We start from the raw sequence: 46627 nt of genomic DNA, 5'->3' as shown, positions 1-46627 counted from the left end.
GAAGGACCTTCCGCCGGGGGCGCGCTCTACTGCGTCGGAGGCTCAGGCCAGCGACAGGAACAGCTTCTCCAGCCGGGCCCGCATCTTGTCCGGGTCCTCGCCGTCCCGCTTCCCGTTCTCCATCTCGGTCAGGCACTGCTGGAGCCCCGTCGCGATGATCGCGAACCCGGCCCGGTCCAGTGCCCGCGAAGCGGCCGCCAGCTGCGTCACGACCTCCTCGCAGTCGCGCCCTTCCTCGATCATCCGGATCACGCCCGAGATCTGGCCCTGCGCCCGGCGCAGCCGGTTCAGCACGGCCTTGAGCTCCGCGCCCGCGAGATCGAGTTCCACAGCCACTCCTCCAGCAGATACCCCAGGGGGCAGTCCGACCCCCACCGCGGGGATCCGTCGAGTTCCAAGGATGACACCCACCCCGACCATTCCCCCCGGCCCGCCGCCCGGCCGCCCCACCACCCCCGACGCCTCCGGCCACCCCCCCCGAGGGGTTCAGCCGACCCCGGCCGCTTCAGCCGCCCCCGGCGAGTTCAGCGAGTTCAGCGAGTTCGGCCGACCCGGCCGCTTCAGTCCTGTGCCGGGCCCGCCTCGTCGATGCGGCGGATGACGACGGGGTAGTCGGGGGCGCCGGCCGGCTGCGGACAGCCGGCCACCCGGGCGGCGATCTCCGTCACCCGCTCCAGGCTCTCGCACTCCAGGACCCAGTAGCCGGCGAGGACCTCCTTGGTCTCGGCGTACGGGCCGTCCGTCACCACCGGGCGGCCTTCGGCGTCCAGCGAGACGTGCCGGGTCTCGCCCGGGTCGGCCAGGCCCTGCCCGTCGAGCATCTCCCCGCTTTCGAGCAGCTCCTTGTTGAGCGTGGTCATGAAGTCGAACATCACCGTCAGGGACTCCTTGTCCCAGGCCGGGCTCTGCGCCGAGCCGCGCCCGGACATCGCCTCGTAGTCGGCGTGCGAGCCCTGCACCATCACCAGGTACTTCATGGTGTCCTCCGTACATCGCGTGTCGAGTGAACCTCTCTCGAAGGTGGGTCGGAACCGGCCCGTGGATCTCGACACCGCGCGGGCCGATTCAGGAAATCCATCCCGAATCACCCGACCGCCCCATGATGTCCGCTGTGAACCCCTTCACCTTCTCCGCCGCGTTCATCACGTTCTTCTCCGTCATCGGGCCGCCGAAGGTGCTCCTCGCCTTCGCCGGCCTGGGCCAGGTCCACCCGGCCGGGCAGCTCCGCACCATCGCCCTGCTCTCGTCCGGCACGGCGGTCCTGGTCGGCATCGTCACCGGCAGCACGGCGCCGTGGCTGCTCGACCTCTTCCACATCAGCACCCCCGCGCTCCAGCTCGCGGGCGGCGTCATCTTCTTCCTCTACGCCGTCGGGCTCGTCCTCGGCATGCACCTCGGCTCCGACGGGCCGCACGAGGACGCGCCCGACACCCTCAGCGGCGTCCGCGAACTCCTCATGCCGTACGTCGTCAGCCCGCTCGCCATGACCGCCCTGCTCATCGAGGGGGCCGCCCGCGACTCGGTCGGCTGGCGCTCGACCGTCGTCGGCGCCTACATGGCGGTCATCGCGCTCGACCTCGTCTGCGTCCTGCTGCTCGCCCGGGTCCTGCGCCGCACCCACCACGCCACCATCGAACTCCTCGGCCGGCTCCTCGGATTGCTGCTCGCCGCGGTCGGCGTGGACCTCGTCCTCGACGGCCTCTCGGACCTGGGCGTACCGGGCCTGGACCGGCACTAGACGGCCCCACCGGGACGGCACGCGCCCACGCCGTCAGGCAGGCCCACCCCGTCAGCCAGGCGCCGCCCTGTCAGTCAGGCCCGCTTCCGTCAGCCAGACGCCACCCCGCCAGCCAGACGCCGCCCATCAGGTCCTGGCCCGTCAGACCTCGCCCGCCCCCTCAGATCTCCCCACCCGCCCCCTCAGGCCTCCGCGGCCGCCCGCTCGTCCAACGGCCGTCGCCGCAGCGACGGTTCGGTGAGGGACGGCGGGCGCCAGACGCCGTCGGCGCGGTAGACGTCGGTCCCCGGCGGCACGATCGCGTCGATACGGTCGAGCACCGCGTCGTCGAGCACGAGCGCCGCGCCCTTCAGGAGCCCGTCCAGCTGCTCCATCGTCCGCGGCCCGAGGATTACCGAGGTGACGGCGGGATGCGCGGCGGCGAAGGCGACCGCGAGCTCGGGCAGCGAGCAGCCGATCTCCTCGGCGAGCAGGGCGAGTTCCTCGACGATGTCGAGCTTCGCCGCGTTCTGGGAGAGGGCGGGGTCGAAGCGCTGCGGGGTGATCGCCGCCCGCCCGCGCGTCATGTCGACGCCGCGCCCCTTCCGGTACGCCCCCGAGAGGTACCCGGAGGCGAGCGGAGCCCACGTCAGCACGCCCATCCCGTACTGCTGCGCCACCGGCAGCACCGCGGTCTCCACTCCGCGCGCGAGCAGCGAGTACGGCGGCTGTTCGGTCCGGAACCGCCGCAGCCCGCGCCGCTCGGCGACCGCGTGCGCCTCGACGATCCGATGGGCGGGGAAGGTCGAGCAGCCGAAGGCCCGGATCTTTCCCTGGGAGACGAGGTCGCCGAGGACGTCCAGGGTCTCCTCGATGTCGGTCCGGTGGTCGGGCCGGTGCACCTGGTACAGATCGATCCGGTCGGTCCCGAGCCGCGCCAGGCTGGCCTCCACGGCCCGGACGATCCACCGCCGCGACAGCCCGCCCCGCGCGGGCCCGTCCCCGCCGACCGGGAAGTACACCTTGGTCGCGAGCACGGTCTCGTCCCGGCGGCGCGGGTCGCGCAGCGCCTTCCCGACGATCTCCTCGGACTCGCCCGCCGAGTACATGTCGGCGGTGTCGACGAAGTTGATCCCCCGGTCGAGGGCGGAGTGGATGATCCGTACGGCGTCCTGGTGGTCGGGGTTGCCGACCGACCCGAACATCATGGTGCCGAGGCAGTAGGTGCTTACTTCGATCCCGGTCCCGCCGAGTACCCGATAGCGCATGCGCCGCACCCTAGGGGTTGGAGCGGACTCCAACGCAAGCCCCGGAGGCCGAACGAAGTTCCCGACCCGTGAACGCCCCCGACCGCCCCCGACAGACCCCGAAAGGACCTGAAAGGACCCGAACGCCCCGCCCCCCGCCCCGCCCCCGCGGCGGCTACACGCGCCCGCCGCCGCCGGCCTCCCGGAGAAACGCCCCCACCACCCCGTACACCTGCTCGGGCCGCTCCAGGTGCGCGTCGTGCCCGGCCCCCGGCAGACAGACGCCGCGCAGCCCCGGCTGCCGCCGCGCCATCCCGTCCCACTGCTCCGCGTCGATGATCCCGTGCTGTCCGAGGACCGCGAGCAGCGGTACGTCGACGGCGTCCCACTCCTCCCACCAGGAGCGGACGGCGTTCTCGTCGAGGGAGGCGGCCAGCACCGTCGCGTCGAACCGCGGCCACCACCCCCCGTCCCGCTCCTCGAACCCCGACGCCCATCCCTTCCCGACGGCACCGCCGCCGAAGTACGAGACGGCCGCCCCGCGACTCGCGAACGGCACCGGCAGCCCCCGCAGCCACTCCGCGACGTGCGCCACGTCCTCGGGCGTGGACCCGGCGGGCCCGGCCTCGACCAGTACGGCCCCGGCGATCCGGGGATGCCGACGGGCGGCGGCGAGCAGCGCGGCGTGCCCGCCGTAGGACTGCCCGACGAGAACGAAGGCCCGCTCCCCGCCCCCGAACTCCTCGACGACCGCGAGCGCATCGTCGACGTACGCCCGCCGGGAGACGTCGGCCGGCGTCCGCTCGCTCGCCCCGTGCCCCCGCTGGTCGAGCGCGAGCACCCGGTACCCGTCCCGGCGCAGCGACCGGGCGAGCCCGTCCCACTCCCCGCAGTGCCCGGCGAGCCCGTGCAGCAGCAGGACGCCGAGCCCGTCGCCGCCCCAGTCGCGCAGCGACAGGACGACCCCCTCACGCACGAACTTCCGAGTGACGTAGCTCACATCCACCCCTGTCACATCTACCCCCCGTCCTCCGTCAACCCAATGAAAGCCCACGACGAAGGCCACGACGAAGGCCGCGAACGAAAGCCCACGGAGGAACCCATGGACGCCCGCCTCAACCTCTTCGCCAGCCCCATCGCCGGCAAGGTCGTCAAGCACCTCGCCTCGGCCGGCTTCGCGATCCCGGACGCCGTGCTCCCGCACAGCACCCAGGAACTGGTGAAGATCCGCGCGAGCCAGATCAACGGCTGCGGCTTCTGCCTCGACATGCACACCAAGGACGCCACCGCGGCCGGCGAGACCCCCCTCCGCCTGCACATGGTCGCCGTCTGGCGCGAGGCCAAGGTCTACACGGAGGCCGAGCGGGCGGCCCTCGAACTCGCCGAGCAGGGCACCCGCCTCGCCGACCACCACACCGGCGTCACCGACGCGGCCTGGGAGAACGCGGCCAAGCACTACGACGAGGAGCAGCTCGCCGCCCTGGTCTCCCTCATCGCGATCATCAACGCCTTCAACCGCATCAACGCCATGACCCAGCAGCCGGCCGGCGACTACGTCCCCGGCCAGTTCGCCTGATACCCGCGACCGGCGGAACCCGGCCGACTACTTCCCGTCCTCGGCCCGGACCGCCGCCACCAGCGCGTTGGCGTGCCCGTGCCCGAGCCCGTGCTCGCTCTTCAGCCAGGCGACGAGCTCCATGTGCCGGTCGAGCGGCGAGGATCGGATGACCTCGAACCACTCGGCCACGGGCCGCCCGTACTTCTTCTCGATGGACGGGAAGTAGCTGGCGGGACCCTTGGGGGCGGGGGCGGGGGCGGGGGTGGTGGACACGGTGACCTCCGGAACGATCGGAAACGGATACGCACCATCCAAGACCCCCGCGCCCCCCGAAACTCATCGCCTCAATCCCGCCGGATGTGCTCCGGATCCACATGCCGCCGCACCATCGGCACGGAAGCGACCCCCGCCACCACCAGCACCCCCACCGCACTCCCCACCAGCACCGGCAACCCCTCCCAGTCCCAGTGCACGGCCCCGCCCCCGGTGATCAGATAACTGGCTTCGGCCAGCCACCCCGTCACCACGGCCCCGCCCAACCCCACCCCCAACGGCACCAGCACCTGCACCACCTGCACCCCCCGCAAGGTCCCCGCCCGAGCCCCCAGCAACCCCAGCGCCGCCACCTGCCCCCGCCGCTCCAAAGCCCGATCGGCCACGGAAACCACAAACGCAGCCACCCCCACCACAAGCCCCAGCACCATCCCCACCACCAACAGGCTCCGGATGACGGCCAACTGCGCCAGCGCGTCGACGGCGATCCCCACCGCATCCACCTCCGCGGTAGGCGCGACACCTCCGATCCCATCGAGCACCGCCCGCACTGTCCCCGCGTCGGCCCCCGACACCAAGGTCAGACTCCCCGCCCCCGCAGCCAGCCCCACCGGCGCCATCGAGGGCGGCACGAGCAGGGTGTCGGGCCGGAGCGCGGAGGGCTGATACGTCCGGATCTCCGCGCCGGCCTCCGGTACGGCGAAGACGACCTTCCGTCCGTCCCGGAGGGCGAAGGGGAAGCGGTCTCCGGGCTGCGGGTCGTACTCGGACGGAGGGACGGGGCCGCTGAGCCTCATGACCTTGCCATCCGTACATCCCCGCAACGAGATCGAGGCCGTGGCCACCTGCTCGCAGGTGGCCACGACCAGGTCGAGCCCGATGCCGGCAGGTTCGCCGGGCGGGCTCCACGAGCTGTACGAGGTCAAGTGGGCCCGCACGTCCGGCAGTCGTTCCAGGGCCTGGCGCTGGCCGGCGCTGAGCTCGTTCAGACGGATCTGGTACTCCTGCAGTGGTGCCGTGCGTCGGCTCACCTGGTCCAGCTCGATGAGCACGCCCTGTGTGAGCGAGGCGCCGAACACCAGCAGCACGAGCCCGGTGACCACCCGCAGCGAGGACCCCGGATCCACCTCCGTACGCCGCATCGCCAGCGTCAGCGGCAGCGACCTGGAGACGGCGGCGGTCCGCCGCGCGAGCCACGAGGTGACGGGCGGCAGCCCGAGGACGAGCCCCGCACCGGTCAGCAGTACGGCGCCGGGAACGAGAGTGGAGCTGGCGGATCCGCCGGACGGGTCCCTCCCCAGGACGCTCATCGCGCAGTAGCCGCCGATCACCCCCATCCCCGGAACCAGCAGCAACGTCCCCCATTTCCGCGGCGGCCGACGCTCCGCCGTCCGGCGCACCGCGATCGGTGAGAGCGCGGCCCTCCGGGCCCCGAACAGCCCGACGGCCCAGGCCAGCGCCGGACACCCGACCAGGCACACCGCCACCGTGGACCACTCGGGCCGCCCGTCCGCCGGGTACCACTGGAGCCCGGGGAGCCCGACCCGTGCCATGGCTTCGTTGACCCCGAGGTATCCGACGAGTCCGAGCACCGCCCCGAGGAACGCCGCCGCGACGTTCTCCCCGGCGTTGACCCGCACGGTGTCTTTGATGCTGAGACCTACCAACCGGAGCGCCGCCAGCCGCCGTGCGCGGGACTCCCCGGAGAGGCGCGCACAGACGGAGAGGAAGACCACGAGGGGGAGGAGGACGATGCACCCGAGGGTGAACCGGAGGATGTCCAGCGTCTCCCCGTCGACGACCTCGTCGTGGAGCCGTCCGTCCCCGAAGCCGTCGAACGCGTGCGGGGCGGTCAGCTTGTCGCGGGTGGTGCCGACGTAGGCGTAGAGCTCGTCCGGGCCGCCGAGGCCTTCCGCCCCGATGGTGCCCGTCACCCGGCCGGGAACGAGGCCCGAGACACCGGGATTCGCCGTGAGAACGTCACGGAGCGCCGGTGAGACGACGGCCTCGCCGGGACCGGGGAACGCCGTGACCCCTGGCGGGAGAGGGGCCGGGCCCGGACCCGTGCGGGCGAGGAAGACCCTTCGGAAGGGCCTCGACCCATACGGATCGAGGAACTTCTGATAGGCCACGTTGCTGTGCTCCGCGAGGACCGGATGCCGGGCGGAGGCACGGGCGTCGTGTGAAGCGAGGATCGTGGGAATGGTGAGCACCGCCGCGAGGCAGGCCACCCCCAGGCCGGATCCGAGGGCCATCAGCAGGAAGCGCACACGCCCCCTGCGCCCGCTGCCCCATAACAGGCGCAGTCCGAGAAGGAAGGGGCTCACACCGTCACCCGCTGGGCCAGGACACCGTCCACCATCACGTACTGGGTGTCGGCGTGCGCGGCCACATTCGGGTCATGCGTGACGATCACCACCGCGGTGTCGAGTTCCTTCGCGAGATGCAGGAACTCCTTCAGTACGGCATGGGCGTTGGCGCTGTCGAGAGCTCCGGTCGGCTCGTCGGCGAAGACCACGTCCGGCTGGTGGACAAGCGCCCGCGCGACGGCGATGCGCTGGCGCTGTCCTCCCGACAGCTTCGACGCCCGGCGGCGGAGAAGGTCGCCCATGCCCAGCCGGCCGAGCACCCGTGCGGCCGCGGCATGGGCCCGGTCCTTCGCGACTCCTGCCAGACGCAGGGGCAGTGCGGCGTTCTCCTCCACGGTCAGTTCGTCGAGCAACTCTCCGTACTGGAAGACGAATCCGATGCGCTCCCGGCGTAAGGCGCTCAGTTCGGCATCGGGAAGCGACGACAGAGCTACCCCGTCGAAGGTCACCGTGCCGCTCGCCGGTGGCAGGACACCGGCCAGGCAGTACAACAGCGAGGACTTGCCGGAGCCGCTGCTGCCCATGATCGCTGCCACTTCGCCGCGCGCGAGCGAGAATTCGGCCCCGCTGACCGCCTGCTGTTCTCCGTAGAAGAAGTCCACGCTCTCGGCGCGGAGGATGACGTCCATGATGCTGGGACTCCCTGAAAAAGGGGAGCCGCTGAGCGCGGCTCCCCTGGGCGGTCGAGGTCAGCGGAGGAACTCCCGGAGCTTCGAGCAGTTGTCCGGCCGGAGCGATCCTCGGTCCCGACAGGCCTGGATCTTCGCCTGGTTGGTCTCGAGCATCGCGCCGTCGAAGAACACGTGGTCGATGTGGACCGTCTTCTTCTGGACGCCCTTGACCCGGGTCCAGTCGTAGGCCTCGACCTTCGCGCGCAGGTATACGTTGTGTCCGTCGTCGGGGTCGGCGTCCTTCAGGTTTCCGTCGACATGGAACCCGCCGTGGTGCACGAACTTGGGCTCCCACTTGTAGTCGCCCTTGAAGAAGACGCCGGTCGAGCGCATCTTCAGTCCGTGCCACGAATCCGCCACCGCCACCCCCGCTCCACCGAAGAACAGTCCTGCGACGGCTACCGCCGTGAATGACTTCCTCAACTTGGCCATGAAACGCCCCTGGTTGATTAAAGAGCCGACTGGTCGTCACAGAACGTATCCGGTCCGCTACGGGGTAGATGGCGCAGGAACGTAACTCCGTTCAGTTCACCGCCCGATCCGGTGAACGGAACGTCGGCAAAGAATTTCTTCGGCGGGCTGTCCTTGGCCATGCGTGGCCGGTTTCCAGGGTGGCTCTTCCGGTGAAAGCGCAGGTCAGGGGCGGAATGGTGTGAGCGGTGGAGGCGGGGCGACCCTTAGGGGTGATCGTCGGTACGCCCGCGTGAAGTGATTCGACGCGGGCCCAAGGACGCACCCATGCGTATCGACCTCAGCGCCGTCACTCTCCGTCGCACCCTCGTCCCCCTCGCCGCCGTCCTCGCCCTCGCCCTTCTCGGCGGTGGAGGCGTGCGGCTCCGTGATCACCGCGCCGCTGGAGCGGCCCGTCTCGGCCGACGGTCCCTGTCCGAGCGCCGACCCGGTGGTGTGCCGGATCCGGGTGATGCCGATGGACGGGAAGGTGGAGGCCCAGCGGGTCCGGATGCGGTACCGCGGGCTGCTGGAGGACATGCGGAGTACGGAGGCCGCCGTGCGGGAGGCCGGCGCGACGGACGAGGGGATCGCCCGCGAGCTGGTCGCCATGCGCAACCAGGCCAAGTACGGGAACCCCCTCGGGGTACGGGAACCCCCTCGGGCCCACCGCCGACCGGCTCTACGCCAAGTACGGCACCTGACAGCAGCAGGTAGTAGACGCCTCCATGCGCACCAGCTACGCCGTCGACCGTGAGCTGAGCCTGGAGTAGCGGCCCTGCCCCGTGTGACGGGCGCCACCGGAAGCCAACAGCAGCCACCGGAGCCACGGGTGGTCGCCGGGGCGTAGGCGGAGCGTCGCCGGAGAACGTCGGAGAAACGCCGGAGAAACGCCGAAGGGCCGGGCCGCTTTCGCGGTCCGGCCCTTCGGGCTGGCGGAGGATACGAGATTCGAACTCGTGAGGGGTTGCCCCCAACACGCTTTCCAAGCGTGCGCCCTAGGCCTCTAGGCGAATCCTCCGTGGAGAACATTACATGACCGCGGAGGGTGCTCGCGAACGTGATCCACGAGGGGGAGGGGGAGGAGGGGGAGAGGGAGGCGGGAGGAGGGGGGAGGGAAGGTGCGGGAGGGGGAGGGGCTGGAGTGGGGGTTCGGATCGGGTAGGCTGGGCGGAGCCCCTCACGCGGCGCTATCTGACTGAACTCCCCCAGGGCCGGAAGGCAGCAAGGGTAGGTTGGCTCTGGCGGGTGCGTGGGGGGCGCTTGCGTTCCCGTGTCCGGTGGGTTTTCCCGGGTTGTCGGTGGGCGCCTATAACCTCGTATACGTGTCGTCTCTCGCGCTGTACCGCCGCTACCGCCCCGAGTCCTTCGCCGAGGTCATCGGGCAGGAGCATGTCACCGACCCGTTGCAGCAGGCCCTGCGGAACAACCGGGTCAATCACGCGTACCTGTTCAGCGGGCCCCGTGGATGCGGCAAGACGACCAGCGCGCGGATCCTGGCCCGCTGCCTGAACTGCGAGCAGGGGCCGACGCCCACGCCGTGCGGTGCGTGCCAGTCCTGCCAGGACCTCGCGCGCAACGGACCCGGGTCCATCGACGTCATCGAGATCGACGCGGCCTCGCACGGTGGTGTCGACGACGCTCGTGACCTGCGGGAGAAGGCGTTCTTCGGGCCCGCTTCCAGCCGGTACAAGATCTACATCATCGACGAGGCCCACATGGTCACCTCGGCGGGTTTCAACGCCCTGCTGAAGGTGGTCGAGGAGCCGCCGGAGCACCTCAAGTTCATCTTCGCCACGACCGAGCCCGAGAAGGTCATCGGGACCATCCGGTCGCGGACCCACCACTATCCCTTCCGGCTCGTGCCCCCCGGGACGCTCCGGGAGTACCTCGGCCAGGTGTGCGGGCAGGAGGGGATCCCCGTCGACGACGGGGTGCTGCCGCTCGTCGTGCGGGCCGGTGCCGGGTCCGTGCGTGACTCGATGTCCGTGATGGACCAGCTCCTCGCCGGTGCCGGCGAGGAGGGTGTGACGTACACCATGGCGACCTCGCTCCTCGGTTATACGGACGGTTCGCTGCTCGACTCCGTCGTGGACGCCTTCGCCTCGGGCGACGGTGCCGCCGCCTTCGAGGTCGTCGACCGGGTCATCGAGGGTGGGAACGACCCCCGGCGCTTCGTCGCCGACCTGCTGGAGCGGCTGCGGGACCTGGTGATCCTGGCCGCCGTGCCCGACGCCGCGGAGAAGGGACTCATCGACGCTCCCCAGGACGTCGTGGAGCGGATGCAGGCGCAGGCGTCCGTGTTCGGAGCCGCCGAGCTGAGCCGCGCCGCCGACCTCGTCAACGAGGGGCTGACCGAGATGCGCGGCGCCACCTCGCCGCGGCTCCAGCTGGAGCTGATCTGCGCGCGCGTGCTGCTGCCCGCCGCCTTCGACGACGAGCGGTCGCTGCTCGCCCGTCTCGACCGGCTGGAGCGCGGGGTCGCCGCCGCGCCGCCCGCCGCCGCCGTCTTCACGCCGGCCCCGCCCGCCGGGCCGCCGATGGGGTACGTCCCCGGGCCCGACGCCCATACGCCGATCGCCCCGCCGCCCCTGCCCGCGACTCCGGCCCAGGCTCCGACTCCGCCCCCGGCCTCTGCCGCACCCGCACCCGCACCGGCGCAACAGCAGCAGGCGCAGCCCGCGTCCGAGGCCTCGCGGCCCGGTGCCTGGCCCGGGGCCGCGCGTCCCGGCGGGTGGCCGACCGCCGGGGGCCAGAGCGCCGCCGCGGCCGCCCCCGCTCCCGTACAGGCGCAGGCGCAGGCGCCGGCACCGTCGCAGGCCGCCGCGTCCGCTCCCACCGGGGACATGGCGGCCGGCGCCGCCCAGGTGCGGAACATGTGGCCGTCCATCCTCGAAGCGGTCAAGAACCGGCGCCGCTTCACCTGGATCCTGCTGAGTCAGAACGCGCAGGTGGCCGGCTTCGACGGCACGACCCTCCAGCTCGGCTTCCTCAACGCCGGCGCGCGGGACAACTTCGCGAGCAGCGGCAGCGAGGAGGTCCTCAAGGCCGCGCTCGCCGAGCAGTTCAACGTGCACTGGAAGGTCGAGGCGATCGTCGACCCGTCGGGCGGCTCCGCGCCCCCGCCCGGAGCCGGGAACCCGGGAAGCTTCTCGGGCGGCGGAGGCGGTGGCTTCGGCGGTGGCGGAGGCGGTGGCTTCGGCGGTGGCGGCTTCGGTGGCGGCAGGCCCCAGGCCCCGTCCGCCCCCGCGACCGCGCCCATGTCGATGGCGGGCCCCGCACCCACGCAGGCCGCCCCGTCCGTCCCCCAGGCGGCGGCGCCCGCGCCGGCGCCCGCCCCCGTACAGCAGCGGCCCCCGCAGCCGCAGCCCGTGGCGCCCGAGGACGACGTGCCGGAGGAGGACGATCCGGACCTCGTGGAGTCGGCGCTCTCCGGGCACGAGCTCATCGTGCGCGAGCTCGGCGCCACCGTTGTGGAGGAATACACGAACGACTAGGGCCGTCTCGCTCGGTGGCCCGCACAAGGACCTTCCCGGCCAGCGGGCTACCCTGGCTGGCGTGAAGGTCCTCGTCATCGGCGGCGGCGCCCGCGAACACGCCCTGTGCCGCTCTCTCTCCCTCGATCCCGACGTCACCGCTCTGCACTGCGCGCCCGGCAACGCCGGAATCGCCGAGGTCGCCGAGCTGCATCCCGTCGACCAGCTGGACGGCGGCGCGGTCGCCGCGCTCGCCACCGAGCTCGGTGCCGACCTGGTCGTCGTCGGCCCGGAGGCCCCGCTCGTCGCGGGTGTCGCCGACGCCGTCCGCGCCGTCGGCATCCCCGTCTTCGGCCCCTCCCGCGAGGCGGCGCAGCTGGAGGGCTCCAAGGCGTTCGCCAAGGACGTCATGGCCGGCGCCGGCGTGCCGACCGCCCGCAGCTACGTCTGCACGACCCCCGCCGAGATCGACGAGGCCCTCGACGCCTTCGGCGCGCCGTACGTCGTCAAGGACGACGGTCTCGCGGCCGGCAAGGGCGTCGTCGTCACCGAGGACGTCGAGGCGGCCCGCGCCCACGCGCTCGCCTGCGACCGCGTGGTCATCGAGGAGTACCTGGACGGCCCCGAGGTCTCCCTCTTCGCGATCTGCGACGGCACCACCGTCCTCCCGCTCCAGCCCGCGCAGGACTTCAAGCGCGCGCTCGACGGCGACGAGGGCCCCAACACCGGCGGCATGGGCGCCTACTCGCCGCTGCCGTGGGCCGACCCGAAGCTGGTCGACGAGGTCATGGAGACCGTCCTCCAGCCGACCGTCGACGAGCTGCGCCGCCGCGGCACCCCCTTCTCCGGCCTGCTCTACGCGGGTCTGGCGATCACCGGCCGCGGCGTGCGGGTCATCGAGTTCAACGCCCGCTTCGGCGACCCCGAGACGCAGGTCGTCCTCGCCCGCCTGAAGACCCCGCTCGCGGGCGTGCTGCTGCACTCCGCCAACGGCACCCTCGCCGACCAGGCCCCGCTGGCCTGGCGCGACGAGGCCGCCGTCACCGTGGTCGTCGCCTCGCACAACTACCCGGAGACCCCGCGCACCGGCGACCCCATCGAGGGCCTCGCCGAGATCGCGGAGCAGGACGCGCCGTACGCGTACGTGCTCCACGCGGGCACCAGGCGGGACGGCGAGGCGGTCGTGAGCGCCGGCGGACGGGTCCTGTCGGTCACCGCCACCGGTTCGGACCTGGCCCAGGCCCGCGAGCGCGCCTACGCGGCAGTCGGCCGCATCCGCCTTGACGGTTCGCAGCACCGTACGGACATCGCGCTCAAGGCCGCCCAGGGCTGACCCGGACGGGAGCGCGGGCGCGGCCGTGAAGTCAAGCGCACGGCCGCGCCACCGGCACCACCTTTACCCAAAGCCATTCGATCGAGTGACGGCTCGGCCATCTGGATGACGCCCGCCGAAGCCCCAACTAGGGTGCGGCGCAGGCGTTCCGGCACTTGGCCCACCGGCATTGCGATGTCGGTGACGGGTGCCACAGTGGGGGAGTGAGCAACACCACCACGGGTAGTCCCGTCCAGGACGGGGAGAGGGGGTGAGGTACGGCGTGTCCGGCAGCGGCTTCGGAAACGGCGGCAGCGACAGCGGCCTCGGCGAGGAGTGGGGCGTGCGGGCCGCACGCTCCCGCGCCCTCGCCGTCCTCCGCGTCCGGGGAAGGGCGCTCGGCGCCGCCATCCTCCCCGCCGCCGTCGCCGTCGTGCTCTACGCGGGCGAGGTCACCGACCACTTCACGGGTACGGGGTGGACCACGGCCCGCTGGATCATGACCGTCCTCGCGCTCCTCGTCCTCCTCTCCGCCGCGGCCGTCGCCCTCGTCGTCGCCCGCGCCCGCCCGGCCGTGACGCCGACGGTGGAGCTCACCGAGACCGCCGCCCCCGACCTCCACCGCCTCGTGCGGGACCTCGCCGACCGGCTCGACGTGCCCGCGCCCGCCGCGATAGCCCTGACCCCGGACTGCGACAGCTGGCTGGAGGACCGGTCGCACCGGGCGCACGGGCGGGCGGGCGTGTCCGGCGCACCCGTGCTCGTCATAGGCTCCCCGTTCCTGTGGTGGATGCGCGTCGGCGAGCTGCGGGCGGTCCTCGCCCCGGTCGTCGCCGGCACCGGCCCGGCCGCGGACCCCGACATAGCGGCCGCCCGCCGTTTCGTGCGCGGGCTCGACGCGGCCGTCGCCGTCCCGGACGGCCCGGGCCTCGGCCCGCTGCGCCGGCTCGGCGCCCGGGGCGTCGGGCAGGTCGCCCGGCTGCTGCTGAGGGCCTGCGGCACGCACGCCGCCGAGATGGAGCGCGGGGTCGCCGCCGCCGGGTCCGAGCGGGCCCAGACCGTGGACCAGGGGACGCGGATCGTCGCCCAGGAGCAGGTGGGGCTCGCGTACGCGGGCTGGGACCGGCTCCTCACCCGGGTCGCGCTGCCCGCCTGGCGGATGGGCCGCTGGCCGTCCGGACTCGACGCGGGCGTGGTCTCGGCCCTGACCGAACTCTCCCGCCGCGACCGGCTCGCGGAGGGCTTCGCCTCCCGGCTGGGCGACCGCCCGGCCTGCGACCTGCTGGAGGAGCCCGGGGCCGTGGACGAGGCCGCCTCGCTGCTCGCCGCCCGCCTCTTCCACGGCGGCCCCGCCGAAGCCGGCCCGGACTGGGCGCCGGTCGAGTGGAGCCGCTATCCGGAGGAGGTCGTCGACCGGAAGTGGCGCGCGGACGCGGCCCGTCTCCACGAGGTCCTCGACCGCCTGGCGGCGACCGCAGGGCCCGACGCCGACGCAGCCGACACCGCCGAGGCCCCGACGCTCACCCGTGTCCTCGCCCACCTGACGACCCCGCAGAAGGACCGGCCCGCACAGGCCGACCCGTCCGCGCCGGGCGACCCGTCCGCACAGGCCGACCCGTCCGCGTCGGGCGACCCGTCCGCGTCGGGCGACCCGTCCGCGCTGGGCGAACCGTCGGCACTCGGCGAGCCGTCCGCGCAGAACGAGCGGGCCCCACAGAACGAGCGGATCGCGCAGGGCGAGCGGATCGCGCAGGACGAGCGGACCCCGCAGGACGAGTGGCTCGCGCAGGACGAGCCGTTCCTCCAGGACGAGCCGTCCGGGCCGGAGGAGGACGAGGGCCGGAACCCCGCCGCCGACACGCTCGCCGCCGCGCTGAGCGCCCGGGTGGCGCGCGAGGACGCCGAGCGGGAGGCGCGGGTCAGCGCCGGCGCGGCCGGGTTCAGCGGACCGGACGGTCCCTGGCCGCTCTGTCCCCTGCTCCCGCCCCGCACCGGCCGGGACCTCCTCGCCGACCACGTGACCGCGCTGGTCTGCTGCGCCGCCGTCGACACCACCGGCGCCGCGCCCGGCCTGGACTGGCTCGACGGACCGGCCCTGCTGGTGGACGGCGTACGCGCCACCGACCTCACCCCGCACGTCCTGACCCTGGTGGAGGAGGGCGACCCGGCTCCCCTGAGGGCCTGGCTGAGCACCGCGGGCGTACGCCCCGAGAAGCCGGTCCGGCTCCTCTGAGCCCACCCCGCCCTCCCTACCGGAGGGTCGTGTTCCACCTTTGTCGATTCACGACGAACGGTGACGGTCCGCGTGCGTTATGTGATGTGCTGGGGAGTGGCACTGACAGGGGCAACCCCCGTGGGCAGGGGCCCATGGCACTGGGCGGGGGAGTCGAAGGAGGGGCGCGGCATGGGGGCGGAGCAGATCGGGCGCTGGGAGTCGGGTGCGCTCGCGCACGCGGTCTCCGATCCCTTCGGCCAGGGGCCGCTCCCCTGGCTGCGCGGATCGGACAACTACTTCGACGGCACCGGGCAGCTGGTGCCCTGGTACGCCGACGAGACCCTGGCCCGGGGCGGCGCCGGGGGCCCGAGGACCGCCGACGACGTGCGCCGGCAGATCAAGGGGTTCGCCTCCGGGGGCGCCGTCGCGCCCGGGGAGTCGATCGACTTCCACATCACCGTGGACCCGCCCCAGCCGTTCTCGGTCGACGTCTACCGGATCGGCCACTACGGCGGCGACGGCGCCGCGAAGATCACCACGAGTCCGCGGCTCTCCGGGATCGTCCAGCCGCCCCCGCTCACCGCGGACCGCACGGTCTCCTGCCACCACTGGTGGCAGTCCTGGCGGCTCCAGGTCCCGAGCTACTGGTCGATCGGCGCGTACGTCGCCGTCCTCACGACCGCCGACGGCTACCGCTCCCACATCCCCTTCACGGTGCGGGACTCCCACCCCGCGGACCTCCTCCTCGTCCTGCCGGACATCACCTGGCAGGCGTACAACCTCTACCCGGAGGACGGCCGCACCGGCGCCAGCCTCTACCACGCCTGGGACGAGGAGGGCCGGCTGCTCGGCGAGCAGGAGGCGGCGATCACCGTCTCCTTCGACCGGCCGTACGCGGGCGCTGGCCTGCCCCTGCACGTCGGCCACGCCTACGACTTCATCCGCTGGGCGGAGCGGTACGGCTACGACCTCGCCTACGCCGAGACCCGCGATCTGCACGCCGGCCGGGTCGACCCCACCCGCTACCGGGGCCTGGTCTTCCCCGGCCACGACGAGTACTGGTCGGCGCCGATGCGGAAGGCGGCCGAGCGCGCCCGCGACCAGGGCACCTCGCTCGTCTTCCTCTCCGCCAACACCATGTACTGGCAGGTGGAGTCGGGGCCGTCGCCGTCCGGCGTGCCGGACCGGCTGCTCACCTGCCGCAAGCGCCGCGGTCCCGGCCGCCCCGCCCTCTGGCGCGAGGTCGACCGCCCCGAGCAGCAGCTCCTCGGCATCCAGTACGCCGGCCGGGTGCCCGAACCGCACCCGCTCGTCGTGCGGAACGCCACGCACTGGCTCTGGGAGGCGACCGGCGCCGGGGACGGCGACGAGCTCCCCGGCCTGGTCGCCGGCGAGGCGGACCGCTACTTCCCGCGCACCCCGCTCCCCGAGCACGAGAGCCGCATCCTGCTCGCGCACTCGCCCTACCAGGACGGCGACGGGGCGCTGCGCCACCAGGAGACCAGCCTCTACCGGGCGCCCTCGGGGGCCTGGGTCTTCGCCTCCGGCACCTTCGCCTGGTCGCCGGCGCTGGACCGGCCGGGCCACGTCGACCCCCGCGTCCAGCGCGCCACCGCCAACCTCCTCGACCGCATCTGTAAGAGGGACTGACCGGGCGAGCCGCCCCGGTCGGCGGGCCCGGGTCCGGATGCGAGAGAATCGGACCGTTCCTGGATCAACCTACGCGGAGGAACCGTGTCCGGATTCGTAGAAAAGCCCGAGCCCGTCGAGGTCCCGGGCCTCACCCACCTGCACACGGGCAAGGTGCGCGACCTCTACCGGAACGGAGCCGGCGAGCTCGTGATGGTGGCGAGCGACCGCATGTCCGCGTACGACTGGGTGCTGCCCACCGAGATCCCGGACAAGGGCCGCGTCCTCACCCAGCTCTCCCTGTGGTGGTTCGACCGGCTCTCCGACCTGGTCCCCCACCACGTCCTCTCCACCGAGCTGCCGGAGGGCGCCCCCGCCGACTGGGCGGGCCGCACCCTCGTCTGCAAGTCCCTGGACATGGTTCCGGTCGAGTGCGTCGCCCGCGGCTACCTCACGGGCTCCGGACTGGTCGAGTACGACGAGTCCCGCACCGTCTGCGGCCTCGCGCTCCCCGAGGGGCTGACCGACGGCTCCGAGCTGCCCACGCCGATCTTCACCCCGGCGACCAAGGCCGCCGTCGGCGACCACGACGAGAACGTCTCGTACGAGGAGGTGGCCCGCCAGGTCGGCGCCGAGACCGCCGCGCTGCTGCGTCAGACCACCCTCGCCGTCTACTCCCGCGCCCGGGACATCGCCCGTGAGCGGGGCATCATCCTCGCCGACACCAAGTTCGAGTTCGGCTTCGACGGCGGGAGCCTGGTCCTCGCCGACGAGGTGCTGACCCCGGACTCCTCCCGCTTCTGGCCGGCCGACCAGTGGCAGCCGGGCCGCGCCCAGCCCTCGTACGACAAGCAGTTCGTGCGGAACTGGCTGACCTCCCCGGCCTCGGGCTGGGACCGCAAGAGCGAGCAGCCGCCGCCGGCGCTTCCGTCCGAGATCGTGGACGCCACCCGCGCCAAGTACCTGGAGGCGTACGAGCTGCTGACCGGGAAGTCTTGGTCCGACAGCTTCTGATGGACCGGCCCGTACGGGGCGGGGGCGCGCTCCCCCGTCCCGTACGGGCCGTACACCGCGCACACGAAGAAGGCCCCGGTTCGATGAACCGGGGCCTTCGCTCTGAGCGGACGACGAGATTCGAACTCGCGACCCTCACCTTGGCAAGGTGATGCTCTACCAACTGAGCCACGTCCGCATGCGCCGTAGCGCGCTGCTAACTATACCCAACCTTTCGACCGCGCGAGACGCACCGCCGCATGACGGTTCTCCGCACCGAGCTTGGCGGCGGCGGAGGAGAGGTAGTTGCGGACGGTCCCGGGGGAGAGCGCGGCCCGCCGGGCGATCTCCGCGACGGGGGCGCCGTCGGCGGCGAGTTCGAGCACCTCGGCCTCGCGGGCGGTCAGCGGGGAGTCTCCCGCGGCGATCGCGTCGGCCGCCAACTCCGGGTCCACGTAACGGTTTCCGGCATGCACGGTACGGATCAGCTCGGCCAGCCGCTGGGCGCTGACGGTCTTCGGGGCGAAGCCCCGGACGCCCGCGGCGAGGGCCCGCTTGAGGTGGCCGGGGCGGCCGTGGCTGGTCACGATCATCGTGCGGCAGTCGGGGAGTTCGTCCCGGATCGATGTGGCCACCGTCACACCGTCCGCCCCTGGCATCTGGAGGTCGAGGACGGCGACGTCGGGCCGGTGGGCCCGGGCCATGGCGAGCGCCTCGGGGCCGGTCGCGGCCTCCGCGACGACGATCAGGTCGTCCTCCAGGGCGAGCAGGGCGGCGAGCGCGCCCCGGATCAGATGCTCGTCGTCGGCGAGCAGGACGCGTACGGGCTCGGTCACGCGACCGTCTCCTTCTCCTGGTGAGCGGGGTGCGGGGCGGTCCGTCCGGGCAGCGGGACCCGGGCGGTGACGAGGAAGGAGCGCGGCTCCGCCGGCCCCGCCTCCAGGGTGCCGTCCACCGCGCCGAGCCGTTCCCGCAGCCCGGCGAGGCCGGAGCCGGTCCGGCCGGGGCCGCCGGCCCCGTCCCGTACCGTCGCGCCGTCGTTCTCCACGGTCAGCACGGCCTCCCCGTCCCGCGCGCGCAGGGTGATCGCGCAGTGCCGGGCGTCGCCGTGCCGCAGCACGTTGGTGGTGGTCTCGCGGACGACCCAGCCGAGCGCGGACTGCACCGCGGCGGGCAGCTCGACGGCGGGGGCGTCGACGGCACAGTCGATGCCGGCGGCGTCGAGGACCCCGCGGGCGCCCTCCAGCTCGATCCGCAGATCGGCCTCCCGGTAGCCGCGGACGACCTCGCGGACCTCCCGCTGGGACTCCTGGGCGATCCGCTGGACCTCGACCATCTGGTCCACGCTCTCGGGGCGGCCGCGCCGGGCGAGCTGGACGGCCAGCTCGCTCTTGAGCGCGATCACCGACAGGTTGCGGCCCATGACGTCGTGGAGGTCGCGGCCGAAGCGGAGCCGCTCCTCGGCGACGGCGAGCCGGGCCTGGAGGTCGCGGGAGCGCTCCAGCTCCTGGACGACGCGGAGCAGCCAGGAGGAGAAGCCGCAGGCGGAGGCGTAGGCACCGCCGCCGACGAGGACGGCGGCCAGGGTGATGAGCCCCTCCGGGACGTGGCCGAGGACGACGAGGGGCAGGGCGGCGGCGGTGGCGATGCCGGCGACCGCGTACGCCATGTGCCGCACGCGGTCCACGCAGAGGACGAGGGCGCCGGTGGCGAAGAGCGAGGTGACGACGGTGAAGGCGGCGACGAGGGAGGCGTCGGGCAGGACCCCGGCCGACCACAGGCCGATGACGGTGAGGTCGGCGAGGGCGGTGGCGGCGGCGAGGGCGGCGGCGAGCCGGACGGGCCGGGGCCGGGTGCCGGTGATGTGGTCGAGGCCGCGGGAGGCGACCACCGCGCAGAACGCGGCGTGGACCAGGACCCACCCGACGAGGCCGAGCACGGCGCCCAGGCCGAGCGCGTCGCGCTGTTCCCGGCTCAGCGGGATGCCGGCGAGCGTGATCAGCTCGACCGGGGCCATGAGGTGGAAGGTCCACCGGGTGTACAGCTCGACCTTCCCGGCGACACTGCGCCGTGACCACCAACCCGTCATCGCGGACATCCGTCCCGCTCCCCTCCGGTCCCGTCCTAGCGCCGGGGCTCCCAGCGGAACCAGCGGCGGACCGCCCACCCCGTCAGGACGCCCCAGGCCACTGTATTGAGCGTGGCGGTGAGCAGGTCGCCCGCATGGGCGGTGCCGAGCCAGCCGGCCCGGACGAACTCCATGACGCCGCTCAGCGGGAGGAGCTGGGCGAGGTCGGCGGCGAGGCCGGGCAGGGCGTCGCGGGGGACGAAGAGGCCGGAGCCGAAGGAGGAGACGAGGAAGAGCGGCAGGGTGGTGAGGCCGGCGCTCTCGACGGTGCGGGTGATGGTGGTGGTGACGGCGGCGAGCCCGGCGAGCAGCACGATCGCGGCGGCGAGGCCGAGGACCAGCAGGTCGGGGCGGGCGGGGGCGTCGGCGCCGAGGAGGGTGAAGCCGCCGACGGTGAGGATCGCGCACTGGGCGAGGGCGATGGCGCTGGCGGGCAGGGCGGCGCCCGCGAGGATCTCGGTGTCGGTGGCCTCGCCGGTGCGCAGCCGCTTGAGGACCAGCTCCTCGCGGCGGGCGACGAGGCTGGAGGTGAGGCTCATGTAGACGACGAGCAGCAGGACCATGCCGGTGCCGCCGACGAGGGTGGCGGCGGAGAGGGAGATGCCGAGGGTGGCCTCGTCGATCCCCTTGAGGGAGGACCGCAGCAGGAAGATCATCAGCAGCGGCATGGCGGCCGCGATGAAGAGGTTGTTGCGGTTGCGGCCGAGGAGGGTGAGTTCGGCCCGGCCGAGGGCGGCGAGCCGGGTGAGGGTGGTGGAGGGGCGGCCGGCGCCGGTCGCGGCGGGGGTTCCGGTGGTGGTGGGCGTACTCATCGGGTCACGGTCTCCTTCTGGCCGGCCGGGGTGGCCTCCGTGCGGGAGGCGATGTCGAGGAAGGCCTCTTCGAGGGAGGCGGAGCGGGCGTCGAGCCCGTCGAGCCGGACGCCGTGGTCGCGGGCCCAGCCGAGGAGTGCGGTGAGGTCGTCCTGGAGGGCGTGGGTACGGATCTCGATCCGGCCTCCGTCCTCGGCGGCCCTCAGTCCGAGCGGCAGCCGGGCGGCGGGCACTCCGGCGGGGAGCGAGAAGCGGATCCGGGCGGGCTGGGCGGCGGTGACCTCGGCGGGCGTGCCGGAGAGCACGATCCGGCCCTTGTGCATGATCGCGAGCCGGTCGGCGAGCGTCTCGGCCTCCTCCAGGTAGTGCGTGGTGAGGAGGACGGTGGTGCCCTGGGCGCGCAGCGCGCGGACGAGTTCCCAGGTGTCGCGGCGGCCCTCGGCGTCGAGGCCGGTGGTGGGCTCGTCGAGGAAGAGGACCTCGGGCCGGCCGAGGAGGGCGAGCGCGAGGTCGAGGCGGCGGCGCTCGCCGCCGGACAGCTGCTTGATCCGCACCTTCTCGCGGCCGGTGAGGCCGACCGCGCCGAGGGCCTCGCCGGCGGGGCGGGCACCGCTGGTGCAGCCGGCCCACATGCGTACGGTCTCGGCCACGGTGAGGTCGGAGGGGAAGCCGCCCTCCTGGAGCATCACGCCGATGCGCGGGCGGACGGCGGAGCGCTCCCGGTACGGGTCGTGGCCGAGGACGCGGGCGGTGCCGCCGGTCGGGGCGGCGAGGCCCTCCAGGAGCTCGACGGTGGAGGTCTTGCCCGCGCCGTTGGTGCCGAGGAGCGCGAAGATCTCGCCCCGGGGCACGGAGAGGGAGATCCCGCGTACCGCCTCGAACCCGCCGTCGTAGGTGCGGCTCAGGTCGGTCGCCTCGATGGCCGGTGTCAGGGCTTCAGCTGTCATGGCCCCAGCCTGCCGTCGGTGGAGAGGGGAGGGCAGTGCGCGCTGTCATCACCCGGACTGACAAATGTCATGAAGGCGGGGGAGGAGGAGAGGAAGGGGAGGGGAACCGAGGAAGGGAAAACGACGAAGGCCCCGGTTCGATGAACCGGGGCCTTCAACCCTGAGCGGACGACGAGATTCGAACTCGCGACCCTCACCTTGGCAAGGTGATGCTCTACCAACTGAGCCACGTCCGCATTTCTCCCGACCGGCTTTCACCGGGCGGTGCGAGCACCACTCTACCTGATCCACCGGAGTGGTCGGTAACCGTGATGCAGAGCGGGTGACAGGGATCGCACACTGCGCCTTCCCCCTGGAAGGGGGATGTTCTACTACTGAACTACACCCGCACGCTGCTTGGGGACTTGGCTTTTCGGCCTCGCCCCTCGGCGTGTTCCAGACTCTAGCGGATCATCGGGGGTGGAACGCAAATCCGTTCCGCCCGGTGTCGTCCGGCGCCGTCGGTCGCCCGTGTCCCGCGGGGCTCGGGCGCCGCCGTCAGCTCGCCGCGCGGAAGGCCTCGTAGACCCGCTTGGGGATGCGGCCCCGGGCCGGCACGTCCATCTTGTTGGACTGGGCCCAGGCGCGGACCGCCGCGGGGTCGGGGGCGAGGGCGGTGTGCGTGTACGCGGTGGTGGCTCCGGTCACACCGGCGGCCGCCTTGCCCGTCTGCTTCCGCCCCGCCGCGAGGTAGGGCGCGAGGGCCTTGCGGAGTTTCTTTGCATTGGCAGCATTCAGGTCGATCTCGTACATCTTCCCGTCGAGACCGAACGCGACCGTTTCCGCCGCTTCTCCGCCGTCGATGTCGTCGGAGAGGGTGACCACCACTCGCTGCACCACGGATATCGGTCCTTTCCTGTGGCCCGTCACCTGTCAGGGGCTTTGGGTACGCCTCTGACGTGCGGTGACACCAGGCCTCTGGCTGCCCAGGGACAATGCCGTTCTTCCCTGGAATCCTTTGTACAGCGACGGGCATCGCATTGTGAAGCCCTGTCAATTGTCTCAGCGTGTCCCGGGCAATGCACGGCGCGATATTTCACTCGCATTTCATGTGCGGCGGGGTGTAGGGGGCGTTTGGAGTGGATCACCGTCGGGGGTGGCTTCCGGCCTGGGCATTTGTAGGATCCTTCAGATCTCTACCCGCGTAGAATTTGGAGGCAGGTACGCTGAGGGAACCGCCCACGCAACACACCACCGGGAGTGCCAGTGGCACGCGTCGTAGTCGACGTCATGCTCAAGCCGGAGATCCTCGACCCGCAGGGACAGGCGGTGCAGCGTGCACTGCCCCGCCTCGGGTTCGCCGGAATCGCCGACGTCCGTCAGGGGAAGCGCTTCGAGCTGGAGGTGGAGGGACCGGTCGACGACGCCGCCCTCGCCCGCATCCATGAGATGGCCGAAACCTTCCTCGCCAACACCGTGATCGAAGACTTCGTCGTGAAGGTCGAGTCGTGACCGCTCGCATCGGCGTCGTCACCTTCCCCGGCACGCTCGACGACCAGGACGCGCTGCGTGCCGCCCGCCTCGCGGGCGCCGAGCCGGTCTCCCTGTGGCACCGCGACAAGGACCTCAAGCAGGTCGACGCGGTCGTCCTCGCCGGCGGCTTCTCCTACGGCGACTACCTGCGGGCAGGCGCCATCTCCCGCTTCTCGCCGGTGATGGAGACCATCATCGAGCAGGCCAAGGCGGGCATGCCCGTCCTCGGCATCTGCAACGGCTTCCAGATCCTCACCGAGGCCCATCTGCTGCCGGGCGCGATGCTCCGCAACAACCACCTCCACTTCATCTGCCGCGACCAGAAGCTGCGGGTGGAGAACGCGGAGACCGCCTGGACCTCGGACTACGTCCAGGGCCAGGAGATCGAGGTCCCGCTCAAGAACATGGACGGCCGGTACGTCGCCGACGAGCGCACGCTCGACGAGCTGGAGGCCGAGGGGCGGGTGGCCTTCCGCTACCTGGACGTGAACCCCAACGGCTCGCTCCGCGACATCGCGGGCATCACCAACGCCGCGGGCAACGTGGTCGGCCTCATGCCGCACCCCGAGCACGCCGTCGAACCGCTGATCGGCACCGGCAAGACGGACGGTCTCGGTTTCTTCACCTCGATCCTCAAGAAGCTGGTCAACGCCTGATGAGCCTCGACACCGTCAAGCACGCGAGCGAGACGCCGGACAGCGAGCAGCCCTGGAAGGAGCTCGGCCTCAAGGAGGACGAGTACGCGCGCATCCGCGAGATCCTCGGCCGCCGTCCCACCGGCGCCGAGCTCGCCATGTACTCGGTCATGTGGTCCGAGCACTGCTCCTACAAGAGCAGCAAGGTCCACCTGAAGCAGTTCGGCGAGAAGACCCCCGAGAACGACGCCATGCTCGTCGGCATCGGCGAGAACGCCGGCGTCGTCGACGTGGGCCAGGGGTACGCGGTCACCTTCAAGGTCGAGTCGCACAACCACCCCTCGTACATCGAGCCCTACCAGGGCGCGGCCACCGGCGTGGGCGGCATCGTCCGCGACATCCTCGCCATGGGCGCCCGCCCGGTCGCGGTCGTCGACCCGCTGCGCTTCGGCGCGGCCGACCACCCCGACACCAAGCGCGTGCTGCCCGGTGTCGTCGCCGGCATCGGCGGCTACGGCAACTGCCTGGGCCTGCCCAACATCGGCGGCGAGGTCGTCTTCGACTCCTGCTACCAGGGCAACCCGCTGGTCAACGCCGGCTGCATCGGCGTGATGAAGCACGAGGACATCCACCTCGCCAAGGCCTCCGGCCCCGGCAACAAGGTCATCCTCTACGGCGCCCGCACGGGCGGCGACGGCATCGGCGGCGTCTCGGTCCTCGCGTCCGAGACCTTCGACGACACCAAGCCGACCAAGCGCCCCGCCGTCCAGGTCGGCGACCCGTTCCAGGAGAAGCTCCTCATCGAGTGCACCCTGGAGATCTTCCAGGAGAAGCTCGTCGCGGGCATCCAGGACCTCGGCGGCGCCGGTCTCTCCTGCGCCACCTCCGAGCTGGCCTCGGCCGGTTCCGGCGGCATGCGGGTCGACCTGGAGAAGGTCCACCTGCGCGACGCCACGCTCTCTCCTGAGGAGATCCTCATGAGCGAGTCGCAGGAGCGCATGTGCGCGATCGTCGAGCCGCAGCACGTCGACCGCTTCCTGGAGATCTGCGAGAAGTGGGACGTCATCGCGGTCGTCATCGGTGAGGTCACCGAGGGCGAGCGGCTGGAGATCTTCTGGCACGGCGAGCAGATCGTCGACGTGCCGCCGCGCTCCGTCGCCCACGAGGGCCCGACCTACCACCGGCCGTACGCCCGCCCGGAGTGGCAGGACGCGCTCCAGGCCGACGACGCCGGCAAGCTGCCCCGGCCGCAGTCCGGCGCGGAGCTGAAGGACCAGGTCCTGAAGCTCGTCTCCTCGCCGAACCAGGCCTCGAAGTCCTGGATCACGGACCAGTACGACCGGTTCGTGCAGGGCAACACGGTCCTGGCGCAGCCCGAGGACGCGGGCATGGTCCGCATCGACGAGGAGACCAACCTCGGCGTGGCCATGGCGACCGACGGCAACGGCCGGTACGCCAAGCTCGACCCGTACACCGGCGCGCAGCTCGCGCTGGCGGAGGCGTACCGCAACGTCGCCGCCTCCGGCGCCAAGCCGCTGGCCATCTCGGACTGCCTGAACTTCGGTTCGCCCGAGGACCCGGCCGTCATGTGGCAGTTCGCCGAGGCCACCCGTGGCCTCGCGGACGGCTGCTTCCAGCTGGGCACCCCGGTCACCGGCGGCAACGTCTCGCTGTACAACCAGACCGGTGAGGTCGCCATCCACCCGACGCCCGTCGTGGCCGTCCTCGGTGTGATCGACGACGTCAACCGCCGCACCCCGATCGCCTTCGCGGAAGAGGGCCAGCTCCTCTACCTGCTGGGCGACACGCGTGAGGAGTTCGGCGGTTCGGCCTGGTCCGAGGTGATCCACCAGCACCTCGGCGGCATGCCGCCGGCCGTGGACCTCGACCGGGAGAAGCTGCTCGGCGAGATCCTGATCTCGGGCTCCCGCGACGGCATGATCGACGCGGCGCACGACCTGTCCGACGGCGGTCTCGTCCAGGCGGTCGTCGAGTCCTGCCTCCGTGGCGGGAACGGCGCGCGACTGATCGTCCCCGAGGGCCTGGACGCCTTCACGTTCCTCTTCTCGGAGTCGGCGGGCCGCGCGGTCGTCGCCGTCCCCCGCAGCGAGGAGCTCCGCTTCACCGACATGTGCGGCGCCCGCGGCCTGCCGGCGACCCGCATCGGTGTCGTCGACGGCGACGCGGTCGACGTCCAGGGCGAGTTCGCGCTCACCCTGGCCGAGCTGCGCGAGGCGCACGAGGCGACGATCCCGGGCCTGCTGGCCTGAGATCCGCGAGTGAGACGGCCCCCGTCCCCGGACGGGGGCCGTTCGCGTGTCACTCCGCGGGACCCCAGAAGGCGTCGGACTCGTCGATGTCCGCGACGCACTCGTCCACGTCGGTCATCTTGCCGCCGACGATGGTGAAGAAGAGGCCGCCGTCCATCTCGATGCCGCGGTCGCCGCGGTCGGCGTGCCACCGGTGCACGGACATGACGTGGCCGCGGCCGTCCGGGTAGACGCCCTTCAGCTCGACCCGGAAGGTGCCGCCGGTCAGCTCCATCAGCTGTCCGTAGTGGGCGAGGACGTTGTCCGCGCCCTTGAAGTGGCCGGACATCCGGCTGCTGCCGGGCGAGTGGTGGGTGGCGTCCGAGGTCATCAGCGACCGCAGGGTCTCCGTGTCGCCCGCGGAGAAAGCCTCGTAGCCCTTGCGGACGAGGGCGGCGTCAGGGTGCTCGGCCATGGCTCATCGACCCCTCAGTACGGGTAGGCGCTGTCTGGAACCCCTCCTCCTCCAGTCTCCGACTACCCTCGCCCCCATGCCACCGGCCAAGAAGCGCACCCGCAGTTACGACCCCGCCAGGACGCGCGCCGCCGTCTCCGCCCAGTTCGGGCACGTACGGGACGCGGTGCTCGCCCTGTCGCCGGAGGAGCTCGACCGGCCGACGCGGCTCGGCACCTGGACGGTGCGGGAGCTGGCCGCGCACCTGACGATGGCGCTCGGCGCGGTCGTGCGAGGGCTCGAAGGGCCCGAGCCGGCCGCGCGGGAACTCGCCCTGTCGGACTGGCCCCTGGCCACCGCGACCGGCGCCGCCGGCATCGACGAGGACGTCCGGGCACTCGACGCCGCCGACCTGGCGGGGCTGTACGCGCGGACCGGCGCCCGGTACGAGGAGCTGGTCGCCGGCGCGGACGGGGAGCGGCTCGTGCCGACCCGCTTCGGCGCCATGACGCTCGCCGACTACCTGGTCACCCGGACCGTCGAACTGGTCGTCCACACCGACGACCTCGCCGCCGCGACCGGCACGGTGATCCCCCACGACCGGCAGGCCCTCGCCGCCTGCGTCCGGCTGCTCGCCGACGCGCTCGCGGCGAAGGCCCCCGGCGGCGCGGTGGAGGTCCGGATCCCGCCGTTCGCGGTGGTGCAGTGCGTGGCGGGGCCCCGGCACACCCGGGGCACCCCGCCGAACGTCGTCGAGACGGACCCGCTGACCTGGATCCGCCTGGCCACCGGGCGTACGGAGTGGGCCGCCGAGCTGGACGCGGCCCGGGTCGCCGCCAGCGGGGAGCGGGCCGATCTGGCGGGGCTGCTCCCGCTGATGGGCTGAGCCGGGGAACCCGGAGCGGGCCCGCCGCGTCCCACCGGCATGCCGAAGCCGCGCAGCACCCTCGCCGCAGCCGTCCTGCTCGTCACGCTCACCGCCTGTGCCCAGGGCGGGGGCACGGGAGCCGGTGATCCCGACCTCCCCCTGACCGGCACCCACTGGACCGTCGGCGCGGTCACCGTCGACGGCAGCCGCTCGCAGGCCCCCGAGGGAGCCCGCGTCGGCTTCACCGGGAAGGAGCGCGCCCAGGGCAGTACCGGCTGCAACCACTTCGGCGCGGCCGTCACCGTGGCCGGTGCCACCGTGACGGTCTCCCCGGAGGAGGTCACGGAGATGGGGTGCCCGGACGACCGGCAGCGCTTCGAGACCGCCTTCCTGGCCGCCTTCACCGGGCCGCTGAGGGGGACTCTCTCGGACGGCGCGCTCACCCTCGTCTCCTCCGACGGCGCCCGGAAGGTGGAGCTGACCGCCGAGCCGTCCGTCCCGCTGCGGGGCACCGGCTGGAAGGTCGACGGCCTGGTCTCGGGCGACACCGCCGCCTCCCTCCCGGCGGGCAGTGGGGAGAAGGCCCGCTTCGTCGTCGGCGCGGACGGACGGATCACCGGCAACCTCGGCTGCAACGGCTTCTCCGCCACCGCGAAGGTCGACGAGAAGGCCCGCACCCTCACCGTCGAGGGCCCGGCCGCGACGACCCGGATGATGTGCACCGGCCCGCAGATGGAGCTGGAGACGAAGCTGTACGAGCTTCTCGACGGGCCCCTCTCCTACCGGCTGGAGCACCGGACCCTGACCCTCGTCGACGGCGCGGGCGAGGGCCTGACCGCGCGGGCGGAGCCGGCTCAGTAGCGGAGCAGCCGCGCGTCGATCCCCTCCCACGCGGCCCGCAGCGCGGCGAGCCGGGCCTGCTCGAAGGGCGCCCGGTCGGCCTGCTCGCGGGTGTCCTCGGCGAGGTGGAAGAGCTGGTCGCGGCCGGACTTGCCGCGGTAGTACTTCCAGTCGCCGCGGCGCAGCGCCCGCTCGCCCCGGACCCGCCAGAACAGGTCCCGCTCGGGCACGTCCTCGCCGCGCAGCAGGTGTCCGGCGAGGCTGGTGCCGTCGAGGGGGTAGGCGGGGTGGGGGCGGGCTCCGGCGAGTTCGAGGAGGGTCGCCGTCCAGTCGGGCGTGTACACGGGCAGGTCGCTGACCTGGCCGCCGTCGATCCGGGCCGGCCAGCGCAGGACGGAGGGGACGCGGATGCCGCCCTCCTGGAGGGAGCCCTTGTTGCCGGCGAGCGGCCAGTTGTAGGAGAAGCGCTCGCCGCCGTTGTCGCTGGCGAAGAAGACGAGGGTGTCCTGCTCCTGGCCGGAGCGCCTCAGGGCCTTCAGGACCTGTCCGATCGAGCGGTCGAGGTCCTCGACCATCTCCTTGTACTTCTCGATCGAGCCGCCGTCCTGGTGCCAGAGGGCGGAGCGGTCGCCGGCCTTGATGCGGCGGACGATCTCGGCGCTCGCCTCCTCGTCGCCGTCGGCGATCCACGGCCAGTGCGGGGTGGTGAAGTTGAGGTTGAGCAGCCACGGCTTCCCGTGGTCGCGGCTCACGTACTCGCTCGCCCGCTCGGTGAGGATCCGCGTGTAGTAGCGGAGGTCCTTGTACTCGGCGTCGCCCTCGTAGAGGTCGTACTCGCCGCCGAGGCCGAGCTTGGAGTAGTACTCCAGGGCGCCGCCGAAGTTGCCGAAGAACTCGTCCCAGCCGGACTTGGTGGGGGAGTAGTCGGGGAGGTAGCCGCAGTGCCACTTCCCGATGAGCGCGGTGGCGTACCCGGAGTCGCGCAGCAGCGAGGCGAGCGTGGGGTGGGTGGGCTCCAGCCCGACGGACTTGTCGGCGATGGGCTCGGCGAGGCCGCCCTTGGTGCGGCCCGGGTAGCGGCCGGTGTAGAGGCTGAAGCGGGTGGGCGAGCAGGTGGCGGAGCCGGAGTACGCGTCGGTGAACCGCACCCCTTCGCGCGCGAGCCGGTCGAGGTGCGGGGTGCGGATGTGCGGGGCGCCGTAGGAGGAGAGGTCGGCCCAGCCGAGGTCGTCGCCGAGGATGAAGAGGATGTTCGGCCGGCGGGAGTGGCGGCGCGGGTGCGCGGCGCGGAAGGGCCGTTCGGCGGCGGGGGTGCCGGGGGAGGCCTCGGCGGGCCCGGCGCCGAGGGCGGCCGCGGCGGCGGCACCGGCGGCGGCCCCGCCGAGGGCGCGGCGGGACAGGGACGTGGGCATGCGGGATCTCCAGACGGAGCGAGGGAGCGACGGAGCGGGGGAGCGGAGAAGAGAGGAAGGCGGCGCAAGGGGCCGCGTTCAGGCGCGGCGACAGCCGGCGCTCGTGACACGGACGAGGTCCACGTGTCGGCGCTGGACGAGGGTGACCGAGTGGTCACGCGGCGGCTGCATGGGCCAGGAGCCTGGTCGAGCGGGGGCGGGGCGTCAACGCCGTCACGGTGGGTTGACGCGCGTAGTTCGCGTGATCGAAACGCTCGCGAAACCGCAGGTGTGTGCGTTCTGCGTCACATCGCGGGGCCGTGTGCGGGGTGGTACGAGCGCTTGCCCGGAGGGGGGCCGGACGGCTGGAGCCCTTCCGCCGCCTGCCTTGTAGGGGCCTCCAAGTGGGCGACGATCTTTTGGTGCGATCGTACGAGCCGACGCGGGTGCGGGCCTCCGCCGCTTTCCCCAATTCGGACCAGTGGTCGAGGTCCCCTAGACTCGAAGACGTGCCACGTGGTGACGGTCGACTCAATCACGACCTGCTTCCCGGTGAGAAAGGCCCCCAGGACGCTTGTGGCGTCTTCGGTGTCTGGGCTCCGGGTGAAGAGGTCGCAAAGCTCACGTACTTCGGGCTCTACGCCCTCCAGCATCGGGGTCAGGAATCCGCGGGAATCGCGGTCAGCAACGGCTCCCAGATCCTCGTCTTCAAGGACATGGGGCTTGTCTCCCAGGTCTTCGACGAGACCTCGCTCGGTTCCCTCCAGGGTCATATCGCGGTCGGTCACGCCCGCTACTCGACCACCGGAGCCTCCGTGTGGGAGAACGCCCAGCCGACCTTCCGGGCCACCGCCCACGGGTCGCTGGCGCTCGGACACAACGGCAACCTGGTGAACACGGCGCAGCTGGCCGAGATGGTCGCCGACCTTCCCAAGAAGGACGGCCGCGCCACCCAGGTCGCCGCCACCAACGACACCGACCTGGTCACGGCGCTCCTCGCCGGCCAGGCGGACGAGGACGGCAAGCCGCTCACCATCGAGCAGGCCGCCGCGAAGGTCCTCCCCGAGGTCCGGGGCGCCTTCTCCCTCGTCTTCATGGACGAGCACACGCTCTACGCGGCCCGTGACCCGCAGGGCATCCGCCCGCTGGTCCTCGGCCGGCTGGAGCGCGGCTGGGTCGTCGCCTCGGAGTCCGCCGCCCTCGACATCTGCGGCGCCAGCTTCGTCCGCGAGGTCGAGCCGGGTGAGCTCATCGCCATCGACGAGAACGGCATCCGCACCTCCCGCTTCGCAGAAGCGAAGCCGAAGGGCTGTGTCTTCGAGTACGTGTACCTGGCCCGTCCCGACACGGACATCGCCGGCCGGAACGTGTACCTCTCCCGCGTCGAGATGGGCCGCCGCCTCGCCAAGGAGGCCCCGGTCGAGGCCGACCTGGTCATAGCGACGCCCGAGTCCGGCACCCCCGCCGCCATCGGCTACGCGGAGGCCTCCGGCATCCCCTTCGGCGCCGGCCTGGTCAAGAACGCCTACGTCGGGCGCACCTTCATCCAGCCCTCGCAGACCATCCGCCAGCTCGGCATCCGGCTGAAGCTGAACCCCCTCAAGGACGTCATCAAGGGCAAGCGCCTGGTGGTCGTCGACGACTCGATCGTCCGCGGCAACACCCAGCGCGCCCTGGTCAAGATGCTCCGCGAGGCCGGCGCGGCCGAGATCCACATCCGGATCTCCTCGCCGCCGGTGAAGTGGCCCTGCTTCTTCGGCATCGACTTCGCGACCCGCGCGGAGCTGATCGCCAACGGCATGTCGATCGAGGAGATCGGCAAGTCGCTGGGCGCGGACTCGCTCTCGTACATCTCCATCGACGGGATGATCGAGGCGACCACGATCCAGAAGCCCAACCTCTGCCGGGCCTGCTTCGACGGCGAGTACCCGATGGAGCTGCCGGACCCCGAGCTGCTCGGCAAGCAGCTCCTGGAGACGGAGCTGGCCGCCGGCCCCGCCGCGACCGCGGCCGCCGACGCCCTGCGCCGTCCGTGAGACCCCGCTGCACACCCGCAGTACACGACACGAAAGTTCTTCAGCATGCCTGAGACCACTGGTGCCAGCTACGCCTCTGCGGGCGTCGACATCGAGGCGGGCGACCGCGCCGTCGAGCTCATGAAGGAGTGGGTGAAGAAGACGCAGCGCCCCGAGGTCGCCGGCCTCGGCGGCCTGGGCGGCTTCGCCGGCCTCTTCGACGCCTCCGCCCTGAAGCGCTTCGAGCGTCCGCTGCTGGCCTCGGCCACCGACGGCGTCGGCACGAAGGTCGACATCGCCCGCCAGATGGGCGTGTACGACACCATCGGCCACGACCTGGTGGCCATGGTCATGGACGACATCGTCGTCTGCGGCGCCGAGCCGCTCTTCATGACCGACTACATCTGCGTGGGCAAGGTCCACCCGGAGCGGGTCGCCTCCATCGTCAAGGGCATCGCCGAGGGCTGCGTCCTCGCCGGCTGCTCCCTGGTCGGCGGCGAGACGGCGGAGCACCCGGGCCTCCTCGGCCCGGACGACTTCGACGTGGCCGGCGCGGGCACCGGCGTCGTCGAGCACGACCGGCTGCTCGGCGCCGATCGCATCCGTACGGGTGACGCGGTCATCGCCATGGCCTCCTCCGGGCTTCACTCCAACGGGTACTCGCTCGTCCGGCACGTGGTCTTCGACCGCGCCGGCATGCGGCTCGACCAGCAGGTCGAGGAGCTGGGCCGGACCCTCGGCGAGGAGCTCCTGGAGCCCACGAGGATCTACTCGCTGGACTGCCTGGCGCTCACCCGGACCACCGAGGTGCACGCCTTCAGCCACATCACCGGCGGCGGCCTCGCGGCCAACCTCGCCCGGGTGGTGCCGGACGGCCTGCACGCCACCGTGGACCGCTCCACCTGGGCCCCGGGCGCGATCTTCGACCTCGTCGGCACCGCCGGCCGGGTCGAGCGCCTGGAGCTGGAGAAGACCCTCAACATGGGCGTCGGCATGATGGCCGTCGTCCCCGCCGAGTCGGTCGACGCCGCCCTCGCCACGCTGGCCGACCGGGGGCTCGACGCCTGGGTCGCCGGCGAGATCACCGAGCGCGGCGACAAGAACTCCGGCGCGGAGCTGGTCGGCGACTACGCGAAGTAGTCACCGGACGTACGGAAGAAGGGGCACCCCGCCGGGCGGGGTGCCCCTTCCTCGTGTCCCTGAGCCGCTCGCACCGCCCCTGAGCAGGACGGACCCCGAGCAGCACGAAAACTCGGTCCAGGGTGTCCCTGAACCGAGTTCCGGCGTTCAGAAGGTCAAGCGCGACGCCGGGACGACTGCGGACCGGACTCGTCGTCCTCGTCCTCGTCGTCCGTGTTGTAGAGATCCGCGTACTGCGCGTACGGGTCGTCTTCCTCGTCGTCGTCCTCGAACGGCTCGCCATTCGGCGGCTGGCTCGAAGTCGAAGCGCCCAGCTCATTGGCCAGACGCGACAGGTCAGTCCCGCCGCTGCTGTACTTCAGCTGGCGGGCGACCTTGGTCTGCTTGGCCTTTGCCCGGCCGCGCCCCATGGCTCGACCCCCTCGGTGACGGGGCTCGCTGGCCCCAGAGTCTTGACACGCGTTCATGATGCGAAACGGGCTCTCGGTGGAGAGACCGGTCCGTAGGGCTTCAACGGTACCTGTTTCCTCGGGTCTACGGTACGCCGTGCGCATCACATACCCCGGTACAGAACCATCGAGGTGCCCTTACCTCGCTGGTCAATCGCGATTTTAACCTCTTCTGGGGGGGTCGACCCGCCGACCGGCGTGAGCGAAGTCTCGCGGACGGCGGGCCGATCACTCCCCGTGAGCCCGACGGCTCAGCCGCGCCGGGCCTCGGCCATCCGCTGCTCGGCGATGCGGTCGGCGGCCGCGGCCGGCGGAATGCCGTCCGCCTTCGCACGTGCGAAGATCTCCAGGGTGGTGTCGAAGATCTTCGTCGCCTTCGCCTTGCAGCGGTCGAAGTCGAAGCCGTGCAGCTCGTCGGCGACCTGGATCACGCCGCCGGCGTTCACCACGTAGTCGGGGGCGTAGAGGATGCCGCGCTCCTCCAGGTCCTTCTCGACGCCCGGGTGGGCGAGCTGGTTGTTCGCCGCGCCGCAGACCACCTTCGCGGTGAGGACCGGGACGGTGGCGTCGTTCAGGGCGCCGCCGAGCGCACAGGGCGCGTAGACGTCGAGGCCCTCGACGCGGATCAGGGCGTCGGTGTCGGCGACGACCCGCACCTGCGGGAACCGGTCGGTGATCCGGCGCACCGACTCCTCGCGGACGTCGGTGATGACGACCTCGGCCCCGTCGGAGAGCAGGTGCTCGACGAGGTAGTGGCCGACCTTGCCGACGCCGGCGACGCCGACCTTCCGGCCGCGCAGGGACGGGTCGCCCCACAGGTGCTGGGCGGAGGCGCGCATGCCCTGGAAGACGCCGAAGGCGGTCAGGACGGAGGAGTCGCCGGCGCCGCCGTTCTCGGGGGAGCGGCCGGTGGTCCACCGGTTGGTCCGGGCCACCACGTCCATGTCGGCGACGTAGGTGCCGACGTCGCAGGCCGTGACGTAGCGGCCGCCGAGGGAGGCGACGAAGCGGCCGTAGGCGAGGAGCAGTTCCTCGGTCTTGATCTGCTCGGGGTCGCCGATGATCACGGCCTTGCCGCCGCCGTGGTCGAGCCCGGCCATGGCGTTCTTGTACGACATGCCGCGCGCGAGGTTGAGGGCGTCGGCGACGGCCTCGGCCTCGGTCGCGTACGGGTAGAAGCGGGTGCCGCCGAGGGCGGGGCCCAGGGCGGTGTTGTGCAGGGCGATGACGGCCTTGAGGCCGGTGGCGCGGTCCTGGCAGAGCACGACTTGCTCGTGTCCCCCCTGCTCCGAGTGGAACAGGGTGTGCAGGACGCCGTCGGATACAGCGGTCACGGTGGTGACTCCCAAGTACGAAGCGGCGGAAGGTCCCCCCTGAGGGTGGGGGAGGACACATTGCGCCATGAGATTAAGTCCTACCTGGCCGTAGGAAGGGCGGAGTGGGCCGGATCACCCCCTCGCGGGGTACCCGCGTGGAAGGATCGGGACATGTCGGTCGACTCCACGTTGCTCGTCCCGTACGCCGCGTACCTGCGCGTGTACGAGCCACTGGCCGCGTTCCCCGAGCCGGAGCGGACCCACTGGTCGCGGTACGCCCGCCGGCCGGGCATCCCGGGGGCCCAGGACGAGCTGCGGCGCTCGCTGGCGGACCTGGTGCCGGTGCCGCCGGTGCCCGTGCCGGTCCACGAGAGCGGCGAGGCCTTCGTGGCGCACCTGGACGGGGTCGTGGTGATCTGCCCCTGGCGGACCCGGCTGAGGGGCTGGCTGGCGCTGCGGGACCTGGTGGCGGAGAGCGGGCTCCCGGCGCCGGTCCTGGACGCGATGCTGCCGCCGGTGGTGCGGGACCAGGTGGCGGCGGACCACGAGCGGTGGCTGGAGCGGAACCCGGACGCGCGCCCGTGGATCAGGACGGCGGTGTGGCAGGTGCCGCTGCGCTGGTTCGCGCTCTTCGGGGACGAGGAGCGGGTGTACGAGCCGGGGGACCGGGCGGCGGGACGGGCGCCGGTGCTGCGCTACCGGACGACGATGGCGCAGGCGCGGCGGCGGCTGGCCCGGGCGCTGCGCGCGCTGCGGGACTCGGTGGACGAGGGGACCCTGGCGCGGGGTCTGGTCGACGTGGGCCGCTGGCTGGAGGAGTTCCATCCGCGGGCGCTCGTGGAGTTGGACTACGGCGGGCTCGTGCACGCGGTGGGGGAGGAGCGGCTGGCGGGGGACCGCTCGGCGGCGGACGTGGCGGAGGGGCTCGCGGCGCTGCGGGCGGGGGACGACGAGGCGGCGGGCGAGGTGTACACGCGGCTCGCGGAGCGCTGGCGGGCCGTCAGGGACCTGCGTCACGCGAACTGACGCCGCGGGGGGACCCGCGTGCCGCGCGAATTGACATAGGACGGGCAACTTCGTCAGGTGTGCATGGACAAGACATGCCCTGGCGGGGTAAATGATCTTCAGGTGGTTGGCCGGATCGATCTGTCCGGATCCGACGGGACGTTGGTCCTGAACCGGGCCTTTGGCTCAAGCGTGACGGACAGCACTAAACGCACCCTTGCGTCGATCACCTACCCTCGTGCCAAAATAGGACAAGGAGTCCGGGGAGGGTTCCTTCCGCCCAACTTTGGGCGGAACGCTCAGCATTGCACTCTATGGGGGGTCTGAGGACTCCTGATCACCCTGTGACTGATCGTCACAGTGGTGTGACTGTCCGTTATGGCATGGTCGGTCGACTTCTGCCGCTGATGAACACCTGCGAGGGCAATTCCATCGGTTTGGCCGACGTGGCTGGACGGATGGTGTAGTTGTAGTGCCGAGGACAAGCCGTTCGTCCTATAACCGACTCGACCCGCTTCTGCCATTTCGGGCAAGGCGGGTCAAGGTGCAGAATTTAGAGGAAAGAACCGAGAAGGTTCGGTTCTCCCGAGGAGGCCGCTCATGACCGCTCGCACCCCTGATGCCGAGCCGCTGCTGACCCCTGCCGAGGTCGCCACGATGTTCCGCGTGGACCCGAAGACGGTGACTCGCTGGGCCAAGGCCGGCAAGCTCACGTCCATCCGCACCCTGGGTGGGCACCGTCGTTACCGCGAGGCCGAGGTTCGCGCTCTGCTGGCGGGCATTCCGCAGCAGCGCAGCGAGGCCTGAGGCTTCGGCGACAGCCGCAAGACACGCAACACCCCGTAGTACCGGGCGCGTCCGGGTCCCCCAATCCGGTCGCACGCCCCACAGCTCTGCCGGCGGTTCCTGCCCCAACAGGCCACCGTCAACGATCGCGCTGGACTCCGCCGGGTCCGGCGCGATCGTCTTTTTTGTGCCCGGCCCACCGGTCGCACGTGGGTGCAATTGCACATATTAAATTGAGCCGTTGTAGGGGCGGTGTAAATGAAGGGGTTCCTGAACGACTTTCAGTGACTCCCGTCACACTGCCGAAGGCTTGCCACTGAACAGCCTGCCACCCGGGGATCGTCTCCCAAGCCGCCGTTGGTCACCGGCCCGTGGGACTAAGGTCCCCCGTTCGGGTGGAGCCGGAACATGCGTCGGCACACGAAGAAGGCCCGCATCGAGATGATGCGGGCCTTCTACCGAAGCGACTCTGACGGGACTTGAACCCGCGACCTCCACCTTGACAGGGTGGCGAGCTAACCAACTGCTCCACAGAGCCCTCGCAGCCGGTCTTCCTTGGCTGCGAGAAGAACTGTACAGCAGGTCAGCGGTCTGGTCGAACTCACCACCGGCGGGCGGCCCGCGACCGCGACTCCTACCGTGCCGGGCCCGGCACGGCGGCGTCGATGGCCTTCACGATCCGCTTGTCCGACACCGGATGGGCCGTGCCCAGCGCGTGCGCGAAGTAGCTCACCCGCAGCTCCTCGATCATCCAGCGGATGTCCGTGACCTCGGCCGGCACCGGCCGGCCCTTCGGCAACTGCTCCAGGAGCCACGCGTACTCGTCGAGCATCTCGTGGACCTTCTCCATCCGGGTGGTGTCCCGCTGGACCCCGGTCGGCATCTGCTGGAGCCGCCGGTCCACCGCCACCAGGTAGCGCATCAGGTCCGGCAGCCGCTTGAGGCCCGTCCGGGTCACGAAACCGGCCGGCACGAGCCAGGAGAGCTGCGTCCGCACGTCCTGGAGGTTAGGCAGCAGGGCGGGGCTCGTGGTGGCCTTCAGGCGCCGCTCGCACGCCTGCCAGGCCGCCAGGACCTGCTGGACCTGGCCCACGGTGCGGATGGTCAGCTCCACCAGGTCGGCGCGGACCTTGTCGTACAGCTTCCGGAAGGACTCCTCGTCCCACGCCGGGCCGCCGTGGTCCGCGATCAGCCGGTCGGCGGCGGCGGTGGCGCAGTCGTCGAAGAGGGCCTGGATCGAGCCGTGCGGGTTGGCCGACAGGGCCAGCTTCTGCTGGTTGGTCAGCTTGTCGGAGGCGAACTTCGCCGGGTTCACCGGGATGTTCAGCATGATCAGCTTCCGGGTGCCCCGCCACATCGCCTGCGCCTGCTCGGCCTCCGAGTCGAAGAGCCGTACGGCGACGGAGTCGCCCTCGTCGACCAGCGCCGGATACGCCTTCACCGGCTGCCCGCCCCGCTTGGTCTCGAAGACCCGCGTGAGCGTCCCGATCGTCCACTCCCGCAGCCCCGCGCGCTCCAGCGAGGGCCCGGAGCCGTCCGGGCCCGCCGTGGCCGCCTGGGCGGCCTTGGAGAGCGCCTGGCGGGCCTTGGGGCGCAGCTTCAGGCGCAGCGTCTCCAGGTCCTTGTCCTCGGCCAGCTTCCGGCGCCGCTCGTCGACGATCCGGAAGGTGATCTTGAGGTGCTCGGGAACCTTCGCCCAGTCGAAGTCCTCCGGCGTCAGCGGGACGCCGACCATCCGCTGGAGCTCGCGCGCCAGCGCCGTCGTCAGCGGCTCCTGGACCGGCACGACCGCGTCCAGGAACCGGCCGGCGTAGTTCGGCGCGGGCACGTAGTGGCGGCGGATCGGCTTCGGGAGCGAGCGGATCAGCTCGGTGACGACCTCCTCCCGAAGGCCCGGGATCTGCCAGTCGAAGCCCTCGTCCGTCACCTGGTTCAGCACCTGGAGCGGCACGTGGACGGTCACGCCGTCCGCGTCCGCGCCCGGTTCGAACTGGTACGTCACCCGGAACTTCAGCGCGCCCTGCCGCCACGAGTCCGGGTAGTCGTCCTTGGTGACGGCCCCGGCCTTCTCGTTGATGAGCATCTCGCGCTCGAAGTCGAGGAACTCCGGCGCCTCGTGGCGCTTGTGCTTCCACCACGAGTCGAAGTGGGCGCCGGACACGACGTGTTCGGGGATCCGCTTGTCGTAGAAGTCGAAGAGCGTCTCGTCGTCGACGAGGATGTCCCGGCGCCGGGCGCGGTGCTCCAGCTCCTCGACCTCGGTGAGCAGCTTGCGGTTGTCGGCGAAGAACTTGTGGTGGGTGCGCCAGTCGCCCTCCACCAGGGCGTTGCGGATGAAGAGCTCGCGGGAGACCTCGGGGTCGATCCGGCCGTAGTTGACCTTGCGGTCGGCGACGATCGGGACGCCGTACAGGGTCACCTTCTCGAACGCCATCACGGCCGCCTGGTCCTTCTCCCAGTGCGGCTCGCTGTACGTCTTCTTCACCAGGTGCTGGGCGAGCGGCTCGATCCACTCGGGCTCGATCCGGGCGTTCACCCGCGCCCAGAGCCGGGAGGTCTCCACCAGCTCGGCGGACATCACCATCCGCGGGGGCTTCTTGAAGAGCGCCGAGCCGGGGAAGATCGCGAACTTGGCGTTCCGGGCGCCGAGGTACTCGTTCCGGGTGCCCTCGCGCTTCGGGTCCCGGCCACCGCCCTCCTTGGACTCCTTCACGTCCTTCAGGCCGACGTGGCTGAGGAGGCCGGAGAGGAGGGAGACGTGGACGGAGTGCTCCGGGGCGTCCTCCTCGCTGAGGTGGATCCCCATCTGCTTGGCGACCGTCCGCAGCTGGGTGTAGATGTCCTGCCACTCGCGGATGCGCAGGAAGTTCAGGTACTCCTGCTTGCACATCCGGCGGAAGGAGGACGAGCCGCGCTCCTTCTGCTGCTCGCGGACGTACCGCCACAGGTTGAGGAAGGCGAGGAAGTCGCTGGTCTCGTCCTTGAAGCGGGCGTGCTGCTGGTCGGCCTGGGCCTGCTTGTCGGAGGGCCGCTCGCGCGGGTCCTGGATGGAGAGCGCGGCCGCGATCACCATGACCTCGCGGGCGCAGCCGTTCCGGTCGGCCTCCAGGACCATCCGGGCCAGGCGGGGGTCGACGGGCAGCTGGGAGAGCTTCCGGCCCTGCTCGGTGAGGCGCTTCTTCGGGTCCTTCTCCGCCGGGTTCAGGGCCCCGAGCTCCTGGAGGAGCTGGACGCCGTCCCGGATGTTGCGGTGGTCCGGCGGGTCGATGAAGGGGAACTTCTCGATGTCGCCGAGGCCGGCGGCGGTCATCTGGAGGATGACGGAGGCCAGGTTCGTGCGGAGGATCTCGGCGTCCGTGAACTCCGGCCGGGTGAGGAAGTCGTCCTCGGAGTACAGCCGGATGCAGATGCCGTCCGAGGTACGGCCGCAGCGGCCCTTGCGCTGGTTGGCGCTGGCCTGCGAGACCGCCTCGATGGGGAGGCGCTGGACCTTGGTGCGGTGGGAGTAGCGCGAGATGCGGGCGGTGCCCGGGTCGATCACGTACTTGATGCCGGGGACGGTCAGCGAGGTCTCGGCGACGTTGGTCGCGAGGACGATCCGGCGGCCGGAGTGCGCCTGGAAGACGCGGTGCTGCTCGGCGTGCGAGAGCCGGGCGTAGAGCGGCAGGATCTCCGTGTCGAAGAGGTTCCTCCTGGTGAGCGCGTCCGCGGTGTCGCGGATCTCGCGCTCGCCGGAGAGGAAGACCAGGACGTCGCCCGGGCCCTCCTTCTGCAGCTCGTCGACGGCGTCGCAGATCGCGGTGATCTGGTCCCGGTCCGACTCCTCGGAGTCCTCCTCCAGGAGCGGTCGGTAGCGGACCTCCACCGGGTACGTACGGCCGCTGACCTCGACGATCGGGGCGTCGCCGAAGTGGCGGGAGAAGCGCTCCGGGTCGATGGTCGCGGAGGTGATGACGACCTTGAGGTCGGGGCGCCGGGGGAGCAGCTGGGCCAGGTAGCCGAGCAGGAAGTCGATGTTGAGGGACCGCTCGTGGGCCTCGTCGATGATGATCGTGTCGTACGCGCGCAGCTCGCGGTCCGTCTGGATCTCGGCGAGCAGGATGCCGTCCGTCATCAGCTTCACGAAGGTCGCGTCGGGGTTCACCTGGTCGGTGAAGCGCACCTTCCAGCCGACGGCCTCCCCGAGCGGGGTGCGCAGCTCCTCGGCGACCCGCTCGGCGACCGTGCGGGCGGCGATCCGGCGGGGCTGGGTGTGCCCGATCATGCCCCGGACGCCCCGGCCCAGCTCCAGACAGATCTTCGGGATCTGGGTGGTCTTTCCGGAGCCGGTCTCACCGGCGACGATCACGACCTGGTGGTCGCGTATCGCCTCCAGGATCTCGTCCTTCTTCTGCGAGACCGGGAGCTGCTCGGGGTAGGTGACGGCGGGCACGCGGGCGGCGTGCCCGTCGACGCGCTCCTTGGCCTTGGTCGCCTCTGCGGCGATCTCGTCCAGGACGGCCTCGCGGGCCTCGGGCTTGCGGATGCGGCGGGCGCCTTCGAGACGGCGGCCGAGCCGGTGGGAGTCCCGCAGCGAGACCTCGGCCAGGACGGACTGGAGGGCGGCGAAGGAAGTAGACATACGGAATCCAGGATCGCACCTGCGGCCGAGAAGCGGCGAACCGATTTACGAGCGTCCTGACGGCCGGATTGCGGTGGCTTGGGCCCCTTGCTCACGGAGTGTTCCCGGCCCGTGTCTAGAGTGCACCCCATGTCCAGCCCTCAGTCCTCCTCCAGGACCCGCCCCGTACTGGTCGTCGCGGGCGTGGCCGTCGCCGCCGCGCTGCTCGGCCTCGTCTCGTACACCGCCACCAAGCCGGCCGACCCGTCCGCCTCCGGTTCCCCGTCCGTCGCGGAGGTCTCCGCCGACCCGGAGGCGGGGGTGTACGAGCAGCTGGAGAAGTACGCCCGCCGGGACGCGTCCGACGGGCTCGCCCTGGGCCGCGCCGACGCGCCGGTCGTGCTGGTCGAGTACGCCGACTTCAAGTGCGGCTACTGCGGGAAGTTCGCCCGGGACACCGAGCCGGCCCTGGTGGAGAAGTACGTCGAGAACGGCACCCTGCGCATCGAGTGGCGGAACTTCCCGATCTTCGGCGAGGAGTCCGAGGCGGTGGCCCGCGCCTCCTGGGCCGCCGGGGAGCAGGGCCGCTTCTGGCAGTTCCACAAGGCGGCGTACGCGGAGGGGGCCAAGGAGAAGGGCTTCGGCGCGGAGCGGCTGCGGGCCCTCGCGACGGAGGCGGGCGTGCCCGACCTGGCCCGGTTCGCCCGGGACAGCGAGAGCGGGGCGGCCCGCGAGGCCGTACGGAAGGACCAGGAGCAGGGGTACGAGCTCGGGGCCTCCTCCACCCCCTCCTTCCTGGTCAACGGCCGGCCGATCGCGGGCGCCCAGCCCCTGGAGACCTTCACGGAGGCGATCGAGGCGGCGGCGGAGAAGACCCGTACCTCGGCGAAGGCCGGCCGGTGACCTCCGGGATCGGCTACTTCGCGGCCTTCCTCGGCGGCCTCCTCGCCCTTCTCAGCCCGTGCAGCGCCCTGCTGCTGCCGGCCTTCTTCGCGTACTCGATCGAGAGCCGGGCGAGGCTGGTGGCGCGGACCGCGATCCTCTACGCGGGCCTCGCCACCACCCTCGTGCCGCTGGGCGCCGCGGGCTCGCTCGCGGGACGCTTCTTCTACGGCCACCGGGACCTGCTGGTCGCCGCCGGCGGCTGGCTGATCATCGGGCTCGGCGTCCTGCAGATCCTGGGCCTGGGCTTCGCCTCGCGCCGGATGGCGGAGGCGAGCGGCCGCATCCGGCCCACCTCGGCGGTCTCGGTCTACGCCCTGGGGCTGGTCTACGGCCTGGCCGGCTTCTGCGCGGGGCCCATCCTCGGCAGCGTCCTGACGGTGGCGGCGCTGAGCGGCAGCCCGGCGTACGGCGGTCTGCTGCTGGCGGTCTACGCGCTCGGCATGGCGGTGCCGCTGTTCGTGCTCGCGCTGCTGTGGGAGCGGTACGACCTGGGGCGGCGGCGCTGGCTGCGCGGCCGTCCGCTGCGGATCGGGCGCTTCGAGGTCCACTCGACCTCGCTGGCGTCGGGTCTCTTCTTCGTGGCGCTCGGGACGCTGTTCCTGGTCTTCGACGGGACGACGGCGCTGCCGGGGCTGCTCTCGGTGGACGACTCCTTCGCCGTGGAGCAGCGGGTGGCCGAGTGGGGCCGCGCGGTGCCGGACTGGGCGCTGCTGGCCGGGGTCGTCGCGGTGGCGGGGCTCGTGGCGGCGGTGCGGAGCCGGGGCCGGGGCCGTACGCGGCAGCCGGAGTAGGCCGGACGCACCCGGCCGCCGGGGTGGCGGGGAGCCGCGCCGGCGGCCGGTGGCCGGAGTGGCGGGAGCCGCGCCCGGCGACCGGTGGCCGTGGCCGGAAAACAGGAAGGGCCCCGTTCTTTCGAACGGGGCCCTTCTCACTGTGGCTGGGGCCGGGGTCGAACCGGCGACCTATCGCTTTTCAGGCGATCGCTCGTACCAACTGAGCTACCCAGCCACGAAGCTGTTTCCAGCTTCGGCGACTCTGACGGGACTTGAACCCGCGACCTCCACCTTGACAGGGTGGCGAGCTAACCAACTGCTCCACAGAGCCTTGCTTGTGTACGAGCACTAGTCTCGCACACGGTTGTGCGTGCCCCCAACGGGATTCGAACCCGTGCTACCGCCTTGAAAGGGCGGCGTCCTGGGCCACTAGACGATGAGGGCTAACGGCCCCACCTGGCGCTTCATCAGCGCGTCGGGGACGTGAGAAGCATATGGGATGGCGGGCGGTATCGCCAAAACGGTTTCCGGGGAGGGGAGAATGGGCCTGTGCTGGAGATGACGCGCGAGGAGTTCGAAGAGCTTGTCGGCGAGGCCCTGGACCGGATCCCGCCGGAGCTGACGCGGCTGATGGACAACGTGGCGGTGTTCGTGGAGGACGAGCCCTCTCCGGACGATCCCGAGCTGCTCGGGCTCTACGAGGGGACGCCGCTGACCGAGCGGGGCGAGTGGTACGCGGGCGTGCTGCCCGACCGGATCACGATCTACCGGGGGCCGACGCTGCGGATGTGCGAGTCCCGCGAGGACGTCGTGGCCGAGACCGAGATCACCGTGGTCCACGAGATCGCCCACCACTTCGGCATCGACGACGAGCGGCTGCACGCGCTGGGCTACGGCTGATCCTCGGTTTCCGGCCACCGGCGGAGGTCGGGTCGAACAAGGGGTCGTCGTGCCGTGTCCCTTGCGGCGGCTGGGGAGTTGGGCAGGGAGACGCGTTCCTTCCCCGCATTCTGTGTCCTGGAGGTGCCTCCGTGCGCCATTTCCCCACCCGCGTTCGATGGGCCGCCGCCGCCCTCGCGGTCGCCGCGTGCGCCGGTCTGAGCGGCTGTATGAGTGTCGGCGACGAGAGCGCCCGCCCGGCGCCCGGAGCGAGCGGGGGAAAGCCGGGGGCCTCGGCCGAGCCGGACGGCGGCGGCACCGGTGAGCCGGACGGCGGCGGGGTGTACGGCGGCGGTCGCGGCGAGCGGCCCGGCGGCCCCGGCGCGGCCGGCGGGGACGGCAGGTCCCCGGTGCCGAGCGGTTCGCCCTCCTCCTCCGCCTCGCCCTCCGAGGGCGCGAAGCCCCCGGAGCCGGGCGAGCCCGGCGCCTCCGAGCCCTCCGGGACGCACCCCGAAGGCGGCGCGGCCGCCGGCGGCCAGGACGGGGCGGGCGGCGCCGCCGGGGGCGCGGGCGGCGGGGACGCGGGCGGAGCCGGCGGGAGCGGCGGCGCGGGCGGGGACGGCGGGGGTACGGGCGGGACCGGCGGAGAGGCCGGGGGCGCGCCGGGCGGCGGCGGGGGCACCCCCTCGCCGGAGCCGACGCCGGAGCCGACCCCGACTCCGGAGCCGACCCAGGAGCCGACGCCGGAGCCCACTCCCGAGCCGACCTCGAACCCGAGCGATCCGCCGAGTGAGGGACCCGCGACGCAGCTGGGCGGGGTGCGAGCGGCCGGGACGGTCACCGAACCGGCGGCATCACCGCAGGTGAGCCCGGTGTGAGACCGGGGTCACTCTCCTCGGCTTGCCTTGGGTGGGGGGGAGTGCGTATGGTGGTAGATCGTTTGATCCCATTTGCCCGGCGCCACGACCGAAGAGCGCCGTGACTGGCGCGTACTCTCCCCCTGCCGTGGCTGACCGCATTGAGGCGGTCTTAAGGCGAAACACGGAGTTGACGGGCGCGTGCCGAGACTCCGGAAGGTTTCGCATTTCGCATGTCCATTTCCAGTTCTGACCACACCGTCATGCCCGAGAACGACGAGATCACCGAGATCGTCGAGCTGGCCGACGACGCGGAAATCACCGACGAGGCCGTGGACGCGGCCGACCTGAGCGACGAGCTCGACGACGCCGACGACATCGACGCCGACGACATCGACGACGCCGACGCGACCCCCGAGATCACCTTCGGTGACCTGGGTCTGCCCGAGGGCGTCGTCCGCAAGCTCGCGCAGAACGGTGTGACCACCCCCTTCCCGATCCAGGCCGCGACCATCCCGGACGCCCTGGCCGGCAAGGACATCCTGGGCCGCGGCCGCACCGGCTCCGGCAAGACCCTCTCCTTCGGCCTTCCGCTGCTCGCCACCCTGGCCGGCGGCCAGACCGAGAAGAAGAAGCCCCGCGGCGTCATCCTCACCCCGACCCGTGAGCTCGCGATGCAGGTCGCGGACGCCCTCCAGCCCTACGGCGACGTGCTCGGCCTCCGCATGAAGGTCGTCTGCGGCGGTACGTCGATGGGCAACCAGATCTACGCCCTGGAGCGCGGCGTCGACATCCTCGTCGCCACCCCGGGCCGTCTGCGCGACATCATCAACCGCGGCGCCTGCTCCCTGGAGCAGGTCCAGATCGCCGTCCTCGACGAGGCCGACCAGATGGCCGACCTGGGCTTCCTGCCCGAGGTCACCGAGCTGCTCGACCAGGTCCCGGCCGGCGGCCAGCGCCTGCTCTTCTCCGCCACCCTGGAGAACGAGATCGACAGCCTGGTCAAGCGCTACCTGGTCGACCCCGTCACCCACGAGGTCGACCCCTCGGCCGGCGCCGTGACGACCATGACCCACCACGTCCTCGTCGTGAAGCCGAAGGACAAGGCCCCGGTCACCGCCGCCATCGCCGCCCGCAAGGGCCGGACCATCATCTTCGTCCGCACCCAGCTGGGCGCCGACCGCATCGCGGAGCAGCTGCGCGACGCCGGTGTGAAGGCCGACGCCCTGCACGGCGGCATGACCCAGGGCGCCCGTACGCGCACCCTGGCCGACTTCAAGGACGGCTACGTCAACGCGCTCGTCGCGACCGACGTCGCCGCCCGCGGCATCCACGTCGACGGCATCGACCTGGTCCTCAACGTGGACCCGGCCGGCGACCACAAGGACTACCTGCACCGCTCGGGCCGCACCGCCCGCGCCGGCCGCTCCGGTGTCGTGGTCTCCCTGGCCCTGCCGCACCAGCGCCGCCAGATCTTCCGCCTGATGGAGGACGCGGGCGTCGACGCCACGCGCCACATCGTCGGCGGCGCCGGCGCCTTCGACCCCGAGGTCGCCGAGATCACCGGCGCCCGTTCGCTGACCGAGGTCCAGGCCGACTCGGCGAACAACTCGGCCAAGCAGGCCGAGCGCGAGGTCGTCGACCTGACCAAGCAGCTGGAGCGCCTCCAGCGCCGCGCCGTCGAGCTCCGCGAGGAGGCCGACCGCCTCGTCGCGCAGGCCGCCCGCGAGCGCGGTGAGGACCCGGAGAGCGCGGTCGCCGAGGTCACCGAGGCCGCCGAGGCCGAGGTCGCCGAGGCCGCCGCCGAGGCCGAGCGCACCGCCCGCGAGGAGCAGCGCCGCGAGGAGCGCCCGGCCCGCGACGAGCGCGGCAACTACGAGCGCCGTGACCGCGGTGGTTTCCGTCGGGACAACGACCGTCCGTCGTTCCGTGACCGCGATGACCGTGGTGGCGACCGTGGTGGCTTCCGTCGCGACGACCGTCCGTCGGGTGGTTTCCGTCGGGACAACGACCGTCCGTCCTTCCGTGACCGCGATGACCGTGGTGGCGACCGTGGTGGCTTCCGTCGCGACGACCGTCCGTCGGGTGGTTTCCGTCGGGACAACGACCGTCCGTC

Annotated in this window: 41 protein-coding genes, 8 tRNA genes and 1 other RNA gene; 23 read left to right on the top strand and 27 right to left on the bottom strand. The window is 72.0% G+C overall.

Going from position 1 to position 46627, the window contains the following annotated elements; all coding sequences use genetic code 11:
• Positions 1-42 precede the first annotated feature (42 nt).
• Positions 43-330 carry a metal-sensitive transcriptional regulator gene (locus ACFQ8C_RS18150; protein WP_043224790.1) on the bottom strand — a complete coding sequence of 96 codons (288 nt, stop codon included), beginning with the start codon at positions 328-330 and terminating at the stop codon, positions 43-45.
• A gap of 230 nt (positions 331-560) precedes the next feature.
• Entirely contained in the window at positions 561-977 is a 417-nt protein-coding gene (locus ACFQ8C_RS18145; RefSeq protein WP_383458228.1) for a YciI family protein, read from the bottom strand.
• 134 nt (positions 978-1111) lie between these two features.
• Here ACFQ8C_RS18145 and ACFQ8C_RS18140 point away from each other — a divergent pair, with 134 nt between their 5' ends.
• The gene (locus tag ACFQ8C_RS18140; RefSeq protein ID WP_383458225.1) at positions 1112-1738 is read left to right on the top strand and encodes a MarC family protein; all 627 of its coding nucleotides are present in this window, start codon (positions 1112-1114) and stop codon (positions 1736-1738) included.
• A gap of 182 nt (positions 1739-1920) precedes the next feature.
• Here the strand turns inward: ACFQ8C_RS18140 and ACFQ8C_RS18135 are convergent, their stop codons facing one another.
• The gene (locus tag ACFQ8C_RS18135; RefSeq protein ID WP_383458223.1) at positions 1921-2985 is read right to left on the bottom strand and encodes an aldo/keto reductase; all 1065 of its coding nucleotides are present in this window, start codon (positions 2983-2985) and stop codon (positions 1921-1923) included.
• A gap of 154 nt (positions 2986-3139) precedes the next feature.
• Positions 3140-3964 (bottom strand): alpha/beta fold hydrolase, encoded by an 825-nt coding sequence (locus ACFQ8C_RS18130; protein ID WP_383458220.1) that lies wholly within the window; start codon positions 3962-3964, stop codon positions 3140-3142.
• Positions 3965-4066: 102 nt separating this feature from the next.
• On the opposite strand from ACFQ8C_RS18130, the gene ACFQ8C_RS18125 reads away from it, so the two are divergent.
• On the top strand, positions 4067-4540 hold the full coding sequence (locus tag ACFQ8C_RS18125) for a carboxymuconolactone decarboxylase family protein (protein ID WP_383458217.1): 474 nt from the start codon (positions 4067-4069) through the stop codon (positions 4538-4540).
• Positions 4541-4567: 27 nt separating this feature from the next.
• Here ACFQ8C_RS18125 and ACFQ8C_RS18120 read toward each other — a convergent pair whose 3' ends face one another.
• From ACFQ8C_RS18120 to ACFQ8C_RS18105, 4 genes are all read right to left on the bottom strand, one after another.
• A complete protein-coding gene (locus tag ACFQ8C_RS18120; RefSeq protein ID WP_383458214.1) occupies positions 4568-4795 on the bottom strand; it encodes a DUF4287 domain-containing protein in 228 nt (75 codons plus the stop codon).
• Positions 4796-4866: 71 nt separating this feature from the next.
• Positions 4867-7122 (bottom strand): FtsX-like permease family protein, encoded by a 2256-nt coding sequence (locus ACFQ8C_RS18115; protein ID WP_383458212.1) that lies wholly within the window; start codon positions 7120-7122, stop codon positions 4867-4869.
• On the bottom strand, positions 7119-7793 hold the full coding sequence (locus ACFQ8C_RS18110) for an ABC transporter ATP-binding protein (protein WP_383458210.1): 675 nt from the start codon (positions 7791-7793) through the stop codon (positions 7119-7121). Before ACFQ8C_RS18110 ends, ACFQ8C_RS18115 begins: the two co-directional genes overlap by 4 nt.
• A gap of 60 nt (positions 7794-7853) precedes the next feature.
• Positions 7854-8195, bottom strand: a complete 342-nt coding sequence (locus ACFQ8C_RS18105; RefSeq protein ID WP_383458206.1) for a hypothetical protein — start codon at positions 8193-8195, stop codon at positions 7854-7856.
• A 478-nt stretch (positions 8196-8673) separates the two neighbouring features.
• Here ACFQ8C_RS18105 and ACFQ8C_RS18100 point away from each other — a divergent pair, with 478 nt between their 5' ends.
• Positions 8674-9042, top strand: coding sequence for a hypothetical protein (locus tag ACFQ8C_RS18100; RefSeq protein ID WP_383458203.1), 369 nt, complete (start codon positions 8674-8676; stop codon positions 9040-9042).
• Between the two features lie 176 nt (positions 9043-9218).
• Here ACFQ8C_RS18100 and ACFQ8C_RS18095 read toward each other — a convergent pair.
• Positions 9219-9306: transfer RNA gene (locus ACFQ8C_RS18095), tRNA-Ser, on the bottom strand.
• Positions 9307-9456: 150 nt separating this feature from the next.
• Here ACFQ8C_RS18095 and ffs point away from each other — a divergent pair.
• The 6 genes from ffs (at position 9457) to ACFQ8C_RS18065 (ending at position 17931) form a co-directional block, all read left to right on the top strand.
• Positions 9457-9555, top strand: an RNA gene (gene ffs, locus ACFQ8C_RS18090) — signal recognition particle sRNA small type.
• 55 nt (positions 9556-9610) lie between these two features.
• Entirely contained in the window at positions 9611-11782 is a 2172-nt protein-coding gene (locus ACFQ8C_RS18085) for a DNA polymerase III subunit gamma and tau (protein ID WP_383458201.1), read from the top strand.
• Between the two features lie 61 nt (positions 11783-11843).
• Positions 11844-13094, top strand: coding sequence for a phosphoribosylamine--glycine ligase (gene purD, locus ACFQ8C_RS18080; RefSeq protein WP_383458198.1), 1251 nt, complete (start codon positions 11844-11846; stop codon positions 13092-13094).
• Between the two features lie 250 nt (positions 13095-13344).
• Positions 13345-15306, top strand: a complete 1962-nt coding sequence (locus ACFQ8C_RS18075) for a hypothetical protein (RefSeq protein ID WP_383458196.1) — start codon at positions 13345-13347, stop codon at positions 15304-15306.
• 171 nt (positions 15307-15477) lie between these two features.
• On the top strand, positions 15478-16938 hold the full coding sequence (locus ACFQ8C_RS18070) for a N,N-dimethylformamidase beta subunit family domain-containing protein (protein WP_383458193.1): 1461 nt from the start codon (positions 15478-15480) through the stop codon (positions 16936-16938).
• A gap of 84 nt (positions 16939-17022) precedes the next feature.
• A complete protein-coding gene (locus tag ACFQ8C_RS18065) occupies positions 17023-17931 on the top strand; it encodes a phosphoribosylaminoimidazolesuccinocarboxamide synthase (protein ID WP_383458191.1) in 909 nt (302 codons plus the stop codon).
• A gap of 105 nt (positions 17932-18036) precedes the next feature.
• Here the strand turns inward: ACFQ8C_RS18065 and ACFQ8C_RS18060 are convergent.
• From ACFQ8C_RS18060 to ACFQ8C_RS18025, 8 genes are all read right to left on the bottom strand, one after another.
• A tRNA-Gly gene (locus ACFQ8C_RS18060) sits at positions 18037-18109 on the bottom strand.
• A 22-nt stretch (positions 18110-18131) separates the two neighbouring features.
• Complete coding sequence (locus ACFQ8C_RS18055; RefSeq protein WP_351852383.1) at positions 18132-18746, bottom strand: response regulator transcription factor; 615 nt, start codon at positions 18744-18746, stop codon at positions 18132-18134.
• Positions 18743-20008, bottom strand: a complete 1266-nt coding sequence (locus ACFQ8C_RS18050) for a sensor histidine kinase (RefSeq protein WP_383458187.1) — start codon at positions 20006-20008, stop codon at positions 18743-18745. Before ACFQ8C_RS18050 ends, ACFQ8C_RS18055 begins: the two co-directional genes overlap by 4 nt.
• 26 nt (positions 20009-20034) lie before the next feature.
• Entirely contained in the window at positions 20035-20850 is an 816-nt protein-coding gene (locus ACFQ8C_RS18045) for an ABC transporter permease (RefSeq protein WP_383458184.1), read from the bottom strand.
• Positions 20847-21797, bottom strand: coding sequence for an ABC transporter ATP-binding protein (locus ACFQ8C_RS18040; RefSeq protein ID WP_383458182.1), 951 nt, complete (start codon positions 21795-21797; stop codon positions 20847-20849). Before ACFQ8C_RS18040 ends, ACFQ8C_RS18045 begins: the two co-directional genes overlap by 4 nt.
• 163 nt (positions 21798-21960) lie before the next feature.
• Positions 21961-22033, bottom strand: a tRNA-Gly gene (locus ACFQ8C_RS18035).
• Positions 22034-22114: 81 nt separating this feature from the next.
• Positions 22115-22186, bottom strand: a tRNA-Gly gene (locus ACFQ8C_RS18030).
• A 148-nt stretch (positions 22187-22334) separates the two neighbouring features.
• Positions 22335-22676: an Lsr2 family protein gene (locus ACFQ8C_RS18025; protein WP_383458180.1), complete on the bottom strand. Its 342-nt coding sequence runs from the start codon at positions 22674-22676 to the stop codon at positions 22335-22337.
• 366 nt (positions 22677-23042) lie between these two features.
• Here ACFQ8C_RS18025 and purS point away from each other — a divergent pair, with 366 nt between their 5' ends.
• From purS to purL, 3 genes are read left to right on the top strand one after another with little or no spacing between them, the layout of a single operon-like run.
• Complete coding sequence (gene purS / locus ACFQ8C_RS18020) at positions 23043-23288, top strand: phosphoribosylformylglycinamidine synthase subunit PurS (RefSeq protein ID WP_015035032.1); 246 nt, start codon at positions 23043-23045, stop codon at positions 23286-23288.
• Positions 23285-23965 (top strand): phosphoribosylformylglycinamidine synthase subunit PurQ, encoded by a 681-nt coding sequence (purQ, locus tag ACFQ8C_RS18015; RefSeq protein ID WP_360797885.1) that lies wholly within the window; start codon positions 23285-23287, stop codon positions 23963-23965. Before purS ends, purQ begins: the two co-directional genes overlap by 4 nt.
• Complete coding sequence (purL, locus tag ACFQ8C_RS18010; RefSeq protein WP_383458176.1) at positions 23965-26214, top strand: phosphoribosylformylglycinamidine synthase subunit PurL; 2250 nt, start codon at positions 23965-23967, stop codon at positions 26212-26214. Before purQ ends, purL begins: the two co-directional genes overlap by 1 nt.
• A gap of 49 nt (positions 26215-26263) precedes the next feature.
• Here purL and ACFQ8C_RS18005 read toward each other — a convergent pair whose 3' ends face one another.
• Positions 26264-26668: a nuclear transport factor 2 family protein gene (locus ACFQ8C_RS18005; RefSeq protein ID WP_383458173.1), complete on the bottom strand. Its 405-nt coding sequence runs from the start codon at positions 26666-26668 to the stop codon at positions 26264-26266.
• Positions 26669-26744: 76 nt separating this feature from the next.
• On the opposite strand from ACFQ8C_RS18005, the gene ACFQ8C_RS18000 reads away from it, so the two are divergent.
• Entirely contained in the window at positions 26745-27533 is a 789-nt protein-coding gene (locus tag ACFQ8C_RS18000) for a sterol carrier family protein (RefSeq protein ID WP_383458172.1), read from the top strand.
• Between the two features lie 39 nt (positions 27534-27572).
• Complete coding sequence (locus tag ACFQ8C_RS17995) at positions 27573-28376, top strand: META domain-containing protein (RefSeq protein WP_383458168.1); 804 nt, start codon at positions 27573-27575, stop codon at positions 28374-28376.
• Here the strand turns inward: ACFQ8C_RS17995 and ACFQ8C_RS17990 are convergent.
• Positions 28370-29767 carry a sulfatase gene (locus ACFQ8C_RS17990; protein ID WP_383458166.1) on the bottom strand — a complete coding sequence of 466 codons (1398 nt, stop codon included), beginning with the start codon at positions 29765-29767 and terminating at the stop codon, positions 28370-28372. The genes ACFQ8C_RS17995 and ACFQ8C_RS17990 overlap by 7 nt on opposite strands.
• Before the next feature lie 78 nt (positions 29768-29845).
• A complete protein-coding gene (locus tag ACFQ8C_RS17985; protein WP_383458163.1) occupies positions 29846-29938 on the bottom strand; it encodes a putative leader peptide in 93 nt (30 codons plus the stop codon).
• A gap of 317 nt (positions 29939-30255) precedes the next feature.
• Between ACFQ8C_RS17985 and purF the strand changes: the two genes are divergently transcribed.
• Complete coding sequence (gene purF / locus ACFQ8C_RS17980) at positions 30256-31782, top strand: amidophosphoribosyltransferase (RefSeq protein WP_383458160.1); 1527 nt, start codon at positions 30256-30258, stop codon at positions 31780-31782.
• A 45-nt stretch (positions 31783-31827) separates the two neighbouring features.
• Positions 31828-32901, top strand: coding sequence for a phosphoribosylformylglycinamidine cyclo-ligase (gene purM / locus ACFQ8C_RS17975; RefSeq protein WP_383458157.1), 1074 nt, complete (start codon positions 31828-31830; stop codon positions 32899-32901).
• Between the two features lie 155 nt (positions 32902-33056).
• On the opposite strand, the gene ACFQ8C_RS17970 is transcribed toward purM, so the two are convergent.
• Both ACFQ8C_RS17970 and ACFQ8C_RS17965 read right to left on the bottom strand, forming a co-directional pair.
• A complete protein-coding gene (locus ACFQ8C_RS17970; RefSeq protein WP_189852480.1) occupies positions 33057-33311 on the bottom strand; it encodes a DUF3073 domain-containing protein in 255 nt (84 codons plus the stop codon).
• Between the two features lie 290 nt (positions 33312-33601).
• Positions 33602-34684, bottom strand: coding sequence for a Leu/Phe/Val dehydrogenase (locus ACFQ8C_RS17965; RefSeq protein ID WP_383458156.1), 1083 nt, complete (start codon positions 34682-34684; stop codon positions 33602-33604).
• A gap of 153 nt (positions 34685-34837) precedes the next feature.
• Here ACFQ8C_RS17965 and ACFQ8C_RS17960 point away from each other — a divergent pair, with 153 nt between their 5' ends.
• Positions 34838-35692, top strand: a complete 855-nt coding sequence (locus ACFQ8C_RS17960; protein WP_383458153.1) for a hypothetical protein — start codon at positions 34838-34840, stop codon at positions 35690-35692.
• A 579-nt stretch (positions 35693-36271) separates the two neighbouring features.
• Positions 36272-36478, top strand: a complete 207-nt coding sequence (bldC, locus tag ACFQ8C_RS17955) for a developmental transcriptional regulator BldC (protein ID WP_003949541.1) — start codon at positions 36272-36274, stop codon at positions 36476-36478.
• Between the two features lie 443 nt (positions 36479-36921).
• Here bldC and ACFQ8C_RS17950 read toward each other — a convergent pair.
• Both ACFQ8C_RS17950 and hrpA read right to left on the bottom strand, forming a co-directional pair.
• A tRNA-Asp gene (locus tag ACFQ8C_RS17950) sits at positions 36922-36995 on the bottom strand.
• 96 nt (positions 36996-37091) lie between these two features.
• Positions 37092-41078, bottom strand: a complete 3987-nt coding sequence (gene hrpA, locus ACFQ8C_RS17945) for an ATP-dependent RNA helicase HrpA (protein WP_383458151.1) — start codon at positions 41076-41078, stop codon at positions 37092-37094.
• 129 nt (positions 41079-41207) lie between these two features.
• Between hrpA and ACFQ8C_RS17940 the strand changes: the two genes are divergently transcribed.
• Together ACFQ8C_RS17940 and ACFQ8C_RS17935 are read left to right on the top strand one after the other, a co-directional pair.
• A complete protein-coding gene (locus tag ACFQ8C_RS17940; protein WP_383458149.1) occupies positions 41208-41960 on the top strand; it encodes a DsbA family protein in 753 nt (250 codons plus the stop codon).
• A complete protein-coding gene (locus tag ACFQ8C_RS17935) occupies positions 41957-42793 on the top strand; it encodes a cytochrome c biogenesis CcdA family protein (protein ID WP_383458147.1) in 837 nt (278 codons plus the stop codon). The genes ACFQ8C_RS17940 and ACFQ8C_RS17935 overlap by 4 nt, the downstream gene beginning before the upstream one ends.
• Before the next feature lie 143 nt (positions 42794-42936).
• Here ACFQ8C_RS17935 and ACFQ8C_RS17930 read toward each other — a convergent pair.
• The 3 genes from ACFQ8C_RS17930 to ACFQ8C_RS17920 all read right to left on the bottom strand — a co-directional run bounded on the left by ACFQ8C_RS17930 (position 42937) and on the right by ACFQ8C_RS17920 (position 43219).
• Positions 42937-43010 (bottom strand) — tRNA-Phe (locus tag ACFQ8C_RS17930).
• Between the two features lie 22 nt (positions 43011-43032).
• Positions 43033-43106, bottom strand: a tRNA-Asp gene (locus ACFQ8C_RS17925).
• 40 nt (positions 43107-43146) lie between these two features.
• Positions 43147-43219 (bottom strand) — tRNA-Glu (locus ACFQ8C_RS17920).
• Between the two features lie 105 nt (positions 43220-43324).
• On the opposite strand from ACFQ8C_RS17920, the gene ACFQ8C_RS17915 reads away from it, so the two are divergent.
• From ACFQ8C_RS17915 to ACFQ8C_RS17905, 3 genes are all read left to right on the top strand, one after another.
• Positions 43325-43675, top strand: a complete 351-nt coding sequence (locus ACFQ8C_RS17915) for a metallopeptidase family protein (RefSeq protein WP_043224744.1) — start codon at positions 43325-43327, stop codon at positions 43673-43675.
• Positions 43676-43806: 131 nt separating this feature from the next.
• A complete protein-coding gene (locus ACFQ8C_RS17910; RefSeq protein ID WP_383458144.1) occupies positions 43807-44532 on the top strand; it encodes a hypothetical protein in 726 nt (241 codons plus the stop codon).
• A 212-nt stretch (positions 44533-44744) separates the two neighbouring features.
• On the top strand, positions 44745-46627 hold a 1883-nt coding region (locus tag ACFQ8C_RS17905; protein WP_383458143.1), incomplete at its 3' end, for a DEAD/DEAH box helicase.

This window comes from Streptomyces sp. NPDC056503 (assembly GCF_042794995.1).
Taxonomy (GTDB): Bacteria; Actinomycetota; Actinomycetes; order Streptomycetales; family Streptomycetaceae; genus Streptomyces.
Note: the sequence above shows the minus strand (reverse complement) of the source record. Positions and strands in the feature narration are given on the sequence as shown.

Coding starts and splice junctions, on each gene's coding strand:
- ACFQ8C_RS18145 (WP_383458228.1), bottom strand. CDS start 977: ATGAAGTACCTGGTGATGGTGCAGGGCTCGCACGCCGACTACGAGGCG.
- ACFQ8C_RS18135 (WP_383458223.1), bottom strand. CDS start 2,985: ATGCGCTATCGGGTACTCGGCGGGACCGGGATCGAAGTAAGCACCTAC.
- ACFQ8C_RS18125 (WP_383458217.1), top strand. CDS start 4,067: ATGGACGCCCGCCTCAACCTCTTCGCCAGCCCCATCGCCGGCAAGGTC.
- ACFQ8C_RS18110 (WP_383458210.1), bottom strand. CDS start 7,793: ATGGACGTCATCCTCCGCGCCGAGAGCGTGGACTTCTTCTACGGAGAA.
- ACFQ8C_RS18070 (WP_383458193.1), top strand. CDS start 15,478: ATGGGGGCGGAGCAGATCGGGCGCTGGGAGTCGGGTGCGCTCGCGCAC.
- ACFQ8C_RS18050 (WP_383458187.1), bottom strand. CDS start 20,008: ATGTCCGCGATGACGGGTTGGTGGTCACGGCGCAGTGTCGCCGGGAAG.
- ACFQ8C_RS18045 (WP_383458184.1), bottom strand. CDS start 20,850: ATGAGTACGCCCACCACCACCGGAACCCCCGCCGCGACCGGCGCCGGC.
- ACFQ8C_RS18040 (WP_383458182.1), bottom strand. CDS start 21,797: ATGACAGCTGAAGCCCTGACACCGGCCATCGAGGCGACCGACCTGAGC.
- purL (WP_383458176.1), top strand. CDS start 23,965: ATGAGCCTCGACACCGTCAAGCACGCGAGCGAGACGCCGGACAGCGAG.
- ACFQ8C_RS18005 (WP_383458173.1), bottom strand. CDS start 26,668: ATGGCCGAGCACCCTGACGCCGCCCTCGTCCGCAAGGGCTACGAGGCT.
- ACFQ8C_RS18000 (WP_383458172.1), top strand. CDS start 26,745: ATGCCACCGGCCAAGAAGCGCACCCGCAGTTACGACCCCGCCAGGACG.
- ACFQ8C_RS17995 (WP_383458168.1), top strand. CDS start 27,573: ATGCCGAAGCCGCGCAGCACCCTCGCCGCAGCCGTCCTGCTCGTCACG.
- ACFQ8C_RS17990 (WP_383458166.1), bottom strand. CDS start 29,767: ATGCCCACGTCCCTGTCCCGCCGCGCCCTCGGCGGGGCCGCCGCCGGT.
- ACFQ8C_RS17985 (WP_383458163.1), bottom strand. CDS start 29,938: ATGCAGCCGCCGCGTGACCACTCGGTCACCCTCGTCCAGCGCCGACAC.
- purM (WP_383458157.1), top strand. CDS start 31,828: ATGCCTGAGACCACTGGTGCCAGCTACGCCTCTGCGGGCGTCGACATC.
- ACFQ8C_RS17970 (WP_189852480.1), bottom strand. CDS start 33,311: ATGGGGCGCGGCCGGGCAAAGGCCAAGCAGACCAAGGTCGCCCGCCAG.
- ACFQ8C_RS17960 (WP_383458153.1), top strand. CDS start 34,838: ATGTCGGTCGACTCCACGTTGCTCGTCCCGTACGCCGCGTACCTGCGC.
- bldC (WP_003949541.1), top strand. CDS start 36,272: ATGACCGCTCGCACCCCTGATGCCGAGCCGCTGCTGACCCCTGCCGAG.
- hrpA (WP_383458151.1), bottom strand. CDS start 41,078: ATGTCTACTTCCTTCGCCGCCCTCCAGTCCGTCCTGGCCGAGGTCTCG.
- ACFQ8C_RS17940 (WP_383458149.1), top strand. CDS start 41,208: ATGTCCAGCCCTCAGTCCTCCTCCAGGACCCGCCCCGTACTGGTCGTC.